The organism is Cupriavidus sp. FW216-B1 (assembly GCF_058789195.1).
In genome coordinates this window covers 1-55,445 of record NZ_JBYTEL010000002.1, presented here as the reverse complement: position 1 = coordinate 55,445, position 55,445 = coordinate 1, and the positions used below count along the sequence as shown (strand labels likewise).

General features: G+C 68.9%; 56 protein-coding genes and 1 riboswitch (1 of these 57 running past the window's edge). Of the genes, 36 read left to right on the top strand and 20 right to left on the bottom strand.

The features are described 5' to 3' along the window. From AC3WXD_RS07135 to AC3WXD_RS07125, 3 genes are all read right to left on the bottom strand, one after another. Positions 1-32, bottom strand: partial view of a YeeE/YedE family protein gene (locus tag AC3WXD_RS07135; protein ID WP_020205606.1) — the beginning only. It extends 1,084 nt beyond the left edge of the window; 32 of the gene's 1,116 nt are visible here — the first part of the coding sequence; the start codon lies at positions 30-32; its stop codon lies beyond the left edge, outside the window. 110 nt (positions 33-142) lie between these two features. Continuing rightward, on the bottom strand, positions 143-826 hold the full coding sequence (gene queC / locus AC3WXD_RS07130; RefSeq protein WP_020205607.1) for a 7-cyano-7-deazaguanine synthase QueC: 684 nt from the start codon (positions 824-826) through the stop codon (positions 143-145). A gap of 108 nt (positions 827-934) precedes the next feature. Next, positions 935-1,813, bottom strand: coding sequence for a LysR family transcriptional regulator (locus tag AC3WXD_RS07125; protein WP_059411256.1), 879 nt, complete (start codon positions 1,811-1,813; stop codon positions 935-937). A 221-nt stretch (positions 1,814-2,034) separates the two neighbouring features. Here AC3WXD_RS07125 and leuC point away from each other — a divergent pair, with 221 nt between their 5' ends. The 3 genes from leuC to AC3WXD_RS07110 all read left to right on the top strand — a co-directional run bounded on the left by leuC (position 2,035) and on the right by AC3WXD_RS07110 (position 5,527). Beyond that, entirely contained in the window at positions 2,035-3,447 is a 1,413-nt protein-coding gene (leuC, locus tag AC3WXD_RS07120; protein WP_492323390.1) for a 3-isopropylmalate dehydratase large subunit, read from the top strand. 13 nt (positions 3,448-3,460) lie between these two features. Then, positions 3,461-4,117 carry a 3-isopropylmalate dehydratase small subunit gene (leuD, locus tag AC3WXD_RS07115; protein ID WP_492323389.1) on the top strand — a complete coding sequence of 219 codons (657 nt, stop codon included), beginning with the start codon at positions 3,461-3,463 and terminating at the stop codon, positions 4,115-4,117. A gap of 63 nt (positions 4,118-4,180) precedes the next feature. Then, positions 4,181-5,527 carry an MFS transporter gene (locus AC3WXD_RS07110; RefSeq protein WP_020205611.1) on the top strand — a complete coding sequence of 449 codons (1,347 nt, stop codon included), beginning with the start codon at positions 4,181-4,183 and terminating at the stop codon, positions 5,525-5,527. A gap of 91 nt (positions 5,528-5,618) precedes the next feature. On the opposite strand, the gene ybgF is transcribed toward AC3WXD_RS07110, so the two are convergent. The 7 genes from ybgF to ybgC all read right to left on the bottom strand — a co-directional run bounded on the left by ybgF (position 5,619) and on the right by ybgC (position 11,108). Further along, positions 5,619-6,377, bottom strand: a complete 759-nt coding sequence (gene ybgF, locus AC3WXD_RS07105) for a tol-pal system protein YbgF (protein WP_492323388.1) — start codon at positions 6,375-6,377, stop codon at positions 5,619-5,621. An 18-nt stretch (positions 6,378-6,395) separates the two neighbouring features. After that, on the bottom strand, positions 6,396-6,908 hold the full coding sequence (gene pal, locus AC3WXD_RS07100) for a peptidoglycan-associated lipoprotein Pal (RefSeq protein ID WP_029044163.1): 513 nt from the start codon (positions 6,906-6,908) through the stop codon (positions 6,396-6,398). A 16-nt stretch (positions 6,909-6,924) separates the two neighbouring features. Further along, positions 6,925-8,220 (bottom strand): Tol-Pal system beta propeller repeat protein TolB, encoded by a 1,296-nt coding sequence (gene tolB / locus AC3WXD_RS07095; RefSeq protein WP_052166008.1) that lies wholly within the window; start codon positions 8,218-8,220, stop codon positions 6,925-6,927. Between the two features lie 134 nt (positions 8,221-8,354). Then, complete coding sequence (tolA, locus tag AC3WXD_RS07090) at positions 8,355-9,497, bottom strand: cell envelope integrity protein TolA (protein WP_020205615.1); 1,143 nt, start codon at positions 9,495-9,497, stop codon at positions 8,355-8,357. Positions 9,498-9,527: 30 nt separating this feature from the next. Further along, positions 9,528-9,965 carry a protein TolR gene (gene tolR / locus AC3WXD_RS07085; RefSeq protein WP_020205616.1) on the bottom strand — a complete coding sequence of 146 codons (438 nt, stop codon included), beginning with the start codon at positions 9,963-9,965 and terminating at the stop codon, positions 9,528-9,530. 58 nt (positions 9,966-10,023) lie between these two features. After that, positions 10,024-10,707: a protein TolQ gene (gene tolQ, locus AC3WXD_RS07080; RefSeq protein ID WP_059411252.1), complete on the bottom strand. Its 684-nt coding sequence runs from the start codon at positions 10,705-10,707 to the stop codon at positions 10,024-10,026. After that, positions 10,704-11,108, bottom strand: a complete 405-nt coding sequence (ybgC, locus tag AC3WXD_RS07075; RefSeq protein WP_029044165.1) for a tol-pal system-associated acyl-CoA thioesterase — start codon at positions 11,106-11,108, stop codon at positions 10,704-10,706. Before ybgC ends, tolQ begins: the two co-directional genes overlap by 4 nt. Before the next feature lie 173 nt (positions 11,109-11,281). Continuing rightward, positions 11,282-11,383: riboswitch (ZMP/ZTP riboswitch) on the top strand. 122 nt (positions 11,384-11,505) lie between these two features. Between ybgC and glyA the strand changes: the two genes are divergently transcribed. From glyA to AC3WXD_RS06970, 21 genes are all read left to right on the top strand, one after another. Beyond that, a complete protein-coding gene (gene glyA, locus AC3WXD_RS07070) occupies positions 11,506-12,753 on the top strand; it encodes a serine hydroxymethyltransferase (RefSeq protein WP_020205620.1) in 1,248 nt (415 codons plus the stop codon). Between the two features lie 162 nt (positions 12,754-12,915). Further along, the gene (gene nrdR, locus AC3WXD_RS07065; RefSeq protein ID WP_020205621.1) at positions 12,916-13,383 is read left to right on the top strand and encodes a transcriptional regulator NrdR; all 468 of its coding nucleotides are present in this window, start codon (positions 12,916-12,918) and stop codon (positions 13,381-13,383) included. Between the two features lie 162 nt (positions 13,384-13,545). Then, a complete protein-coding gene (locus AC3WXD_RS07060; RefSeq protein ID WP_492323387.1) occupies positions 13,546-14,262 on the top strand; it encodes a GspH/FimT family pseudopilin in 717 nt (238 codons plus the stop codon). Between the two features lie 4 nt (positions 14,263-14,266). Next, on the top strand, positions 14,267-14,812 hold the full coding sequence (gene pilV, locus AC3WXD_RS07055; RefSeq protein WP_059411251.1) for a type IV pilus modification protein PilV: 546 nt from the start codon (positions 14,267-14,269) through the stop codon (positions 14,810-14,812). Next, the gene (locus tag AC3WXD_RS07050; RefSeq protein ID WP_492323386.1) at positions 14,809-15,672 is read left to right on the top strand and encodes a PilW family protein; all 864 of its coding nucleotides are present in this window, start codon (positions 14,809-14,811) and stop codon (positions 15,670-15,672) included. Before pilV ends, AC3WXD_RS07050 begins: the two co-directional genes overlap by 4 nt. 8 nt (positions 15,673-15,680) lie before the next feature. Beyond that, entirely contained in the window at positions 15,681-16,283 is a 603-nt protein-coding gene (locus AC3WXD_RS07045; protein ID WP_082079455.1) for a pilus assembly PilX family protein, read from the top strand. Positions 16,284-16,341: 58 nt separating this feature from the next. Then, positions 16,342-21,150, top strand: coding sequence for a pilus assembly protein (locus AC3WXD_RS07040; protein WP_492323385.1), 4,809 nt, complete (start codon positions 16,342-16,344; stop codon positions 21,148-21,150). A gap of 46 nt (positions 21,151-21,196) precedes the next feature. Further along, positions 21,197-21,649: a type IV pilin protein gene (locus AC3WXD_RS07035; protein WP_020204262.1), complete on the top strand. Its 453-nt coding sequence runs from the start codon at positions 21,197-21,199 to the stop codon at positions 21,647-21,649. A gap of 221 nt (positions 21,650-21,870) precedes the next feature. Continuing rightward, a complete protein-coding gene (locus tag AC3WXD_RS07030; protein ID WP_492323384.1) occupies positions 21,871-22,335 on the top strand; it encodes a hypothetical protein in 465 nt (154 codons plus the stop codon). After that, the gene (locus AC3WXD_RS07025) at positions 22,332-23,264 is read left to right on the top strand and encodes a PilW family protein (protein WP_492323383.1); all 933 of its coding nucleotides are present in this window, start codon (positions 22,332-22,334) and stop codon (positions 23,262-23,264) included. The genes AC3WXD_RS07030 and AC3WXD_RS07025 overlap by 4 nt, the downstream gene beginning before the upstream one ends. Then, complete coding sequence (locus AC3WXD_RS07020) at positions 23,258-23,881, top strand: pilus assembly protein (protein ID WP_492323382.1); 624 nt, start codon at positions 23,258-23,260, stop codon at positions 23,879-23,881. The genes AC3WXD_RS07025 and AC3WXD_RS07020 overlap by 7 nt, the downstream gene beginning before the upstream one ends. A gap of 104 nt (positions 23,882-23,985) precedes the next feature. Continuing rightward, on the top strand, positions 23,986-25,653 hold the full coding sequence (locus tag AC3WXD_RS07015; RefSeq protein ID WP_492323381.1) for a pilus assembly protein PilY: 1,668 nt from the start codon (positions 23,986-23,988) through the stop codon (positions 25,651-25,653). Positions 25,654-25,718: 65 nt separating this feature from the next. After that, a complete protein-coding gene (locus AC3WXD_RS07010) occupies positions 25,719-26,168 on the top strand; it encodes a type IV pilin protein (protein ID WP_492323380.1) in 450 nt (149 codons plus the stop codon). A 3-nt stretch (positions 26,169-26,171) separates the two neighbouring features. Beyond that, positions 26,172-26,744 (top strand): GspH/FimT family pseudopilin, encoded by a 573-nt coding sequence (locus AC3WXD_RS07005; RefSeq protein WP_020204255.1) that lies wholly within the window; start codon positions 26,172-26,174, stop codon positions 26,742-26,744. 77 nt (positions 26,745-26,821) lie between these two features. Next, positions 26,822-27,940, top strand: coding sequence for a bifunctional diaminohydroxyphosphoribosylaminopyrimidine deaminase/5-amino-6-(5-phosphoribosylamino)uracil reductase RibD (gene ribD, locus AC3WXD_RS07000; protein ID WP_492323379.1), 1,119 nt, complete (start codon positions 26,822-26,824; stop codon positions 27,938-27,940). Positions 27,941-28,092: 152 nt separating this feature from the next. Then, positions 28,093-28,716: a riboflavin synthase gene (locus AC3WXD_RS06995; protein WP_020204253.1), complete on the top strand. Its 624-nt coding sequence runs from the start codon at positions 28,093-28,095 to the stop codon at positions 28,714-28,716. A 126-nt stretch (positions 28,717-28,842) separates the two neighbouring features. After that, complete coding sequence (locus AC3WXD_RS06990) at positions 28,843-29,337, top strand: DUF1453 family protein (RefSeq protein WP_020204252.1); 495 nt, start codon at positions 28,843-28,845, stop codon at positions 29,335-29,337. Positions 29,338-29,590: 253 nt separating this feature from the next. After that, positions 29,591-30,700: a bifunctional 3,4-dihydroxy-2-butanone-4-phosphate synthase/GTP cyclohydrolase II gene (gene ribBA / locus AC3WXD_RS06985; protein ID WP_020204251.1), complete on the top strand. Its 1,110-nt coding sequence runs from the start codon at positions 29,591-29,593 to the stop codon at positions 30,698-30,700. Between the two features lie 81 nt (positions 30,701-30,781). Next, positions 30,782-31,285, top strand: a complete 504-nt coding sequence (gene ribH, locus AC3WXD_RS06980; RefSeq protein WP_020204250.1) for a 6,7-dimethyl-8-ribityllumazine synthase — start codon at positions 30,782-30,784, stop codon at positions 31,283-31,285. Then, positions 31,278-31,784, top strand: a complete 507-nt coding sequence (nusB, locus tag AC3WXD_RS06975; RefSeq protein ID WP_020204249.1) for a transcription antitermination factor NusB — start codon at positions 31,278-31,280, stop codon at positions 31,782-31,784. The genes ribH and nusB overlap by 8 nt, the downstream gene beginning before the upstream one ends. Positions 31,785-31,935: 151 nt before the next feature. After that, positions 31,936-33,117: a pyridoxal phosphate-dependent aminotransferase gene (locus AC3WXD_RS06970; protein WP_020204248.1), complete on the top strand. Its 1,182-nt coding sequence runs from the start codon at positions 31,936-31,938 to the stop codon at positions 33,115-33,117. Between the two features lie 317 nt (positions 33,118-33,434). Here AC3WXD_RS06970 and AC3WXD_RS06965 read toward each other — a convergent pair whose 3' ends face one another. Beyond that, positions 33,435-34,508 (bottom strand): transglycosylase SLT domain-containing protein, encoded by a 1,074-nt coding sequence (locus AC3WXD_RS06965; protein ID WP_492323378.1) that lies wholly within the window; start codon positions 34,506-34,508, stop codon positions 33,435-33,437. A 631-nt stretch (positions 34,509-35,139) separates the two neighbouring features. Between AC3WXD_RS06965 and ubiD the strand changes: the two genes are divergently transcribed. Together ubiD and AC3WXD_RS06955 are read left to right on the top strand one after the other, a co-directional pair. Then, positions 35,140-36,669: a 4-hydroxy-3-polyprenylbenzoate decarboxylase gene (gene ubiD, locus AC3WXD_RS06960; protein ID WP_454732065.1), complete on the top strand. Its 1,530-nt coding sequence runs from the start codon at positions 35,140-35,142 to the stop codon at positions 36,667-36,669. A 116-nt stretch (positions 36,670-36,785) separates the two neighbouring features. Then, positions 36,786-38,810 (top strand): acetoacetate--CoA ligase, encoded by a 2,025-nt coding sequence (locus tag AC3WXD_RS06955; RefSeq protein ID WP_029043864.1) that lies wholly within the window; start codon positions 36,786-36,788, stop codon positions 38,808-38,810. A gap of 121 nt (positions 38,811-38,931) precedes the next feature. Here the strand turns inward: AC3WXD_RS06955 and AC3WXD_RS06950 are convergent, their stop codons facing one another. Then, positions 38,932-39,585: a glutathione S-transferase family protein gene (locus AC3WXD_RS06950; protein ID WP_020204244.1), complete on the bottom strand. Its 654-nt coding sequence runs from the start codon at positions 39,583-39,585 to the stop codon at positions 38,932-38,934. Positions 39,586-40,076: 491 nt separating this feature from the next. On the opposite strand from AC3WXD_RS06950, the gene AC3WXD_RS06945 reads away from it, so the two are divergent. Continuing rightward, the gene (locus AC3WXD_RS06945; RefSeq protein ID WP_020204243.1) at positions 40,077-41,291 is read left to right on the top strand and encodes a polyhydroxyalkanoate depolymerase; all 1,215 of its coding nucleotides are present in this window, start codon (positions 40,077-40,079) and stop codon (positions 41,289-41,291) included. Positions 41,292-41,360: 69 nt separating this feature from the next. On the opposite strand, the gene AC3WXD_RS06940 is transcribed toward AC3WXD_RS06945, so the two are convergent. Next, positions 41,361-41,783 (bottom strand): cupin domain-containing protein, encoded by a 423-nt coding sequence (locus tag AC3WXD_RS06940; RefSeq protein ID WP_059411372.1) that lies wholly within the window; start codon positions 41,781-41,783, stop codon positions 41,361-41,363. 348 nt (positions 41,784-42,131) lie between these two features. Between AC3WXD_RS06940 and AC3WXD_RS06935 the strand changes: the two genes are divergently transcribed. The 6 genes from AC3WXD_RS06935 to AC3WXD_RS06910 all read left to right on the top strand — a co-directional run bounded on the left by AC3WXD_RS06935 (position 42,132) and on the right by AC3WXD_RS06910 (position 49,820). Continuing rightward, positions 42,132-43,097 (top strand): aldose epimerase family protein, encoded by a 966-nt coding sequence (locus tag AC3WXD_RS06935; protein ID WP_492323377.1) that lies wholly within the window; start codon positions 42,132-42,134, stop codon positions 43,095-43,097. Positions 43,098-43,269: 172 nt separating this feature from the next. Then, the gene (locus tag AC3WXD_RS06930) at positions 43,270-44,838 is read left to right on the top strand and encodes a methyl-accepting chemotaxis protein (protein WP_492323376.1); all 1,569 of its coding nucleotides are present in this window, start codon (positions 43,270-43,272) and stop codon (positions 44,836-44,838) included. 355 nt (positions 44,839-45,193) lie between these two features. After that, on the top strand, positions 45,194-46,102 hold the full coding sequence (locus tag AC3WXD_RS06925; RefSeq protein WP_059411234.1) for a LysR family transcriptional regulator: 909 nt from the start codon (positions 45,194-45,196) through the stop codon (positions 46,100-46,102). Between the two features lie 245 nt (positions 46,103-46,347). Beyond that, a complete protein-coding gene (locus AC3WXD_RS06920) occupies positions 46,348-47,283 on the top strand; it encodes an N-carbamoyl-D-amino-acid hydrolase (protein ID WP_492323375.1) in 936 nt (311 codons plus the stop codon). Between the two features lie 66 nt (positions 47,284-47,349). Then, on the top strand, positions 47,350-48,327 hold the full coding sequence (locus tag AC3WXD_RS06915) for a Bug family tripartite tricarboxylate transporter substrate binding protein (RefSeq protein ID WP_059411232.1): 978 nt from the start codon (positions 47,350-47,352) through the stop codon (positions 48,325-48,327). Positions 48,328-48,332: 5 nt separating this feature from the next. Beyond that, positions 48,333-49,820, top strand: a complete 1,488-nt coding sequence (locus tag AC3WXD_RS06910) for an N-acyl-D-amino-acid deacylase family protein (protein ID WP_492323374.1) — start codon at positions 48,333-48,335, stop codon at positions 49,818-49,820. Between the two features lie 193 nt (positions 49,821-50,013). Here AC3WXD_RS06910 and AC3WXD_RS06905 read toward each other — a convergent pair whose 3' ends face one another. Next, complete coding sequence (locus tag AC3WXD_RS06905; protein ID WP_492323594.1) at positions 50,014-50,451, bottom strand: hypothetical protein; 438 nt, start codon at positions 50,449-50,451, stop codon at positions 50,014-50,016. A gap of 303 nt (positions 50,452-50,754) precedes the next feature. Between AC3WXD_RS06905 and AC3WXD_RS06900 the strand changes: the two genes are divergently transcribed. Beyond that, a complete protein-coding gene (locus tag AC3WXD_RS06900; protein ID WP_492323373.1) occupies positions 50,755-51,345 on the top strand; it encodes a hypothetical protein in 591 nt (196 codons plus the stop codon). A 427-nt stretch (positions 51,346-51,772) separates the two neighbouring features. Further along, positions 51,773-52,186: a hypothetical protein gene (locus AC3WXD_RS06895; protein ID WP_492323372.1), complete on the top strand. Its 414-nt coding sequence runs from the start codon at positions 51,773-51,775 to the stop codon at positions 52,184-52,186. 232 nt (positions 52,187-52,418) lie between these two features. Here the strand turns inward: AC3WXD_RS06895 and AC3WXD_RS06890 are convergent, their stop codons facing one another. After that, a complete protein-coding gene (locus AC3WXD_RS06890) occupies positions 52,419-53,057 on the bottom strand; it encodes a hypothetical protein (RefSeq protein WP_492323371.1) in 639 nt (212 codons plus the stop codon). A 73-nt stretch (positions 53,058-53,130) separates the two neighbouring features. On the opposite strand from AC3WXD_RS06890, the gene AC3WXD_RS06885 reads away from it, so the two are divergent. Further along, positions 53,131-53,610 (top strand): site-specific integrase, encoded by a 480-nt coding sequence (locus AC3WXD_RS06885; protein ID WP_492323370.1) that lies wholly within the window; start codon positions 53,131-53,133, stop codon positions 53,608-53,610. Between the two features lie 244 nt (positions 53,611-53,854). Here the strand turns inward: AC3WXD_RS06885 and AC3WXD_RS06880 are convergent, their stop codons facing one another. From AC3WXD_RS06880 to AC3WXD_RS06860, 5 genes are all read right to left on the bottom strand, one after another. Continuing rightward, positions 53,855-54,115: a hypothetical protein gene (locus AC3WXD_RS06880; protein WP_492323369.1), complete on the bottom strand. Its 261-nt coding sequence runs from the start codon at positions 54,113-54,115 to the stop codon at positions 53,855-53,857. Continuing rightward, entirely contained in the window at positions 54,112-54,519 is a 408-nt protein-coding gene (locus AC3WXD_RS06875; RefSeq protein ID WP_492323368.1) for a hypothetical protein, read from the bottom strand. Before AC3WXD_RS06875 ends, AC3WXD_RS06880 begins: the two co-directional genes overlap by 4 nt. Further along, positions 54,513-54,857, bottom strand: a complete 345-nt coding sequence (locus AC3WXD_RS06870; protein ID WP_492323367.1) for a ubiquitination-like system serine protease family protein — start codon at positions 54,855-54,857, stop codon at positions 54,513-54,515. The genes AC3WXD_RS06875 and AC3WXD_RS06870 overlap by 7 nt, the downstream gene beginning before the upstream one ends. Next, positions 54,854-55,117, bottom strand: a complete 264-nt coding sequence (locus AC3WXD_RS06865) for a hypothetical protein (protein ID WP_492323366.1) — start codon at positions 55,115-55,117, stop codon at positions 54,854-54,856. The genes AC3WXD_RS06870 and AC3WXD_RS06865 overlap by 4 nt, the downstream gene beginning before the upstream one ends. Before the next feature lies 1 nt (position 55,118). Continuing rightward, positions 55,119-55,445: hypothetical protein (locus AC3WXD_RS06860; protein ID WP_492323365.1), on the bottom strand; the 327-nt coding region annotated here is incomplete at its 5' end.

Below are 55,445 nucleotides of genomic sequence, written 5' to 3'. Positions count from 1 at the left end.
CGGCTGAGCGCGGCGAGGTCGATTTCGGGCATGGATGTCCGGCGGGGGGAAGCGGAACGGTGGAAACGGGTCGGAACGGGTAAGGAAAACAGAGCGGTGCCGGCGGGCGCCGCGCGCGACGGCGCGGCCCTGCCGGCCGCCTTCAGGCCGCGCCCTGGTAGCGGGTCGGATCGGGCACGCCGGCGGCCTCGAAGCCGGCGCGGCGGATGCGGCAGGAATCGCACACGCCGCAGGCGCGGCCGTCGTCGTCGGCCTGGTAGCACGACACGGTCATGCCGTAGTCCACGCCGAGCCGGACGCCGGCGCGGATGATCTCGCCCTTGGTCATGTCGATGATGGGCGCGTGCACGCGGATGCGCTCGCCTTCCACGCCGGCCTTGGTGGCGAGGTTGGCCAGCGTCTCGTAGGCCGAGACGTACTCGGGGCGGCAGTCCGGGTAGCCGGAGTAGTCGACCGCGTTGGCGCCGAAGAACAGGTCGCGCCCGCCCACGGCCTCGGCCCAGCCCAGCGCGAGCGACAGCATGATGGTGTTGCGCGCCGGCACGTAGGTGACAGGGATGCCGCCCACGGCGCCGTCGGTGGGCACGTCGAGGCTGTCGTCGGTCAGTGCCGAGCCGCCGAAGCGGCGCAGGTCCAGGTCGATGATCTCGTGGCGCGCGGCGCCGAGCGCGGCGGCCACGCGCCTGGCCGCGTCCAGCTCGGAGGAGTGGCGCTGGCCGTAGCGCATCGACAGGGCATAGGTCTCGAAGCCCTGTGCGTTGGCCATGGCCAGGACGGTGGCGGAGTCCAGGCCGCCGGAGAGCAGGACGATAGCGCGTTTTTTCATGATGGCGGGGGGCGCGGCGCCTGGCGGCGGCGCGCGGAAAATCGGGGCGAATCCCGCATTTTAGCGCGAGCATGGCGGAAGACCGCCGATGCGGACAGGCGGCGCGCGTCAGGGCGAGGCCAGCTGCCCGATCAGCAGCCTGGCCGCCGCCGGCAGCTCGTCGAAGTCGCGGAACACGATCTTCAGCTCGCGCTCGGCCCAGGGCTCGTCCAGCGCGACCTTCACCAGCCCCGGCATGCGCTCCGGGATGCCGACCTCGGGCAGCAGCCCGATGCCCAGGCCGACCGCCACCATGTTGCGCACCGCCTCGAAATTGGTCACCTGGATGCGCAGCTTCAGGCGCCGGCCGCAGGCGGAGGCGGCGCGCTGGCACAGCGTGTGGATCGACGCGCCGTCCTGCATGCCGACGAAGTCCTCGTCCAGCACTTCCTCGAAGCGCAGGCTCGCGCGGCCGGCGTAGCGGTGGTGCTCGGGCACGATGAAGAACAGCCGGTCGACGCGGTACGGCAGCGTCGACAGGCGCTCCGGCGGCGTGGTCAGCGCGCAGATGCCGAAGTCCACCGTGCCGCTTTCCACCATGCGCACGATCACGTCGCTGGTCTTCTCGATCAGGTCGATCTTGATGGCGCTGTTGGCCGACAGGAAGCGGTGCAGCGCCTGCGGCAGGTGGTGCACCATCGCCGTGAAATTGACCGACATGCGCACGTGGCCGCGCACGCCCTTGGTGTATTCGTCGAGCTCGCCCTCGGCCTGCTGGAACTGCTCGAAGATGCGCCGCGCGTGGCGGTACAGCGTCTGGCCGGCCGGCGTGGGCCGCACGCCGCGGCTGTGGCGCTCGAACAGCGGCGTGCCGGCGTCGCTTTCCAGGTCGGAGATGCGGCGGCTGACCGCCGAGGCGACGATGTGGGTGGCCTGGGCCGCGGCCGCGATACTGCCCTGCTCCACCACCGCGGCGAAGACCCGCAGGGATTCGACGTCGAAGCGCATGGGATCCTCCGTGGCGGATGCGGGCCAGCCATCTCATGCCGCGATGGCTGAATTGTCGAAAAAGAAATAGCGGCGCGCCGGCGCGGACGCTAGCATGCCCTCCTCGACCGCCGCACGAAGCCTGCCTGCTCTGGGCCCGTGCCATGTCGGGCGACCTGGCCGCAGATCCTAGCACAGGCCTGCGGGGCTGCGTCCGCCCAATGCTCACTTGCCGATCCGCGATGCCTCAGACCTTGTTCGAAAAACTCTGGCGCCGCCATGCCGTCCGCGAAAACGACGACGGCACCACGCTGCTCTACATCGACCGCCATCTCGTCAACGAAGTCACCAGCCCGCAGGCCTTCGACGGGCTGCGCCTGGCCGGGCGCGCGCCACACCGCCCCGCCTCGGTGCTGGCCATGTCGGACCACAACGTGCCGACCACGGACCGCAGCCAGGGCATCGCCGCCATCGCCGACCCCGTGGCGCGCGCGCAGGTGCAGGCGCTGCAGGCCAATTGCCGCGCGTTCGGCCTGACCGAATACCCGCTCAACGACGCCCGCCAGGGCATCCTGCACGTGGTCGCGCCCGAGCAGGGCATGACGCTGCCCGGCACCACGCTGATCTGCGGCGATTCGCACACCAGCACGCACGGCGCCTTCGCGGTGCTGGCCTTCGGCGTCGGCACCTCCGACATCGAGCACGTGCTGGCCACGCAGTGCCTGCGCCTGCCGCGCATGAAGACCATGCGCGTGGCGATCGAGGGCGAGCTCGGCGCCGGCGTCACCGCCAAGGATGCCGCGCTGGCCTTCATCGGCCGCTTCGGCACCGACTTCGGCACCGGCTACGCGCTGGAATTCTGCGGCAGCGCGGTGCGGGCGATGAGCATGGAAGCCCGCATGACGCTGTGCAACCTGACCATCGAGGCCGGCGCGCGCTGCGGCATGGTGGCCGTCGACGACACCACGCTGCAATACCTGCGCGGGCGCCCGCACGCGCCCAGGGGCGCGCAGTGGGACGCGGCCGAGGCCTACTGGCGCACGCTCGCCAGCGACTCCGGCGCGGCCTTCGACCGCGAGGTGGCGCTCGACGCGGCCGGGATCCGGCCCCAGGTCACGTGGGGCACCACGCCCGGCATGACCTGCGCGGTCGACGGCGCGGTGCCCGACCCCGAGCGCGAGGCCGATCCGGTGCGGCGCGCCGGCCTGCGCAACGCGCTGGCCTACATGGACCTGGCGCCCGGCACGGCGATCCGCGACATCGCGCTGGACAAGGTGTTCATCGGCTCGTGCACCAACGCGCGCATCGAGGACCTGCGCGCCGCGGCCCAGGTGGTGCGCGGCCGCAAGGTGGCCGGGCGCATCGTGCAGGCGCTGGTGGTGCCGGGCTCGGGGCTGGTCAAGCGCCAGGCCGAGCAGGAGGGGCTCGACGCGGTGTTCCGCGCCGCCGGCTTCGAGTGGCGCGAGCCGGGCTGCTCGATGTGCCTGGGCATGAACGCAGACCGCCTCAGCCCCGGCGAGCGCTGCGCCTCGACCTCGAACCGCAATTTCGAAGGCCGCCAGGGACGCGGCGGCCGCACCCACCTGGTCAGCCCGGCGATGGCCGCGGCCGCCGCCATCGCCGGCCATTTCGTCGACGTTTCCACTTTCCGCTAGGCCCGCCGCACCCATGCAGCCCTTCACCTTCCTCGACGCGCTCGTCGTCCCCGTGGACCGCCCCAGCGTCGACACCGACGCGATCCTGCCCAAGCAATACATGAAAATGATCGGGCGCACCGGCTTCGGGCCGTACCTGTTCGACGAATGGCGCTACCTCGACGCGGCCGAGCCCGGCGACGACTGCGCGCGGCGCCGCCCGGTGCCCGGCTTCGCGCTGAACCAGCCGCGCTACCAGGGCGCCGGCATCCTGCTGGGGCGCGCCAACTTCGGCTGCGGGTCCAGCCGCGAGCACGCGGTGTGGGCGCTGGCCGAATGGGGCATCCGCGCGCTGGTGGCGCCGAGCTTCGCCGAGATCTTCCGCGGCAACTGCCTCAAGAACGGGCTGCTGCCGATCGTGCTGCCCGAGGCGGCGGTGGACGCGCTGTTCGCCGCCGTGCAGGCGCGCCCCGGCTACCGCCTCGCCATCGACCTGCCGTCGCAGGCCGTGCGCGAGCCGGACGGCACCGCCCATGCGTTCGACATCAACCCGTTCAACAAGGCCATGCTGCTCGACGGCCTGGACGAGATCGGCGACACCCTGCGCCACGCCGCCGCGATCGAGACCTTCGAGCGCGAGCGGCTGGCGCTGGAGCCGTGGCTCGCGGGCGGCGCCGGCGCGCCGCCCTGAAGCATCCCGTCCCCGAGACATCCCACTTCGACATCCAAACTACAACGATTGCAGGAGATCCCCATGCAGACCGACACCACCCTCACCGCGCCGCGCGTCTCGTGGCGCGCCAACCTCACGGCCAAGCACTGGCGCACGCTCAACGGCGCCTTCATGGGCTGGATCTTCGACGGCTACGAGGCGCTGGCGCTGATCGTGATCCTGCCCTCGCTGATGCAGTCGGTGCTCACGCCCGAGCAACTGGGCTCGCGCTCCATCTACAGCGGCGTGGTCATCGGCATCACGCTGCTGGGCTGGGGCATCGGCGGGCTGATCGGCGGCACCATGGCGGACTACGTCGGCCGCAAGCGCATGATGATGTGGTCGGTCTTCCTGTACGCGGTGCTGACCGGCTTCACCGCGCTGGTCCAGGACGTCTGGCAGTTGAGCGCGCTGCGCTTCGTGACGGGCCTGGCGATGGGCAGCGAATGGAGCACCGGCATCGCGCTGGTGGCCGAGACCTGGCCGCGCGAGGCGCGCTCCAAGGGCGCGGGCTTCCTGCAGTCGGGCTTCGGCTGGGGCACGCTGATCGCCGCGGTGATCTGGTACTTCCTGGGCGAGTTCAACCCGTTCGGCGCCGACAACTGGCGCGTGATGTTCGTGGTCGGCGCGCTGCCGGCGTTCTTCGTGCTCTACATGCGCCGCGGCGTGGACGAGTCGGAGAAGTGGATCGAGGCCGTGCGCAACAAGCGCTGGGGCGCCACCGAGGGCAGCGCCGCGCAGGCCGGCGACGCGGGCAAGCGCCCCTTCACGCTGACCCAGATCTTCCGCGAGCCCGAAGCCGCGCGCCGCATCGCGCTGACCACGGCGCTGTCGATCGTCACCATCGTCGGCTGGTGGGCCGTCTCGAGCTGGCTGCCGGTCTACACCGGGGCGCTGGCCGCCGCCGCCCACGTCGAGAACCCGCAGCGCTGGATCTCCTCGGTCAACATCACCTACACCATCGGCGCGATCGTGGCCTACGTGGCCTCGGGCTTCCTCATCGACGCGATGGGCCGGCGCTGGTTCCTGTTCCTCACGTTCGCCGGCTCGCTGCTGACCACGGTCATGGCCTACGCCTGGGTCGGCACCGTGCAGCAGATGCAGATCGTCGCGCCCATCAACGGCTTCTTCACGCTGGGCTGCGCGTTCGCCTGGCTGGCGATCTACCCGGCCGAGCTGTTCACCGCCTCGGTGCGCTCCACCTCGGTCAGCTTCGTGTTCAACTCGGCGCGCCTGATCGCGTGGTTCTTCCCGATCCTGTCGGGCACGCTGATCAAGTCGTTCGGCGGCGTGGCGCAGGCCGCGCTGATCTTCGGCTCGGTCTACGTGCTGGGCATGGTGCTGCCCTGGTTCCTGCCGGAAACCAAGGGCCAGGACCTGCCGGAATAAGCGCGGTGCCCGCGCGCGCAAGGCGTGCCGCGGGCAAAAGAAAAAGGCCGCCAGTGTCGCCACTGGCGGCCTTTCGTCGTTCCGCGCCCGCTTACTTCAGCGTCTTGAGCCGGTTGCTGGCCGCCTGCGCGCCCTCGGTGCCGGGGTATTTCGACACCACCTGCTCCAGGGTCTTGCGGGCCGCGGCCTTCTGGCCGGACTCGAGCTGGTTGTTGGCGATGGCGATCAGCGCATCGGGCACCTTGGGGTGGTCCGGGTACGCCTGCACCATGTTCTGCAGCACCGTGGTGGAGCCACGGTAGTCGCGCTGCGCGTACAGCGAGTTGCCGAGCCAGAACTGCGCCAGCGGCACGTACGGGCTCTGCGGGTACTTCTTGATGAAGCCCGAGAAGACGCCGCCGGCGCCCTTGAAGTCGCCGGTCTGGAACTGCTTGAGCGCGGCGTCGTACTCGGTCTTCTCGCCAGGCTGCGACAAGCCCTCGCGGCCGTCCACGGTGACCTGCTGCGGCTCGAATTTCTTCAGGCGCGTATCGAGGTCGGCGTAGTAGTCCTTCTGCTGCTTCTGCAGCGTGGCCACCTCGTTCTGCAGCATCTCGTTCTGGCCGCGCAGCCGCGCCACTTCCTGGCGCAGGCCTTCGAGCTGGTTCTGCATGTCCAGCTGGGCGCGGCTGTTCTGGTCGATGCGCTGCGATGCGGTTGCCTGGAAGCCGTTGAACTGATCGCGCATGGTGACGATGGCGCGGCGCGCCTCGTCATCGTCGAATACGCCGGCCCGTGCCTGCGCGACCGGCAGCAGGCCGGCGCAGGACATCGCAGTGAGCAATACCAGTTTGGAGACGCGTGCGTTCATGAGGTGCCTGTGCGCAGATTAGTACGTGATGTCCGCGCGGCGGTTCTCCGCCCAGGCGGCTTCGTCATGGCCGGTGGCCTTGGGCTTTTCCTTGCCCAGGCTGACGGCTTCCATCTGGGTGTCGGGCACGCCCAGCGAGGACAGCGAGCGGCGCACGGCCTCGGCGCGCTTCTGGCCCAGCGCCAGGTTGTACTCGCTGGTGCCGCGTTCGTCGGTGTTGCCCTGGATCAGGATGCGGCGGCCCTTGTTGCTGGCCAGGTACTTGGCGTGCTCCGACAGCAGGCCCTGGTAGTCCGACTTGACGCTGTAGCTGTCGAAGTCGAAGTACACGCTGCGCTTGGCCAGCGGGCTGTTCGGGTCGTTGAGCGGATCGCGCGAGACGTCCACCGGCGCCACGGCGCGGGCGTCCGTCGCCGTGCCGCCCTTGCCGGCGCCGGCGTTGGCGGTGTCGTCCAGCTTGACGCCGGAGCTGCAGGCGCCGAGCGCCAGCAGGGCGGCGACGGCAAGGGTCTTGGTCATCATTTGGGTCATGGCTTGATACTCCTCGTTATTGCATGAATGGACCCCAGGACGGCTCGCGAACCTCGCCGGACTGGAGGGACAGAACCTGCCGGGTGCGCCCGTCAGTGGATACCGCCGCCAGCACCGAGCGACCTCCCACCCGGGTGGCGTAAAGAATGTACTTGCCGTTGGCGGCGAAGCTGGGGGCCTCGTCGTTGGCGGTGTCGGTCAGCGCGGTGACATCGCCGCTGCCCAGATCCATCAGTTGCAGCTTGAAGCCGCCGCTGCGGGTGATGTAGGCCAGCTGCTTGCCGTCCGGCGAGATGCGCGGGCTGACGTTGTAGCTGCCCTTGAAGGTCACGCGCTGGGCCGCGCCGGCGTCCTCGCCGCCCGCGGGCATGCGGTAGATCTGCGGCGCGCCGCCGCGGTCGCTGGTGAAATAGATGCCGCGGCCGTCCGGCGCGTACTGCGGCTCGGTGTCGATGGCGCTGCTGCGGGTCAGGCGCTTGAGGCCGGAGCCGTCGGCGTTGACCTGGTAGATCTGGGTATTGCCGTCGCGCGACAGCGCCACCGCCAGACGCTGGCCGTCGGGCGACCACGACGGCGCGCTGTTGTTGCCCTTCTGGTTGGACACCAGCGTGCGGCGCCCGGAGGCCAGGTCATGCACGTAGACCACCGGCTTCCTGGCCTCGAACGAGACGTAGGCGACCTTGGTGCCGTCCGGCGACCACGACGGCGAGATGATCGGCTCGTTGCTGGTCAGCGCGACCTGCGAGTTCTGGCCGTCCGAATCCGAGATCAGCAGCTGGTAGCGTCCGCCGACGCGCGCCACGTAGGACAGGCGCGTGGCGAACACGCCGCGCTCGCCGAGCAGCTTCTCGTAGATGTAGTCGGCGATCTTGTGGGCGGTGACGCGCAGCTGGCCGGCGCTGACCGTAAAGGCCAGGCCGCCGAGGCTCTGCCCCTTCTGCGTGTCGTAGAGGCGGAAGCGCACGTCGTACTGGCCGTTGCCGGCCGGGGTCACGCTGCCGGCCACGAAGGCGTCGGCGCCGCGCGACTTCCAGCTGCCCAGGTCGACGCTGGCCGATTCGGCCACGGTGGCGCCGGCCACGTCGACGTTGCGGAAACGGCCGCTGCGCTGCAGGTCGCTGCGGATGATCGCGGTCAGGTTCTGCGGGGCCTGCGCCTCGCCCTGGAAATTGGCGGTGGCAATCGGGAACTGGGTAGGGCCCACGCCGGTGACTTCGACCGTGAATTGCGCCTGCGCGCCGGTTGCCAGCAGCAACAGGCCGCCAAGGAGGAATCCCTTGATCCAGGCTATGTTCCGTTTGCAGAATCGCATGTGGTTTCCTAACGGTTTCCTAACAGATGGGTTGACTCGCCGTCCTTGCCGGACATGAGCGGCAAGGACGGCTAGATAGTAGCTGCATCGTCGCCGGGCTTCCGCTCACTATGCATATTGTTACGTTCGCGCCGTCAGTTGGCATGCGGGCGCAGCCGGATGTCGAAACTCGGGGGTGCCTTGCCATTCTCATCCTTGGGCAGCGGGTCCGAATTCTGCACCGCCCGCAGCGCCGCCTCGTCCCACGCCGCGTTGCCGCTCGAGGTCTTGACCCGGGCGGAAAGCAGCGCGCCGTCCGGCGCCAGCCTGACCGCGATCACGGCCGCCAGGCTGGCCGGGAAGTCCTCCGAATACTTGACGTTGGGCTGCACGCGGCGCTGCACGCGGTCCGAATAGCCCGGCGAAGCCTTGCCGCCGCTGCCGGCGCCGCTGCCCGCGCTGCTGCCGACACCGCCGGCCCCGCCCGGCGCCGCCGCACCGCCGGCCAGCGCCTGCAGGCGCGCCAGTTCGGCGTGGCGCTGGGCGCCGGCCGCGGCATTCGCGCGGGCCTTGGCATCGGCGTCCGCCTTGGCCTTCGCGGAAGCGGCGGCCTTGGCGTCCGCGCTGGCCTTGGCCTTGGCGTCGGCCTCAGCGCGCGCCTTGGCGTCGGCGGCGTCGGCGCGGGCCTTCGCATCGGCACGGGCCTTGGCGTCGGCGCGCGCCTTGGCATCGGCTTCCTTGCGGTCGCGCTCGGCCTGCTCCTTGCGCTGCTGTTCCTGCTGGGCGGCGAGCTTGCGCGCGTCTTCCTTGCGCTGGGCTTCCTTGCGCAAGTCCTCCTTGCGCTGGTCCTCGCGGCGTTGATCTTCGCGGCGCTGGTCTTCCTTGCGCTGCGCTTCCTTGCGGGCTTCTTCCTGGCGCTCGGCTTCCTGGCGCGCGCGCAGGTCGGCCTGCCGGCGCGCTTCCTCGCGGGCGGCGGCCTCGGCCTGGCGGCGTTTCTGCTGCTCGAGCGCGATGTCGGCCTCTTCCTCGGCGCGCGACCGGACCGCGGGCGCCGGCGGCACCGGGCGCGGCTGCGCGACCGGCTCGGGCGGCGGCGCGGGCCGTGGCGGCGGCGCCACGGCGGTATCGGGGATCTCGTCCCAGAGCTCGGCCTCGGCGCCGACCGGCGTGCTGCTCTGCCAGTGCACGCCGTAGTACAGCACGATGCCCAGCAGCACATGCATGAAGAGCGCGAGCAGGAAGGAACGCAGGGTTCCCCGCTCCTTGACCGGCTGATAAGGATAGGCGGCGGTCTTCATCTCGCGCGGCGATGCCTGTTGAATGTCGGGTTACTTTGACTTGACCATGAGGCCGACGCGCTTGACGCCGTCGCCCTTGAGCACCGACATGACGTCGAGCACGGACTCGTACTTGACCGCGCGGTCGGCGGCGATCACCACGGGCTGGTCCGGGTTCTCTTCCTGGCGCTGGTGCACGAACGCCAGCAAACCGTCCTTGTCGACCTTGCGGTCGAAGGCGTTGCCGGCATTGTCCTTGCCGCGCGCGGTCAGCTGGCCGTCCTCGTGCACGGTCACGACGATGGGCGGCGCCTTCTGCTGCGGCGTGGCGTTGGCCACGGTCGGCAGGTCGACCACCGCCGGATTCACGATCGGTGCCGCCACCATGAAGATGACGAGCAGCACCAGCATCACGTCGATATAGGGCACGACGTTGATCTCGGCACTGGCCCGGCGGCGCGAGCCGCCGCGGCGCTGTATCGCTGCCATATGCGGGTTTCTCCTTGACCTTGGCTACGTATCCGTGTGTCTTGCGCGAACCGTGGCGTCAGCGGGTCTGGCGTTGCAGGATGTTCAGGAACTCTTCCATGAAGCTCTCGAAGCGGATGGCCAGCCGGTCGATCTCGGTGGCGTAGCGGTTGTACGCGATCACGGCCGGAATGGCCGCGAACAGGCCGATGGCGGTGGCGACCAGCGCCTCGGCGATCCCGGGGGCCACCGATGCCAGCGTCGCCTGCTGCACATTCGACAGGCCGCGGAATGCGTTCATGATCCCCCACACGGTGCCGAACAGGCCGATGTACGGGCTGACCGAACCGACCGAGGCCAGGAACGGAAGATGCGATTCCAGCACATCCATCTCGCGCTGGTAGGCCGCGCGCATGGCGCGGCGGGCCGCGTCGAGCAGCGCGCCGGCTTCGTGGTTGCGCTCGCGCGCCTTCAGGTACTCGCCCATGCCGGACTCGAAGATGCGTTCCAGCGCGCCGGTGCTGTGGCGGTTGTTGGCCGCGCTCTGGTACAGCGCCTGCAGGTCGCCGCCGGCCCAGAAGTCGCGCTCGAAGCCTTCGGTCTGGGTGCGCGCCGCGCGCAGCGCCAGGTGCTTGCGGAAAATGTATGTCCACGAAAACAGGGACATGACGAGCAGCAGCGCCATGACGGCCTGCGCGAGCAGACTGGCGTGCAGCACCAGCGAAATGATCGACAGGTCTTGCGTGACGGTCACGGGGTTCATCGGGCGGTCTTGATGGTTGCGAGGACGGGGGCGGGGATAGGGGTCGGGCGGAACGTGCTGCGATCAACACATCCGACACGGATGGCGCCGGTGGCCAGCAATTGCTCCCCACGCCAGGCTTCCTGGGCGAATTGGACAGATGCCGGTCCAACCCGTTCAATCCGTGTCCGGATCTCGAGCAGGTCGTCCAGACGGGCGGGGGCATTGTAGTCCACCGCCGTGCTCCTGACGATAAAGACCACGCCCGCTTCGTCCGCGAGCGCCTGCTGCCCGATGCCGAGCGAGCGCAGCCACTCGGTCCGGGCGCGCTCGAAGAATTTCAGGTAATTGGCGTAGAAAACCACGCCGCCCGCGTCGGTGTCTTCCCAGTACACCCGCAGGGCCCACACATTGTGACTCATGGCCGCGATTGTAGCGGACAGCCGACCCAACCCGGTGTAAACCCTTGCCCGACATTACAACAATTACATTAGTTGACAGACAAGCCGCCGGCTTTCCGCTAGGGCCTGCCGCCTAGGCCGCGCCGGGCCGTCTTGCAGCCGGCCGGCGCCTCGCGTAAACTGCCGCCAACCATTCCATCTTGCGCGACTGGCGAAGTCAGTGGGTACTACCACGAGGAAGCGCAAGCTCTCTGGCGCGAAGTTTCAAGCGCCTGCCGCTCGCCTGGGCAGCGAATGGGAAGCAGGGTGCGCCCTGCGCCGGACGTTCAGCGTGTCCGGTGCCGGTCGCCTGTGCCTTCCCCGCGCGCCCTACCCCGAAGCCATTCGGATCCCCATTTCTTAAGACGAGTTTTTCGCCATGTTCGAACGCAGCCGCTATACGATCGACCAGATCGACCCCGAGCTTTTCGCCGCCATCCAGAAGGAAGACCAGCGCCAGGAAGAGCACATCGAGCTGATCGCCTCCGAGAACTACACCTCGCCGGCCGTGATGGCCGCGCAGGGCTCGCAGCTGACCAACAAGTACGCCGAAGGCTATCCCGGCAAGCGCTACTACGGCGGCTGCGAGTACGTCGACATCGTCGAGCAGCTCGCCATCGACCGCGTCAAGCAACTGTTCGGCGCCGAAGCCGCCAACGTGCAGCCCAACTCCGGCTCGCAGGCCAACCAGGGCGTGTTCTTCGCCGCGCTCAAGCCGGGCGACACCATCATGGGCATGAGCCTGGCCGAAGGCGGCCACCTGACCCACGGCATGGCGCTCAACATGAGCGGCAAGTGGTTCAACGTGGTCAGCTACGGCCTGGACGCCAACGAAGACATCGACTACGACGCGCTGGAAAAGCTGGCCCGCGAAAAGCAGCCCAAGCTGATCATCGCCGGCGCCTCGGCCTTCGCGCTGCGCATCGACTTCGAGCGCATCGCGCGCGTGGCCAAATCGATCGGCGCGCTGTTCATGGTCGACATGGCCCACTACGCCGGCCTGATCGCCGCCGGCGAGTACCCCAACCCGGTGCCGCACGCCGACTTCGTCACCACCACCACCCACAAGAGCCTGCGCGGCCCGCGCGGCGGCGTGATCCTGATGAAGGCCGAGCACGAGAAGGCCATCAACTCGGCCATCTTCCCCGGCATCCAGGGCGGCCCGCTGATGCACGTCATCGCCGGCAAGGCCGTGGCCTTCAAGGAAGCGCTCTCGCCCGAGTTCAAGACCTACCAGCAGCAGGTGGTCAAGAACGCCCGCGTGCTGGCCGAGACCCTGATCGAGCGCGGCCTGCGCATCGTCTCCGGGCGCACCGAGAGCCACGTGATGCTGGTCGACCTGCGCGCCAAGAAGATCACCGGCAAGGAAGCCGAGAAGGTCCTGGGCGAGGCCCACATCACCGTCAACAAGAACGCCATCCCCAACGACCCGGAAAAGCCGTTCGTCACCTCGGGCATCCGCCTGGGCTCGCCGGCCATGACCACGCGCGGCTTCAAGGAAGACGAGGCGCGCCTGGTGGCCAACCTGGTGGCCGACGTGCTGGACAACCCGCACGACGCGGCCAACATCGCCAGCGTGCGCGAGCAGGTGGCGGCCCTGACCAAGCGTTTCCCGGTCTACGGCTGACGCGCCCTGCGCCGCCCGCCTGCGCGCGGGCGGCCGGCAGCCCGTGCCGCCCCGCGCGGCACGCGCCTTGCCAACCCGGCCCGGCGTCTCACAGAATGACAAGATGACGAGACGCCGCCCCGCGCGGCCTGCGCCCAGGCTCAACTTTCAAGGTGGTCAGGCATGAAATGCCCTTTTTGCGCCCATCCCAACACGCAGGTCCTGGACACGCGCATGTCGGAAGAAGGCGATACCGTGCGCCGCCGCCGCCGCTGCGAATCCTGCGACCGCCGCTTCACCACCTACGAGCGGATCGAGCGCTCCTTCCCCGCCATCGTCAAGAAGAACGGCTCGCGCGCCGACTACGTGCGCGACAAGCTGAAGGATTCCATGCGCCTGGCGCTGCGCAAGCGCCCGGTCTCGGCCGAGGCCATCGACGCCGCCATCGCCCGCATCGAGGAGCGGCTGCTCGGCCTGGGGGAAAAGGAAATCCCCAGCAGCCAGGTGGGCGAGCTGGTCATGCGCGAGCTGCGCCGGCTCGACAAGATCGCGTACATCCGCTTCGCTTCGGTCTACCGGAGTTTCGAGGACGTGTCTGAATTCCGCGACATGCTCGATGAATTTTCTTCGTCTACCCCTCGAAAGGGGTAGCAGAACTCCGAGGAAAGCTGTTTAATCTGCACTACCTTTTAATCTGCGCCAGCTATGATCAATGCGCAGTGGAAGGTACGGTCGACTCGCACGCAGAGGCGAGGTACGCCGGTAAAGAATAAATAAGAACAGATAAGAACAGTTTTTCGGACGGGAGTCACTATGGGTCAGCCTTCCTGCCTCGCGGCAGCGGGCTTGGCGACGCGTGCGCGCGCCAGGCCATCGTGGGCACCGGGGAAAGCGCCGTGCGGCAAACGGGCGGCGCTGGCCGGCTCGCGTCCGCATGGCCCGCGTCCGGATTTCTCCCGGGACGCCCTGGCCGCTCCCTCCCCCCTGCATGACCGCCATGACCGGCCCGGCGCCTCCCGCGCGGGCGGCTTCACGCTCATCGAGCTGATGGTGACGCTGTCGGTGCTGGCCATCCTGGCGGCGGCGGCCATCCCGAACTTCAGTTCCTTCCTGCATCGCAGCCGGATGACGAGCGAGTCGTCCAGGCTGATCAGCGACATCGAGACCGCGCGCAGCGAGGCCGCGCGGCGCAACGCCACCGTCACCATCTGCCCGACCGCGGACGGCGCCAGCTGCACGGACGACTGGTCCAGGCGCCGTGTCATCTTCATCGATGCCGACAGCGACGGCCAGATCGGCGCCAGCGAGGAAGTCGTCCGCCACAGCGATGCGCCGAACGCCCGGACCGCGGTCGTGGCCAGCAACATCCCCTCCGGCACCGTGGTGCGGTTCCGCTCGTTCGGCGCGTCGACGCCGCCCAACGCCGCCTGGCAATTCTGCGAGCACGGCTCGACCGCCGACGGGCTGACGGTCTCGCTGACCGGCACCGGCCGCGCCAGCTCCCAGCAGGCCGCCTGCAATGCGTCGTGACGCCATGAGCCGCCCGCTCGCTCACCCCGCCGCCACGCGCCCGCAGCGTGCGCCGCGCCGCCGGCCCGGCCAGGCGCGCGGCTTCACGCTGATCGAGGCGCTGGTCACGCTGGTCATCCTGTCGATCGGCGTGCTGGCCCTGACCGTGCTCCAGATGCAGACGCTGCTCGACAACCGCACCGCGTCGATGCGCAACATCGCCACCGTGATGGCCTACAACCTCGCCGACCAGATCCGCAGCAACGAGACCGCGACCAAGGCCGGCACCTACAACCTGCCGACCGGACAGACCACGCCCGCGTGCTACACGGCGGCGGGCTGCCCGACCGACGCGATGGCGCGCAGCAGCTTCCAGGACTGGGTCGACGACCTCGCCGACGCGCTGCCGGCGGGCTCCGGCACGGTCTGCATCGACAGCACGCCCGACGACGGCAGCGGACCCGCCGCGGCGGCCTGCGACAACCAGCCCGGCGCGCCCTACGTCATCAAGATCTGGTGGCGCGAGGGCAAGAACGCCACCCAACGCTTCGTCACCGCGCTCGTGCCATGAACCCGTCGACCCCGAGCCCGCGCCGCCACCGCCACCCTTGCCGGCACGCCGCCGCCCGCGGCTTCACGCTGGTGGAGCTGATGGTCGGGCTGGTCATCGCGATGCTGCTGATGATCGCCACCAGCTCGGTCTACCTCGCGCAGCGGCGCTCCTACGACACGCAGGGCGACGTGGCCGACATCCAGGCCAGCGCGCGCGCCATCGGCCAGCTGCTGCAGCGCGAGGCGCGCCAGGCCGGCTACAGCGACTTCACCTACTACGGCAACGACTTCGGCACGGCCAAGCCGCTCGACGCCACCAACGACGACGGCGTCAACACCAGCGACAGCGTGACGTTCCGCTACTTCGGCTCGTCCAAGGCCGGCGGCGACCCCACCCCGGGCGCCGTGCCGGCCAGCGCGCCCGTGGCCGACGGCTCCGCGGTGAATTGCCTGGGCGAGAACGTCAACGGCAACTTCGAGACCGTGGAGACCTTCTCCGTGGTCAACGACGCCGCCGGCACGCCGTGGCTGCAATGCACGGTCAACGGCGCGCCCACGCCGCTGTTCCAGGGCGTCGAATTCTTCCAGGTGCTGCTCGGCGAGGACACCGACAACGACGACACCATCAACCGCTACGTCCCGCCCGGCATCGCCAACATGGGCAACGTGCGGGCCCTGCGCATCTCGATGGTGCTGCGCGGCGCCGCGCGCTCCAACCCCAAGCCCGCCTCGTTCACGCTCAACCACTTCGGCAAGGGCTACGCCGCCGCCGACAGCGCGCCAGCCGGCGACGCCGGCAGCGTCGCCGCGCTGCCGGACGATGGCCGGCTGCGCAAGCACATCAGCTTCTACATCGCCGTCCGCAACCGACTGAACTAGGCCCCGAGATGCGCCACCCCACCCCACTCCGCCGTCCCGCCCCCGCCCGCCAGCCAGCGCGCGGCGCGCAGCGCGGCATCTCGCTGGTCATGGTGCTGCTGTTCCTCATCATCCTGACGCTGCTCGGCGTGGCGGCCAGCCTGACCAGCCTGTCCTCCGAGCGCATGGCCCGCAACGCGCGCGACCAGAACATCGCGCTGCAGGCGGCCGAAGCCGCGCTGCGCGACGCGCGCAACGACATCAGCGTGACGCGCGGCCTGACCGGGCGCACCGGCGCCTCCCCGACCTGCGACATCCAGGGCTACAAGGGCTTCTGCGTCCCCGCCGACAGCGGCAGCCAGGTCTGGGACCTGTACCTCGAAGACCCGAACCGCTCGGTCGCGCTGGGCGAGATAACCAACCTCAGCGCGGCCCAGAAGATGCCGCTGGCCGCCAATGCCAATTCGGGCGGCGTCTCGCAGCAGCCGCGCTACATCATCGAATCGATCCCGGACATCGCGCAGGGCAGCCTGCGCGCCGGTGCGACGCAATACGTTTTTCGCGTGACCGCGCTTGGCTACGGCGCCAATCCCGCCACCAAGGTCACGGTGCAGGAAGTTGTCCGTTTCTGAGCGGTACTTGCAGCCCTTGCGTGTCCCATTACCTGTCACATTACCTGTCGGGCCCACCATGACCCAGCATATCCTTGGCAGCCTTCTCGGCCGTCCCGTCGGCCACCTGCAGCGCGTCCTGCTGGCGGTGTCGTTCCTGCTCGCGCTCGCCTCGGCATCCGCCGCCCAGCTGAACCTGGCCGCGCGGCCGCTCTATGCCGGCGGCAACGTCCCGCCGATGGTGATGATCGACCTGTCCAAGGACCATTCGCTGCACCAGAAGGCGTACAACGACTACACCGACCTGAACAACGACGGCGCGCTCGACACCACGTACAACAACGGCATCGACTACGCGGGTTACTTCGACTCGTACAAGTGCTACGGCTACGACAGCAGCACGATCCAGGGCTTCGTGCCCAAGGCGGTCACCACCACCAAGTACTGCGACGGCACCACCTGGAGCGGCAACTTCCTGAACTGGGCCACCATGAGCCGGATCGACGAGGTGCGCAAGATCCTCTACGGCGGCATGCGCTCGACCGACAACGCCACCACCGTGCTGGAGCGCGCCTTCCTGCCGATGGACGCACACGCCTGGGCCAAGTACTACAACAACGACGCCGACATCAAGAAGCTGGTGCCGTTCAGCGACGTGGAGCTGATGTCCGACATCGGCACCGTGACGTCGACCAGCAGCATCCAGATGCGGGCCAACGTCATCACCGTCAGCCTGAGCGCCAACAGCAACATGCAGATCGGCGACCAGCTCCAGTTCACGGCGAAGGATTCCGCGGCGCCGGCCAACACCACGCTGACCGGCTGGGTGACCGCCACCAGCGGCAGCCAGCAGGTCAGCGTGGCCGTCTACCCGGACGGCGTGTCCGACCCCAAGGGCACCAGCGCCACCTATTCGTCGTGGTCGGTGAAGAACCTGACCCGCGGCGGCCTGACCATCTGCAACGTCACGCCCAAGGATTCCAGCAACCTCAACTCGCAGAACAACACGCAGGCGCCGGTGCTGCGCGTGGTCAAGGGCAACTACGCCACCTGGGGCGCCAGCGAGAAGTGGCAGTGCAACTGGTACGGCGAGGCGAACAACACGCAGGGGTCGTTCCTGCCGTCGATCAAGGTCGGCAGCAACAACGTCTCCGTCTCAGGCTCCTCCAACGGCAACCGGGCCGCGGTCTCGGGCATCAACTCGTCCGCCGAGAATCCCGTGCAGGGCACGCGCGGCCTCGGCTCCGGCCAGGCCACCGGCACCTTCAACGCGCGCGTGCAGGTCTGCGTGGCGGGCCTGATCGGCACCGAGAACTGCAAGCAGTACGGCACCACCTACAAGCCCTACGGACTGCTGCAGAAGTACGGCGAGACCGGGCAGATGCTGTTCGGCCTGATGACCGGCACCTACGACAAGAACATCTCGGGCGGCATGCTGCGCCGGAACGTGACCAATTTCGCGCAGGAGATCAACCCGGACAACGGCACCTTCCTGTTCTCCGGCACCAGCGCCGTCAAGGGCATTGTCTGGAACATCGACCACCTGCGCCCTTACGGATACAGCTACAGCGACGGCAGCTACGTCAACGCCGACAAATGCAACTACCAGCAGACCGGCATCGTCTCGAGCGGCGGCAGCACCGCGCAGAACCAGCCGGCCAATGAGGGCAACTGCTCCACCTGGGGCAACCCGATCTCCGAGATCTATCTCGAAACGTTGCGCTACTTCGCCGGCAAATCGCCGGACAGCCGCTTTGCCGCCAGCGGCAGCGGCAAGGACGCCACGCTCAAGCTCACCAGTCCGGGCTGGGCGAACCCGCTGGACCTGCCCGCCACCGACCCCGGCAAGGCGCCCTACTGCTCGCCGCTGAACACGCTCGTGTTCAACTCCAGCGTCACTTCCTACGATGGCGACCAGCTCGACAAGTTCTCCGACCTGAACACCACCGGCAGCGTCAGCCCCTGGACCAACAAGGTCGGCGCCGGCGAAGGCGTCGACGGCAAGGCGACCTGGTTCGCCGGCGGCGTGGGCTCGGTGATCGACAACATGTGCTCGGCCAAGGCCGTGTCCAATTTCAGCGACGTGCTCGGCATCTGCCCGGAAGGCCCTTCGCAGAAGGGCACGTTCCAGATCGCCGGGGCCGCGCTGTTCGCCCACATGAACCGGATCCGCGACGGCAAGACGCTGGGCGTGCCGGACGGCGACCAGAAATCGCTGAAGGTCGCGACCTACGCGGTGCAGCTCGCCACCACCACGCCCAAGATCAACGTCAACGTGAACGGCAAGACGGTCACCATCATGCCGTCCTACCAGCTGCATCCGAGCGGCGTGCCCGCCAGCAACGGCACGCTGGTGGACTTCAAGGTCATCAGCCAGACGGCCACCAGCGGCAAGTTCTACGTCAACTGGGAAGACTCCATCGCCGGCGGCGACTACGACCAGGACGTGTGGGGCACGCTGACCTACAGCGTCAGCGGCGACACCATCAAGATCTCGACCAAGGTGGTTTCCGCGTCCACCTCCAACGGGCAGGGCTTCGGCTACACGGTCTCCGGCACCGACAAGGACGGCACGCACTTCCACTCCGGCATCCTGGGCTTCAGCTACACCGACCCGGTCAACGTCACGGTGACGCCGTCCGGCTCGCAGCTCAACGCCAGCGGCGGCTGCAGCAACTGCGCGCTGGGCGACCCGGAAACCAGCGTCACCTACACCGCCAACGGCAAGAGCGGCTCGCAGTTCCAGGATCCGCTGTACTACGCGGCGAAGTGGGGCGGCTTCAAGGACCTGAACGGCTCGAACACGCCGGACCAGGTCTCCGAATGGGACGTGCGGCTGTCCGACGGCAGCGGCGGCGCCGACGGCCTGCCCGACAACTACTTCTACGCCACCAACCCCGGCGCGCTGTCGGCGGCGCTGGAGCGCGCGTTCCTGTCCATCCTCCAGACCTCGTCGGCCGCGTCGGTGGCGACCAACTCGTCGTCGCTGACCACGGGCTCGCGCATCTACCAGGCCCGCTTCAACGGCACCGACTGGTCCGGCCAGCTGCTGGCCTACGCGGTGAACGCGGACGGCCTGCTGCAACAGCCCGCGCTGTGGGACGCCGGGCTGCTGCTCAAGGGCGCCGTCGCCAACAACCGCAACATCCTGTCCTACGACAGCGCGGCCGGCAGCGGCATCCCGTTCCGCTGGAGCAACCTGCCCGCGACGTACCGCACCGCGCTCAATCTCACCGACGCCCAGGGCCAGGCGCGCCTGAACTGGCTGCGCGGCGACCAGAGCAACGAAGGCGACGCCCAGGGCAAGTTCCGCGTGCGGCCCAACACGCTGCTGGGCGACATCGTCAACTCCAGCCCGCAGTACGTCGGCGTGCCCAATGCCGGCCTGGCCGACGCCGGCTACGCGACCTTCGTCGCCAACAAGCGCAACCGCAAGCCGATGCTGTACGTCGGCGCCAACGACGGCATGCTCCACGCGTTCTCCGCCAACCCCAGCACGGACGCCGGCTCCGACGCCGGCAAGGAACTGTTCGCCTACGTGCCCTCGCCGCTGTACGGCACGCTGGCCAAGCTCACCGATACCGGCTACACCCACGCCTACTACGTCGACGGCACGCCGGCCACGGGCGACGCGCTGGTCAACAACGCCTGGAAGACGGTGCTGGTGGGCGGCCTCGCGGCGGGCGGCAAGGGCATCTACGCGCTCGACGTGACCGATCCCGAATCGATCGCCGAAGGCACGGCGGCCAGCACCGTGCTGTGGGAATTCACCAGCAGCAGCGACGCCGACCTCGGCTACACGTTCGGCCAGCCCGCCATCATCAAGCTGGCCAACGGCAAGTGGGCGGCGGTGTTCGGCAACGGCTTCAACAGCACCGCCGCCAAGGGGTACATCTACATCGTGTTCCTGGACCGCCCCGCCGGCTCCAAGAGCTGGGTGCTGGGCACCGACTACCTGAAGCTGTCGGTCGACGACGCCGCCGCGACCGCGGCCAACGGCATCGCGCAGGTCTTCCCGACCGACATCAACGGCGACGGCACCACCGACATCCTCTATGCCGGCGACCTGCTCGGCAACCTGTGGAAGTTCGACCTGCGCAGCACCAGCCCGTCCGCCTGGACCCAAGCCAGCGCCCGCTCGCTGCTGTTCGTGGCCACCGACGACGGCGGCAAGCGCCAGCCGATCACCTCCTCGGTGGACGTGATGCGCAATCCGGCCGGCGGCTTCATGGTGCTGTTCGGCACCGGCCGCTACGTGGACACCAGCGACCCGGCCGACATGAGCACGCAGAGCTTCTATGGCATCTGGGACCGCGACACCGTGGGCGCGGCCACCGTGTCGCGCAACAACCTGGTCGCCCAGACCATCAGCCAGGAGCTCCAGTACAACGGCTTTGCGTACCGGCTCGTCAGCCAGAATACCGTGACGTACTCCCAGTCGGGCACGACCGGCGGCTGGTACCTGAACCTGCTCTCCCCGGGCCTGCCCGGCCAGGGCGAGCGCGTGGTCTACAACCCGCAGATCCGCGGCAACCGCATCGTGTTCTCCACGCTGATTCCGTCCGGCGACCTGTGCGCCAACGGCGGCACGAGCTGGCTGATGGAACTCAGCGGGCTATCCGGCGGGCGGCTTCCCGTCTCGCCGTTCGACGTCAACAACGACGGCTACTTCGACCCGCGCGACATGGTGAACGGCAGCAACGGCGGCCAGCAATACGTCGGCGGACGCCAGTCCACGGTCGGCGTCACGCCCACGCCGACGGTGACACGGTGCGGCCCGAACAAGGAATGCAAGTTCCTGACCGGCACCAGCGGCAACCAGGAAACCGTGTCCGAAAGCGCGGGCAGCCCGACCGGCCGCCTGACGTGGCGCGAGATCCTGCATTGACGCGCCGCATGGCATCAGGAGCAGGAGCAACAGGAGCAACACGCACATGACCCACTCCCCGACCCTGCGGCGCCGGCGCCCGGGATTCACGCTGATCGAGCTGATGGCGACGGTGGCCATCGTCGGCATCCTGGCCGCGGTCGCCATTCCCAACTACTCGCAGTACGTGCTGCGCGCGCGGCGCACCGAAGGCAAGGCCGCGCTGCTGCGGGCGCAAGGCGCGCTGGAACGGTACTTCACGGTCAACAACAAGTACACCACCGACCTGGCCGCATTGCAGTTGCCCGCCTGCACCGGCGGCGGCACCACGCCTTCCGGCGACAACTGCGAATCCAGCGCCTACGTCATCTCGGTCGCCGCGGGCGGAACGGGGATCGCCAGCTCCTACCTGCTGACCGCGAACGCGGTGAAGACCGACCCGGCATGCGGCCAGATGACGATCAACGATCTCAACGACAAGACCCCCGCCAGCACGGGGAGCACGCAGGACTGCTGGTAGGGCTGCCGGCAGGACTGCTGACGGGACTGAATGCCGGTCCGCAAGGAACCGGCAGTGCGCGGGCATCGGCGCGCGGTATCGGCGCGCGGCGCGCGCGGCCGGCCCGGCTGGCGTAGCCCGGTGATTTTGAGAATCGTCCACAGCCAGTCTCCACAATCTGGAACATTTCCAGCCCCGCCGCGCGGCTATCGTCTGGCCATCCCCTGCCACGCGAGATCGCCATGCCGTTGCGAACAGGCCGAACCAGCCGGACAGGCCGCCCTGCCGACCGGCCACATGCGCCGCACCGCGCGCCGCGCGGCTACCTCCTGATCGAAGCCCTCGCCGCGCTCGCGGTGCTGGGCATCGGGCTGCTCCCGCTCGCCGCGCTTGCGCCCGCCGCGCTCGGCGCCGTGCGCCAATACGAGGCGCTCGGCCATGTCACGCGCGCGGGCGCCGAACTGGCGGAACTGGAGGACCCGGCGCAGGTGCTGGCCTTGCTGCGGGCGCGCGGAAACGCGGGGCGGCTGCACGTGCGCCTGTGCGATTCGCTCACCTTCACGGGCGATGAAAACGACGAGCCCGCCTGCGCGGCTGGACCAAGGCTGGCGGTGGCCGGTCCGCTGCACGCCCGGGCCGCACGCGCCGGCGGCACCGGCGGCAGCAGCGCGGCCCTGCGCGCCATCGCCCTGTGGATCCGGCCATGAAGACCGCACGCACGGCCCGGCGCCGGCGCCGGCAAGGCTTCACGCTGGTCGAACTGATGACCGGCCTTGCGCTGGGCCTGCTGGTAAGCGCGCTGGCGGCGTCGTCCTTCCACGCGGTCCAGGTCGCCTATCGCACCGCCGTCGATCTCGTGCTGCTCGAAGAGCGCGGCCAGCACGCGCTTGCCATCATTGCCCAGCTGATCCGCCACGGCGGCTGGCGGCCGGATGCGGCGGCCATGCCGGCGCAGGCGCCGCCCGCCGTGTCGGGGCGCGACGACTGCGGGCAGCCCGGCATCGGCCCGGTGCCCGCCTGCGCGCGCCGCGGCGTCAATGGCAGCGATGCGCTGCTGGTGCGCTTCAGCGGCAGCGGGCGCGAGCGGCAGCCCGCGCTGCCGGACCGCACCATGGTGGATTGCAGCGGTTATGCGCTGGCGGCGCGGAGCGTGGGCGATGCCGCAAAGGAAACGCCGTATGCGGGCGCCAACTTGCTCTACGTGGCCAGCGGTGCCGACGGCGAACCGCAGTTGCTGTGCCGCTATGCCAGCCGGCGCGACGGACAGGCGCAGGCCGGTAGCTGGACCTCCGGCGCGCTGGTGCGCGGTGTCGAGACGATGAGGTTGCGCTACGGCATCGACACCACCGGCGACGGCAGGCCCGACACGTTCCTGCGCGCCGAGGAGATGAGCCGGCGCGGCATGCCGGCATGGCACGGCGTGCTCGCCGTGCAGGTCGCGCTGGTCCTGCGTGGCGAACGTCCGCTGGCGCAGCGCGCGCGGGCGCCGGCCCTCGTCCTGTTTCCGCCCGCGCCCGCCGCGCAGGACGGCGCGGTGGCGTTCGAGCCAGCGGACCGGCCCGCGCTGCTGCGCCGCGTGTTCACCGCCTCGGTGCGGCTGCGCAATCCGGCGCCATGCGCGGAGACGCTGTGCTGAACGCCGCCGCGCTCGCGCCGCGCCCGCGCATGGCCGGCAGCACGACGCTGCTGCTGGTCGGCACGATGCTGCTGCTGGTTGCCGCCACCACCGCGGCCGGTCTCCATTTCCTGCTCTCCGCGCGGCAGGTCGGGGCCTACCAGCTCGAGCGCGAGATCGCCTTCCGCGCCGCGGAGGCGGCGCTGCTGGACGCCGAGGCCGACCTGCTGCTGGCGCTGCGCGCCGGCGCCATCGGCGCCGACGCGCGCCTGGCCGCGTGGCCGCCGCCCGGACAGTGCGCGGGCGGCGCGCAGCGCGGGCTGTGCCGGCCCGCGCCGGGCATGCCGCCGGTATGGAACGACTGGCTCGACGCGCGCGGCCCCGACGCGGCAACCGGCATAGCCGCCGGCACCTTCACGGGCATCGCCCTGCCGGCGCTTCCGGCCGGCGTCGCCGGCGCGGCCGCGCTGCCGCGCTACGTGATCGAACTGCTGCACGAACGCCCTCCCGGCGCATGGCTGACGCCCGGCTACGGCGACGCGGGAAAGAACACGAAGCCGCGCTTTCGCATCACCGCGCTGGGCGCGGGGCGCGACCCGGCGGTGCGCGCCCTGCTGCAGACCGAGTTTCAGCCATGAGGCGCGCCGTCGTGCCGCGCCGCGTGCTCGCCGCGCTGCTTGCGAGACTGCATGCGGGACTGCCTGTGAGGCTACTTGTAACGCTTCTGCTTGCGAGACTGTTCATGAGGCCGCTTGCGGGACTGCTCGCCGGGCTGGCGTGCGGCAGTGCCGGCGCCGCCTCACCGCAGGCACTCACTTACGTTGCACGGCCCGGCCCGCAGCCGGGGACCGGCCAACTGCTTGCCTATGCCCTGCCCGCCGCCGCGCCGCCGCGCGCCCGGCACGTGCCGGCCATCGCATGGGAAGCCGACGCCCGGCTCGCGCTGCGCGAGCCGGCGTCGCGCAGGCTGCTCACGGCGCGCGCAAGCGCGGACGATGCCGTGGCGGCGCGCCTGGCCGCGCTGCGCCGTGCGCCGCTCGCGCGCAGCGCGGCCGGCGCCAGGCCGGTGCTCGTGCCGCCGCCGGCGTGGATGCCCGGCCGGCCCGGCCATGCCGGCTTCGCCGCGAGGCATGCCGCGCGCGCGCCGCTGGTCTGGCTGGGCACGCAGGCGGGCGTGCTGCATGCGTTCGACGCGGGCAGCGGAGAGGAAGTGCTGGCTTACCTGCCGGGGATTGCCGCAGGCCACACCGGCGGCGAGCCGGGCGCCCGAAGACGGCAAGAGCAGGCGCCACGGCCAACATCCACCAGCACACCCTGCCCATATCCCGAAGCGGCCGACGTGCAACTCGAGCCGGAGCGCTGGCGCACGGTCCTGCTCTGCGGCGTGGCGGCGGGCGCATCGCCGGCAGCCGTGTTCGCGCTCGACATCACGGATGCCGCGTCTGCGCCGCCGGCCGGGCCGCTGTGGGAAACCGCCGCCTCCCCCGCGCTGCCGCTCGCGCCCGCGGGGCCGGTCCGCGCGCTGGCCCTGCCGGCGCCGGGCGGACAGCGGTGGCATGCGCTGGTGCCGCTGGCCGTGGGCGGGCTCGCCTTGCTGCCGCTCGACAAACCCGCCGACGCGCCGTGGCGCGGAAAGTACGCCGCGCAACACCTGCGCCTGCCCGCGGGCGGCTGCGGGGCCGGCACGGCCGGCGCGACCCTGCTCGCCGCGACCGTGCTGTCCGACGCGGCCGGCCTCGCCGTGGCGGCCTACGCGGTGGACGGCGCCGGCCGGCTCTGGCGCTTCGGCCTGCGCGGCCCGGCGCCGTGGCGCGCGGACGGCCGCTGCCTGCACGGCCCCGGCACGCCCGCCCGGCAACCTACCGCGCCGGCCATGTCCGCCGCGCCGGAAGTGTTCAGCGCGGCGGGCGGCCATCTGGTGGTGTACGGCAGCGGCCACCATGTCGTCGCCGTGCCCGATCCCCCCGCCCCGGCCAATGCCGGAAACGGGAGCGAGGCCGGCTGGCGCCTGCCGCTGGCCAACCCCGGCGAGCGCCTCGAACGGCTCCTTCCCGCCGACCCGGGCCATGTGGCGCTGCTCACGCGCACGCCGGATGGCCGCCAGCGCGGCTACCTGGTCCGGGCGCTGGACGGCGCCCCGGCGTCCGCCGGCAAGTTCGCCGGCGAGTTCGCCGGCAAAGCCGCCCCGATCCGGCCGGACGCCGCCGGCGCGGGCGCCACCATCGCCCTCGCCCGCATGCCGCTCGCCGCCGCTGAACCGCCGCGCCCGGGCCGCGCCGCGCGCGAGACGGTGGCGCTGACGCTCTGGTCGGTCGAAGCCGGCCACGCCACGCCGCTCGACGGCACCGTGGCCAGCCGCCGCACCGGCCGCCTGCGCTGGCGGGAACTGATCCGCGCGGGCGTCCCTTGAGATCCCGCGCCAAGCCCGCTTTCCACCACCGCCCGCCACGGCGGGCAGTACCCGGAGAACCGCCCATGACACGCCGGCCACGCCCATGCGGCTTCACGCTGCTCGAATTGCTGGTCACGCTGACCATCGCCGCGATCCTTGCCGCAATGGTCATTCCCGCCTGGCACCGCCATGTCGAGCGCGGCTGGCGCGCCGAGGCGCGCAGCGCGCTGATCGGCGGCATGCTGGAACTGGAGCGCCACGCGCTGGCCGCCATGACCTTCGCGGCGGAGCCCGGCGGCACGCTGGTGGCCGGCCGGTGGCCGCGCCCCGTGCCGGCGCCGCCGGTACGCTCGCGCCACCTGATCAGCGCCGGCGCGTGCCCGGGCGCCGGGCTGGAGCGCTGCGTCGAGTTGCGCGCGGTGCCGCAGCGGCCCGATGCGCCGTGCGGGACGCTGATCCTGCGCAGCACCGGGGAATGGCTCGCGCACCCGCCCTTCGCCGCCGAACCGGTGCCGCTGCCGCCGGCCTGCTGAACAATGGCTCCGCACCGCGTACGCCGGACAGACGGGACAAACCGCGGCGCCACGCTGGCCGAGCTGCTCACCTGCCTCGCCGTGCTGGCCATCCTCGCGGCAGCGGCATGGCCGTCCTGGCAACGGCTGCTGGCCCGGCAGCAGGTCGAACTGGCGGCAGACCGGCTGGCCGGCTCGCTCGCGCTGGCGCGCGCCACGGCCGTGGCCAGGCGCGAGGATGTGGTCCTGTCGCCGCTGCCAGACAGCCTCGCGCTGGACCGCGGCTGGCGCCTGAGCCTGGCGTCGGCGCGGGCATCGGCGGACGGGCACGCCGGGGATGCCTTCGCCGTGGTGCAGACGCACGGCGCCTGCCTGCGCATCGGGCTGCGCTCCACCGCGCCGGGCAGCCATGCGCTGCGCATGACAGCTGTGGGATACTCTCGTTCGGAGCAAGGCGGTTTTCTTGCCGCCACCTTCACCGTGAGCTGCCGCGGCGAACAACGGCTGCTGAAGCTCGGCGCGCACGGCCGTGTCCGCATGTGCACGCCGGGGCGGGACGCGGACTGCGACGGCCCGCTCCAGGCCGGAGCGCCATGACACCGGAACCCGTCGGCACCCGTTGCCGACCCTCATCCAACGCGCCGCGCGCGCGACCAGAAAGCACACCTAGCCTCATGTTCTCAGATACCGATCACGCAGCCATGGCACAGGCTCTCGCGCTGGCCGCGCGAGGCATGTACACCACCACGCCCAATCCGCGCGTCGGCTGCGTGCTGTCGAAGGACGGCAAGGTCATCGGCCAGGGCTTCACCCAGCCCGCCGGCCAGGACCACGCGGAAATCCAGGCGCTCAAGGACGCCACCGCGCATGGCCACGATCCCGCAGGCGCGACCGCCTACGTCACGCTCGAGCCGTGCAGCCATTTCGGCCGCACGCCGCCGTGCGCCGATGCGCTGGTGCGCGCCGGCATCGCCTGCGTGGTCGCGGCGATGGAAGACCCGAACCCCGCGGTATCCGGGCGCGGCCTGCAGCGCCTGCGCGAGGCGGGCATCGACGTGCGCTGCGGCCTGCTGGAGAAAGAGGCGCGCGAACTCAATATCGGCTTCGTCTCGCGCATGACGCGCGGCCTGCCGTGGGTGCGCGTCAAGGTGGCGGCCTCGCTCGACGGCGGCACCGCGCTGCACGACGGCACCAGCCAGTGGATCACCGGACAGGCCGCGCGCGACGACGGCCATGCCTGGCGCGCGCGCGCCAGCGCCATCCTCACCGGCATCGGCACGGTGCGCGACGACAACCCGCAACTGAACGTGCGCGCGGTCGAGACGCCGCGCCAGCCGCAGCGCGTGGTGGTGGATTCGCGCCTGGAGATCCCGCTGGACGCGCGCCTGCTGATCCCCGACACGGGCGACTTCGCCAAGCCCGTGCTGGTGTTCTGCGCCTTCGACGACGCCGCCCGCCGGCGCGCGCTGGAAGCGCGCGGCGCCGAGGTGGTGGTGCTGCCCAACCCGCACGGCAAGGTGGAGCTGCGCCGCATGCTGGAGGAACTGGGCCGGCGCGGCATCAACGAGCTGCACGTGGAGGCCGGCTTCAAGCTCAACGGCTCGCTGATCCGCGAGCATTGCGTCGACGAACTATTGGTCTACCTCGCGCCCAAGCTGCTCGGCGACGCGCAGGGCATGTTCAACCTGCCGCCGCTGGCGCGCCTGCAGGACGCGGCCGCCTTCCGCTGGCACGACGTGCGCATGGTCGGCGAAGACCTGCGCCTGCTCGCCCGGCGCATCGACCACGCATAACAGCAGGCGCGGGAGCGGGGCGCGCCGCCGGCGGCGCGCATGGCGGCGGGCGGGGGCGACGAACGGGAAACGGGAAACGGCGACAACGAAACCGCCGCGCACCTGCTAGCATGCATGTTTTCCCCATCGCCTCTTCCACGCTTCCACCGACCATGTTTACTGGCATTGTCGCGGCCGTCGGCCGCATCGAAACCGTGTCCCCGCTGGCCGCCGGCGAAACCGCCGGGGTGCGCCTGCGGGTGCGCGCCACCGGGCTGGACCTGTCCGACGTCGCCCTCGGCGACAGCATCGCCATCCAGGGCGCCTGCATGACGGTGATCGCGCTCGAAGGCGACACCTTCGACGTCGATGTGTCGCGCGAATCGCTCGGCAAGACCGCCGGCCTGGACCGTCCGGGCCGCGTCAACCTGGAAAAGGCGCTGCGCCTGGCCGACCGCCTCGGCGGCCACCTGGTGTCCGGCCACGTCGACGGCCTCGGCGAAGTCACCCACTTCGCCCCGGTGGGCGAATCCCACGAGCTGCGCATCCGCGCCTCGCGCGAGCTGGGCCGCTACCTGGCCTACAAGGGCTCGGTGGTGGTCAACGGCGTCTCGCTGACGGTCAACAAGGTCAGCGACGACGCGCAGGGCTGCACCTTCTCGATCAACCTGATCCCGCACACCATCGAAGTCACCACGCTGCAGGACCTGCAGGCCGGCGCGCGCGTGAACCTGGAGATCGACCTGATCGCGCGCTACGTGGAGCGCATGATGAGCGCGCCCAAGGACGCGGCGTAGGCATCCGCCGGCGCCCTCCCCGCCGCGGGAGAGGCGCCATCATTTTCGGCTCATTTTCCCTTTCTACGATGGTTTCCATCGCGGGCGCGCACCGGCTCCCGCACAGACAACCACGAGGAAGAGATCATGACGACCCACCAAATCCTGCTGATCGCCGCGCTGTGCTGCTATGCGGTCTATCGCCAGACCGTGCGCAGCGAGGTGGACGGCAAGTCGCGCTTCAAGCTTGCCGCCATCTACGCCATCGTCGGCTTCGTGGCCGGCGGCATCCATGCGCCGGCGTCGCCGCTGGCCTGGACCCTGCTGCTGGGCGGGCTGGCGATGAGCGCGGCGGTCGGCTACGTGCGCGGACGCCTGACCACGCTGTCGGTCGAGAACGGGGCCGTCTACGCGCAGGGCACGAAGCTGACGATCGCGCTGTTCCTGGGCCTGGTGCTGGTGAAGTTCGCGCTCGGCGCGGCCGCCTACATGGCCGGCGCGGCGGTGGCCCACAGCAGCGGCTTCGGGCAGGTGATGGTGCTGATCGCCGTCATGGTCGCCTTCCAGGCCGAGATCGTCTGGCAACGGGCGAAGGCGCTGCTGGGCATGCATGCCGGCGTGCCGGCCGCGCAAGGCGCCTGAGCCTGCCCGCCGGCCGGCGGCGGCCGGAAATCGCCGCCGCGCGCCCCGAGGGGCGCGCTTGACGTACAATATCGGGCCAGACCGCCGCCGCGGCCAGCCGGTTTTCCTTGCGCGCGCCAGTTCCGGGCCAGCCCCGGGGCCAGCCGGGTCCGGTCCGGGCGGCGCCGGCCGGACGACGCCGGCCTTCCCCGCCCCGAATACCAAGAGCGCTCCGCACTCCGCCCCAACCTCAGCCTGCCGCAGCCCGTACCTCATGACAATCGCCCGTACCGAAGACATCATTGCCGAAATCCGTGCCGGCCGCATGGTCATCCTGGTCGATGAGGAAGACCGCGAGAACGAAGGCGATCTGGTCCTGGCAGCCGATTTCGTCACCCCGGAAGCCATCAACTTCATGGCGAAGTACGGGCGCGGCCTGATCTGCCTGACGCTGACCGCCGAGCGCTGCCGCCAGCTGGACCTGCAGCCGATGGTCAGCCGCAACGGCACGGTGCACGGCACCAACTTCACGGTGTCGATCGAGGCGGCCGAGGGCGTGACCACCGGCATCTCCGCGGCGGACCGCGCGCGCACCGTGCAGGCCGCGGTCGCCAGGGACGCCCGCCCGGCCGACCTGGTCCAGCCCGGCCACATCTTCCCGCTCACGGCGCAGCCCGGCGGCGTGCTGATCCGCGCCGGCCACACCGAGGCCGGCTGCGACCTGGGCACGCTGGCCGGCCTGACCCCGGCCGCCGTGATCTGCGAGATCATGAAGGACGACGGCACGATGGCGCGCCTGCCCGACCTGATCGAGTTCGCGCGCGAGCACGACATCAAGATCGGCACCATTGCCGACCTGATCCACTACCGCAGCCGCACCGAGAGCATCATCGAGCGCGCCGGCGAGCGCAGCATGCAGACGCCCTACGGCACCTTCCACAGCATCATCTACCGCGACAAGCCGAGCGGCCGCGCCCACCTGGCGCTGGTCAAGGGCACGCCGCGCCCGGACCGCGAGACGCTGGTGCGCGTGCACGAGCCGCTGTCCACGCTGGACCTGCTGGAAGTGTCGCGCACCACGCATTCGTGGAGCGTGCCCGCCGCGCTCGAGGCCATCGCCGAGGCCGAGCACGGCGTGATGGTGCTGCTGAACTGCGGCGACTGCTCGACGCAGCTGTTCGCGCAGTTCTCGGCGCTCGACGCGCCGCAGGACCGCTCGCGCCACAAGCCGGACCTGCGCACCTACGGCACCGGCGCGCAGATCCTCAAGGATGTCGGCGTGGGCAAGATGCGCGTGCTGGCTTCGCCGCTGAAGATGCCGAGCATGACCGGCTACGACCTGGAAGTGACCGGCTACCAGCCCATGCGCGGCCAGGCAGACTGATACACCGACCCGAACACCGCATACCGGCGGCCGCGCCTTTCCCGATCGCGCCGGCCGCGAACCGAACCCAGGAGAATACAGATGGATCACGGTTTCTACCCCAGCAACCTCGAAGGCGAAGGCCTGCGTATCGGCATCGTGCAGGCCCGCTTCAACGAGCCGGTCTGCGACGAGCTGCGCGAAGCCTGCGTCGCCGAGCTGGAAAAGCTGGGCATCGAAGGCGAAGACACCCTCGTGGTGACGGTGCCCGGCGCGCTGGAAGTGCCGCTGGCGCTGCAGAAGATGGCCGAAAGCGGCCAGTTCGACGCGCTGATCGCGCTCGGCGCCGTGGTGCGCGGCGAGACCTACCACTTCGAGCTGGTTTCGAACGAATCGGGCGCCGGCATCACCCGCGTGGGCCTGGACTTCAACGTGCCCATCGCCAACGGCATCCTGACCGTCGACACCGACGCCCAGGCGCATGCCCGCACCCGCGAGAAGGGCCGCGACTGCGCCCGCGCCGCGGTGGAAATGGCCAACCTGGTCGCGGCGCTGGATTCGCTGCGCAGCCAGGAAGAGGACGAAGACGAGGACGACGATGAGTGACGCGCCCGAGAGCAGCAACCCGGCCGGCAAACCCGCGGCCCCGGCAGGCAAGTCCGAGCCCAAGGCGGCGCCCAAGAGCGCGCGCCGCCGCTCGCGCGAGCTCGCGCTGCAGGGTCTGTACCAGTGGCTGCTGAACCGCAACGACACCGGCGCCATCCAGGCCCACCTGCATGACGCGCAGGGCTTCAATAAGGCCGACCGCGAGCATTTCGACGCGCTGCTCAACGGCGCGATCCGCGAGGAAAGCACGCTGACCGGCGTGTTCGCGCCGTTCCTGGACCGCCCGGTGGACGAGCTGTCGCCGGTCGAGCGCGCCGCGCTGCTGATCGGCAGCTACGAGCTGGTGCACTGCATCGACATCCCGTACAAGGTCGTCATCAACGAAGCCGTGGAACTGACCAAGACCTTCGGCGGCGTGGAAGGCTACAAATACGTCAACGGCGTGCTGGACAAGCTGGCCGCCCAGGTGCGCGCGCCCGAACTGGCCGCGCGACGCTGAGCCCGGCAGCCGGCGCCGCCCGCGCGGCGCCCCTGCCACGACGACACCCGCTCCAGGCGGGTGTTTTCACTTTCGCCGGCGGCCCCGATCGACCAACGGGCCGGCCAGGCTTCATTCCCCCAGGCTTCATCCCCTTACTCCGCTACCCGCCATGAACCCGCAGCGCCTCGCCACCGCCTCCCGCCTCGCCCACATCGACGCCTTCCACGTGATGGAACTGGCCAAGCAGGCCGCCGAACTGGAGCGGGCCGGGCGCCACATCATCCACATGGGCATCGGCGAGCCCGACTTCACCGCGGCCGAGCCGGTGGTCAGGGCGGCGGAGGCGGCCATGCGCCGCGGCGTCACCCAGTACACCGGCGCGCTCGGCATCATGCCGCTGCGCGAGGCCATCGCCGCCCACTACAAGAGCGCCTACGGGATCGACGTGCCGGCGCGCCGCGTGATCGTCACCGCCGGCGCCTCGGGCGCGCTGCTGCTGGCCTGCGCGGTGCTGGTGGAGATCGGCGCCGAGGTGCTGATGCCGGACCCCAGCTATCCGTGCAACCGCCATTTCGTGGCGGCCTTCGACGGCCGCGCGAAGATGATCCCGAGCGGCCCGGCCGAGCGCTTCCAGCTCACCGCCGAGCAGGTCGAGGCCAACTGGCACGCGCACACCCGCGGCGTGCTGCTGGCGTCGCCCTCGAACCCGACCGGCACCTCGATCCTGCCGGACGAGCTCGCGCGCATCCTCGCCGCCGTGCGCGCGCGCCGCGGCTTCGCCATCGTCGACGAGATCTACCAGGGCCTGTCGTACGACGCGCCGCCGGTGTCGGCGCTGAGCCTGGACGACGACGTGGTCACGGTCAACAGCTTCTCCAAGTACTTCAACATGACGGGATGGCGCCTGGGCTGGCTGGTGGTGCCCGACGCGCTGGTGGACGCGTTCGAGAAGGTTGCGCAGAACCTGTTCATCTGCGCCTCGGCGGTGGCCCAGCATGCCGCGCTGGCCTGCTTCACGCCCGAGGCGCTGGCCATCTACGACGAGCGCAAGGCGGAATTCCGCCGCCGCCGCGACGCCATCGTGCCGGCGCTGGAGTCGCTCGGCCTGCACGTGCCGGTCAAGCCGGACGGCGCCTTCTACGTGTATGCCGACTGCCGCGGCGTCAACCATCGCGCCGCCGGCGATTCCGACAGCCTGACCCAGGCCATGCTGCACGAGGCCGGCGTGGTCATGGTGCCGGGCCAGGACTTCGGCCCGTACACGGCCAGCGATTACATCCGCATCTCCTACGCGACCTCAATGGCGAACATCGAAGAAGCGATGGCGCGGCTGCGGAAGTTCTTCGCCTGAGCCCGGCAGCGCGGCAAGCAGAAAGCACCCGCGCCCCCAGGAAGCCGCTCTGGAGCGCCTGGGGCAGCGCCTGATCCTCGCGCGGAAGCTGCGGGAAATCACACAGCAGCAACTAGGCCGGCCTCTCGGACCAGCCTCTCGGGCAAGACGGATCGGCAATACAAGAAAAGCCCCGCGAAGGCAGCTTCGCGGGGCTTTTTTGACTTCTCGACCCTCCTGGGGCTTTCAACGCCTTTTGCTGACGGCCAGCCCCTCGGGGGTACTTTTCCCTGTTGCGCGGCAAGCCGCGCGGCCCGCGGCCTCGGGCACTCGGACGATCAGGCGCTCTTCGGCACGTTGCCGGCCGCTTCCAGCTTGTCGCCGTTGCCCTGGTGATGCACGGCCTGGGCCTGCGACTTGGCATTGGCGTCGGCCTCCGCCTCGGGCTTGGCCGCGACCGGCTCCGGTGCGCTGTGCACGCCCGGAAGCTGGCGCAGGCGGGCCCGCTCGGCCAGCACCTTGGCGCCGTAGCCGCCGTCGGTGTTGCTGGACGCGCCCACGTAGAACTTCAGGCCGCCTTCGAGCGAGCCGGCGCGGGCGATGCAGTCCTTGAGCACCAGCGCGCCGATCTTGATGTTGGCATACGGGTTGAGCGCGGCTGCCACGCCGCCCACGGCCTCGTACTTGTCCTGGTGGACCTTGGTCATGACCTGCATCAGGCCCTGCGCGCCGACGCCGCTCTCGGCGTACGGGTTGAAGCTGGACTCGATGGCGATCACGCCCAGGATCAGCAGCGGATCGATGCCGACCTCGCGCCCGGTCAGGTACGCGGCCTTCACCAGTTGCGCGGTGGCCTGCGCCGCCACGCGGTACTTGCGGGCAATGTAGTCCGCCACCACGGCCTGCTCGCGCGCGCTGCCGAGCGTGGTCGGGTTGCGGGCGTCGAGCGCCACGCGCTGCGCCGGAATCTGCGCGGCCAGGTGGGCCACGGAGGGCACCTTGCCGGCCGGCTGGTTCCAGTCGTCGGTGCCGGATACCGTCGGCAGGCCCGGCGCCTTGGCCAGCACCGGAGCCGGTGCCAGGCCGAGCTTGGCCGCGGCCACGTCGGCCGAGGCACCGGGCACCGCGGCTTCCATGAGCACCGCCGGCGCTTCGTCCCCGGCCAGCGCGCCGGCCAGGGCCGTGCGCCATTCCTGGCTGACCGCCAGCGAGACCGCCGCGACCACCGACACCACCCCGAGACTGTTCAGGGCATATTTCACTGTGGCGCGGCCGCCCCGGAAGGCGCGACCCGCCACCCGGTGTGCGAGACGGACTTGCAATGCCCGACTCACCCCGGGAACCGGTTGTCTGAAGCGGACCTGCAATGCCCGTCCGACACCGGGAAGATGAAGGGTTTTCCAACCACTCATACTTACCTCCATCCGCCGTTCGCATCGTGCCGCGCCGAAACGCCTCACGCCGATGACCGCGTACTCAAGTAAGGATGCTGCACTGCCTAGCAAAGGCTGCCAGCACCTGTTGGTGGGCGCTCCCCATGCGCCCAACGAGAAACAGGGTAGGCTCTTGGGGGAGCCTGCCCTGCCGCGAACTACTCAATGCACCCGGCCAGCGCCGGGACAATCGATCGGGACCCGCCCTTGCTCAGGCGAATCCGCTTAGTGATCAGAGATGGATGTTTTTTTGCCAGCCCCTTGACAGGGAGGAAAAAAATGTGCTGCGACGCAACACTCCAACGAGCAGAACCGGATTGTAGGAACGCTTTTATACATCGTCAAGAATAACGATGCCAAAAGTCATAGCTTGTAGTTATATGTAACAATGTCCTTTACGCCGCTTCCGCCTCCCCCGAATTCGGCGAAAGTCAGTACTGGTAAAGCATCGGAGCAGTCTCCCCCAGCGCCGGCGCGGGAAAAAAATTTACAATTTGATGATGTAAATCAGGGCGATTTTTTTTCGCCACGCCATGCGGATGTGCACGAAGATCCGCATTCATTGCCGGCGCGGGCATTTTGCCGCGTCCAGGCACCAACAGAATTCACTATGAAATACAACGACTTGCGCGATTTCATCGGCCAGCTTGAAGGCCTCGGCGAACTGAAGCGGATCGGCGTGCCGGTGTCGCCCAACCTCGAAATGACCGAGATCTGCGACAGGCTGTTGCGGGCGGAAGGACCCGCCGTCGTGTTCGAAAGACCGAGCGATCCGCAGCGTCCTGGACAGACTTATAGCGTGCCCGTGCTGGCCAATCTGTTCGGCACGACACGCAGGGTTGCGCTGGGCATGGGCGCCGAAAGCCTGGCCGACCTGCGCGACATCGGCCGCGTGCTGTCCGCGCTCAAGGAGCCCGAGCCGCCGCGCGGCCTGCGCGAAGCGGGCAAGCTGTTCACGCTGGCCAAGTCGGTGTGGGACATGGCGCCCAAGCGCGTGAACAGCCCCGCCTGCCAGGAAGTGGTGTGGGAAGGCAACGACGTCGATCTCGCGCGCCTGCCGATCCAGACCTGCTGGCCGGAGGACGCCGCGCCGCTGATCACCTGGGGGCTGGTGGTCACCAAGGGCCCGCACAAGAAGCGCCAGAACCTGGGCATCTACCGCCAGCAGGTCATCAGCCGCAACCAGGTCATCATGCGCTGGCTCGCGCATCGCGGCGGCGCGCTGGATTTCCGCGAGCACGCGCTGGCCAGCCCGGGCAAGCCGTTCCCGATCGCCGTGGCGCTGGGCGCCGACCCGGCCACCATCCTCGGCGCCGTGACGCCGGTGCCGGACACGCTGTCCGAATACCAGTTCGCCGGCCTGCTGCGCGGCAGCCGCACCGCGCTGGCCGGCTGCCTCACGCCCACGCTGTCCGAGCTGAGCGTGCCGGCCTCGGCCGAGATCGTGCTCGAAGGCCATATCCAGCCCGACCCCGGCCACCCGAGCGGCTACCAGCACGCGCTGGAAGGCCCCTACGGCGACCACACCGGCTATTACAACGAGCAGGACTGGTTCCCGGTCTTCACCATCGACCGCATCACCATGCGGCGCGACCCGATCTACCACTCCACCTATACCGGCAAGCCGCCCGACGAGCCGGCCATCCTCGGCGTGGCGCTCAACGAGGTGTTCGTGCCGCTGCTGCAGAAGCAGTTCCCCGAGATCACCGACTTCTACCTGCCGCCCGAGGGCTGCAGCTACCGCATGGCGGTGGTGCGCATGAAGAAGCAGTACGCCGGCCACGCCAAGCGCGTGATGTTCGGCGTGTGGAGCTTCCTGCGGCAGTTCATGTACACCAAGTTCATCGTGGTGGTGGACGACGACGTCGACGTGCGCGACTGGAAGGAAGTGATCTGGGCCATCACCACGCGCGTGGACCCGTCGCGCGATACCGTGCTGGTGGACAACACGCCCATCGACTACCTGGACTTCGCCTCGCCGGTCTCGGGCCTGGGCTCCAAGATGGGCATCGACGCCACCGACAAGTGGCCCGGCGAGACCACGCGCGAATGGGGCCGCCCGATCCGTATGGACGACGCCGTGAAGGCGCGCGTCGACGGCTTGTGGGACTCGCTGTTCGCGCAGCGCGCCAGCGCCTAGGCCGCGCCATGTAATAAGATCACGCCAAGCCGCACGCGGCGGCCACGCTGCCGCGCGGCAACACGAAAACCAGGCCATCCGCACGTCCGCGCCAGACGGAACCGAGGAGGAGACACATGACCACCCTTGAGGAAGGGAAACTGATGTGGACGCCGTCGCCGGCGTTCCGCGACGGCAGCCGCATCGCCGATTTCATGCGCTGGCTGGCGCGCGAGCGCGGCCTCGCCTTCGACGGCTACGGCGCCCTGTGGCAATGGTCGGTAACCGACCTGGAAGCCTTCTGGGACGCCATCCGCGCGTATTTCGACCTGCGCTTCGACACCGAACCGGCGCGTGTGCTGGCCGATCCCGCCATGCCCGGCGCGCGCTGGTTCGAAGGCGCCAGCCTGAACTATGTGCAGCAGGTGTTCCGCCACGCCGGCAGCGGCGCCGCGCGCCAGCGCGCGGCCATCCGCTTCGCCGGCGAGGCGGTCGGCGTGAGCGAGCTGAGCTGGGACGCGCTCGAAGCGCAGGTCGCCTCGCTGGCCCACGCGCTGCGGCAGATGGGCGTGGCGCGCGGCGACCGCGTGGCCGGCTACCTGCCCAACATCCCGGCCACCGTGGTGGCTTTCCTCGCCACCGCCAGCCTCGGCGCGATCTGGTCGGGCTGCGCGCCGGACATGGGCCAGGTCGCGGTGATCGACCGCTTCCGCCAGATCGAGCCCAAGGTGCTGGTCGCCGTGGACGGCTACCAGTACGGCGGCAGGCACCACGACCGCACGCCGGTGCTGGCCGACCTCGCCGCCGCCCTGCCCTCGCTGACCGACGTGGTGCTGGTGCCGTCCGGCCACGCGGACGCTGCCGCCCCGCCCCTGCCGCCGGGCGTGCGCCGCCACGCGTGGCGGGACGTGCTGGCGCACCGCGCGGCGCTGGCCATCGAGCCGGTGCCGTTCGACCACCCGCTGTGGATCGTCTATTCCTCGGGAACCACCGGCATGCCCAAGCCCATCGTGCACGGCCACGGCGGCATCGTCGTCGAGCAGGTCAAGCTCATGGCCTTCCACAACGACCTGGGCCCGGACGACGTGTTCCACTGGTACAGCAGCAGCGGCTGGATCATGTGGAACGCGCAGGTGGCCGGGCTGCTGCTCGGCACCACCATCGCGCTCTACGACGGCAACCCGGCCTACCCGGATGCCGGCGTGCTGTGGCGCTTCGTGGAGGCCGCCGGCATCACCGCCTTCGGCGCGGGCGCGGCCTTCTTCACCGCCTGCATGAAGGCCGGCATCGAGCCCGCGCGCGTGGCGGACCTGTCGCGCCTGCGCGCGCTCGGCTCGACCGGCTCGCCGCTGCCGGCCGAAGCCTACGACTGGATCTACCGCCACGTGCGCGCCGACATCTGGCTCGCGCCGATGAGCGGCGGCACCGATTTCGCCGGCTCCTTCGTGGCCGGCTGCCCGATCCTGCCGGTCTACTCCGGCGAGATGCAATGCCGCTGCCTCGGCGCGCGCGTGGAAGCGTTCGACGACGCGGGCCGCGCGCTGACCGGCGCGGTCGGCGAGCTGGTCTGCACCGCGCCGATGCCGTCGATGCCGCTGTTCCTGTGGGGCGACGCCGACGGCAGGCGCTACCGCGACAGCTATTTCGACACCTACCCCGGCGTGTGGCGCCACGGCGACTGGATCAAGATCACCGCGCACGGCGGCGCCATCATCTACGGCCGCTCGGACGCCACCATCAACCGCCACGGCATCCGCATGGGCACCAGCGAGCTGTACCGCGTGGTGGAAGACCTGCCGGAAGTGCTAGACAGCATGGTGGTGGACCTCGAATACCTGGGCCGCGAGTCCTACATGCCGCTGTTCGTGGTGCTGCGCGAAGGGCTGGCGCTGGACGAGCCGCTGCGCGAGGCCATGCGCGCGCGCATCCGCGCCGCGCTGTCGTCGCGCCACGTGCCGAACGAGATCCTGCAGGTGCCGGGCGTGCCGCGCACGCTGTCGGGCAAGAAGATGGAAGTGCCGGTCAAGAAGCTGCTGCTGGGCCACGCGCCGGACCAGATCGCCAACCGCGACGCCATGATGAACCCGGACACGCTCGACTGGTATTTCGCCTACGCCGTGGGCTTCCTGGCCGCGCGCGCCGGCGCATCCGCGGCGGCCTGACGGGGAGCGCGCCGAACGCCGCGCGCAGGAAGCGCGAAGGGGACCGGCTGCGGCAGCGCCCGCCGCGCCCGGTCCCATGCATTTTCGCTTCGTCTTCGCTCCTGGGCGCGCCGCGGCGCGCTCAGAATTCCACTTCGAGCTCGCTGATCTCGTCCGGCTCCTTGCGCGCCTCGGCGATCCATTCCTGCAGCTCGGGCATGGCGAGGATCTGCTTGCAGTACGCCACCGGCTGCGGGTCGAGCTCCACGCCGTAGGTCAGGAAGCGCGTCACCACCGGCGCGTACATCGCGTCGGCCATGCTGCGCTGGCCGAACAGGAACGGGCCGCCGTAGCGGGTCAGGCATTCGCTCCAGATCTGCACGATGCGGTCGATGTCCGCCTGCGCGCGCGACCACACCTTGAAGCCGGGGAAATGCCCCTTCAGGTTCATCGGCAGCGCCGCGCGCAGGGCGGCGAAGCCGGAGTGCATCTCGCCGCAGATGGCGCGGCAATGCGCGCGCGCGGCGCGGTCGTCGGGCAGCAGGCCGGCCTTGGGGCTGATCTCGTTGAGATACTCGCCGATGGCGAGCGTGTCCCACACCGTCACGCCCTGGTGGAACAGGCGCGGCACGAGGATCGACGGCGACAGCAGCAGGATCTCCGCGCGCGCCGCGGCGTCGTCGGGCGGCACCAGCACTTCCTCGAAGTCGAGTCCCGCAAAACGCGCCAGCAGCCACCCGCGCAGGGACCACGACGAATAAGTCTTGCTGCTGATGGTCAGTGTCGTCTTCGCCATCACGTCTCCTTGCCATCTCGATGAGTCGTTGGAACGGCGGGCCGGCGACGCGCTCGCGGCGCGAACGATGCCCGGCATGCCGCCGCTGCTTCTTTCGCTGCTTCTTTCGCTGCGTTCCCCGCCGCTCGCATCATTCCCGCCGCGGGTTTTCCCGCTGTCATGTCGTGCTATGTGCCGCCTGCCGCGGCTCCTACCATGATGTTGTACTACATGGCGGGCGTGGCATCGCGGCCGGCGCGGCACGGGAAAACGCGCCGCGGACAAGCGGCAGATGGTCCGCACCGGCGCGGTGCGGCTTGCGGCACCAGCATGAAGCCGCGCCGGCGCGGCAGCCCTTCGTGCCACTTGCCGCACGCGGCGCTGGCGCCGCATTCGAACCAGAACCGGTCGCCCGTCTCCCCACGATGGCAGGCCCGCAAGCCTCATGCCAACAGAACGCCGTGGCACACATATTGCGGCGTATGAAGCCAACGCATAAAAGGGGGGCGGCCATGCTGTATCAGGTGTACCAGACTTATGCGGACCTCATGCAGCCAGCCTGCAGCGTGGCCGACATGATGGCGGTGGCAATGGCCGCCAACCCGCGCCTGGCCGCATGCGAGCCCATGCGCGCCACGCGCGCCGCGTGCGAGGTGCTGGCGCTGAGCCGGCTCACCCATCACCGCCCGGCCTTCGGCATCGACAGCATCACCGTCGACGGCACGCCGATGCAGGTGACGGAAGAAGTGGCGGCGCGCACGCCGTTCTGCACGCTGCTGCGCTTTCGCAAGCACGGCGCCGGCCAGCAGCCGCGCGTGCTGCTGGTCGCGCCGATGTCGGGCCACTTCGCCACGCTGCTGCGCGGCACCGTGCAGACCATGCTGCGCGACCACGACGTGTACATCACCGACTGGCACAACCCGCGCGACATCTCCCTCATGCACGGCCGCTTCGGCTTCGACGAATTCGTCCAGCACCTGATCGACTTCCTGCACGTGCTCGGCGGCGGCACGCACCTGATGGCGGTGTGCCAGCCCACCGTGGCCGCGCTCGCCGCCGTCGCGCTGATGGCGGAGGACGACGACCCGGCCCAGCCGCCCAGCCTGATCCTGATGGCCGGCCCGATCGACGCGCGCATCAACCCGACCAAGGTCAACGAGCTCGCCACCAGCCAGTCCATCGAGTGGTTCGAGCGCACGCTCACCAGCCACGTGCCGCTGCGCTTCGCCGGCGCCATGCGGCACGTCTATCCGGGCTTCGTGCAACTGACCGCCTTCATGAGCATGAACAGCGAGCGCCACCAGCAGGCCTTCCGCGACCTCTACGACCTGCGCGCCAACGGCGAGCACCAGCGCGCCGACGCCATCCAGACCTTCTACGAGGAATACTTCGCCACGATGGACCTCAGCGCCGAGTTCTACCTGGAGACGGTCAGCATGGTGTTCCAGCGCTTCCTGCTGGCGCAGGGCCTGCTCGACGTGGCCGGGCGCCGCGTGGACGCGCGCGCGATCCGGCGCACCGCGCTGCTCACGGTGGAAGGCGAGCGCGACGACATCTGCGCGATCGGCCAGACCATGGCCGCGCAGGACCTGTGCGCAAGCCTGCGCCCCTACATGCGCATGCATCACGTGCAGACCGGCGTCGGCCACTACGGCGTGTTCAACGGCAAGCGCTGGGACGCGCAGGTCTATCCGATCGTGCGCAACACCGTGCACATGACTTCGTAGGCGGGACCGCGCGGCGGTGGCCCCGGGATTTTTCTCCGGGGCTGCCGCGGCGGCCAGGCAATCGGGCGGTCAGGCCGCGTTGCGGTCGGTCGGCCACGGCGTCACCGCCGGCACCGCGCACGGCCCCTCGACCTCGACCGTGGCGAAGTCGGCCGGCCCGACGATCTCCAGGTATTCCATGTCGGGCGAATAGTCGAACAGGTAGTGCGTGATGCCAGGGCGCTGGTGCACGCAGTCGCCGGCGGCGACCAGCGTCTCCTTGTCCTCGTACATGAAACGCGCCCAGCCCTTGAGCATCAGCACCACGTGGAACTCGGCCTCGTGCCGGTGCCAGCCGGTGCCCTGCTCGGGCGGCTGGTTGGCCTTGACCAGCTGCGCCAGCACCTTGCCGCCGGTGGCCTCGGCCACGCCCAGGTCGCGGTAGAGGAAGAAGTCGCGCAGGCCCTGGTCGACGAACGCCGTGTCGTGCGGGCGCACGTGGGAAAACTGCATGGGGGGAAGATCCGCGGCGGGCGCGCCGGCGGGTTCGCTGCTGGACTTGCTGTTGGACTCGGCCATGACAAGCTCCTTTCGCTGGTGGGGAAATGCGCTGCGATGCAACGCAACATCCGCGCCAGCGGACCACGGCGCGCAAGGCGCGCCGCCACGCGGACAAATGTGAAGCGCCCGGCGCCGCCGGCGCGCCGCGCGCCGTGGCACACCCAACGCATGCACCCGCGCTGGGCGCCCGGCGCGCACGCCGCCCGCGCCGCGGCACCGGCGCGGTGCTGCGGTTATGATTGCCGTGCATCGCCGCTTCCGCCCCCGCCCGCCTCACCGTTGCCCGAGACCCCGCGCCACATGCAAGCCCCCGCCACCTCTTCCCCCGCTCCCTCCTTCACGCAGTTCCAGGGCCAGGACCTGGTCCGCGTCGGCGGCCACGACAACTATCTGCTGCTGGCCCCGCGGGCCGGCGCGCGCCTGGTGCGCTGGGTGCATCGCGGCGAAGACATCCTGCATTGGCCCGACCCGGCCGACTGGTCCCAGCCGGCGCGCGTGCGCGGCGGCAATCCGCTGCTGTTCCCCTTCATCGCCCGGCATTTCGTCGACGGCGCACCGGGCGCCTGGCGCGACGCGAACGGCGCGGTGCGCGCCCTGCCCAGCCACGGCTTCGCGCGCGACCTGCCATTCGCGCTCACGCAGTACGACGCCGGCAGCCACATCGCGATGACGCTGCGCGCCAGCGACGCCACGCGCGCGGGCTACCCGTTCGAATTCGCGTTCGAAGCCGGCTACCGCCTGCTCAAGGACGGACTCGAAGCCACGCTGCGCACGCGCAATACCGGCACGCAGCCGCTGCCGTACTACGCCGGCCACCATTTCTATTTCGCGCTCGCGCATGAAGCGCGCGGCGCGGCCGTGCTGGAGATGCCCGACGCCGACCTGATGCGCCAGCAAGCCGACGGCGCGCTGGACGCCCTCGGCGCTGGCGCGGCGTCCTACTCGCTCGACGATGCGCGCCTGCAGGACACTTTCCACGTGCTGCGTGAATCGCACGCCGCGCCGCGCGCCTGCATCCTCGCCATGCCGCCCAGCGCGGCGGCCCCGCGTGGCCGCCGGCTGGCGATCGAACTGGACACGCCGGACGCGCCCGCAGCCGTGCCGTGGTTCGCCGTCACCACCTGGTCCGAGCACGCCGACGCCGACTTCTATTGCGTGGAACCGTGGCTCGGCCTGCCCAATGCCATCCACCACGGCACCGGGCTGCGCTGGCTCGCGCCGGGACAGGAAGAGACCGCCGTGTGCCGCCTGCGCATCCTGGCGTGACATCCGGCCGCCCGCGCGCCTGCAACCACCTGCCCGAAGCCGCTTCAGTTTTCCTCCTCCACAGCCGTAGACCGAAATAGCGCCCCCCGCAATCAGAGGCGTTTTCCGTGCCGCGGTCCTTGTGCCGCGCGGCAGCGGACACAAGAACGCTGTATCCAAGGAGAGGAAGACAATGTTGAAGCAACTGTCCATCCGGGGCTATCTCAGCCTCATGGTCGCCCTGTTCGGCTTTGCCCTGATGGTCGGGGCCACGGCGGGACTGCTGTCCATGCACGCCGGCAACGAATCGCTCAAGCAGATGTACACCGTCGACACGCCCGCCGTGGCCGACCTCGAAGGCAGCGCCGGCCAGTTGCTGCGCCTGCGCCTGGCACTGGCGACCTACGCCTCGCTCACCGAGCTGAACAACCAGGAAGGCGCCAGCGCCGTGCTCGCGCGGTCCGGCCAGTACCTGAAGGCGGCCGACGAGCGCCAGGCGCACTACCTCGCCTCGGCCGGCAGCGGCGAGGAAGAGCAGCGCCTGATCAAGGACATGCAGGAAAAGCGCGCGAAGTTCCTCGCCGAAGGCGTGGAACCGGCGCTGGCCGCGCTCAAGGGCGGCGACCGGCAGGCCTTCCTGCAACTGCAGGCCCACAAGCTGCCGCCGCTCTACGGCGCCTTCGAGAAATCCATGCTGGCGCTGGAAAAGCTCCAGCTCGACCGCGGCGCGCAACGCTATGAACAGGCGCAGAGCCGCTTCAAGGCCGTCAGCATCGCGGTCGCCGCCGGCCTCGCCGTCTCGCTGCTGCTGGCGTGGGCCGGGCGCGCGGCGCTGATGCGCGCCATCGTCGATCCGGTCAACGCCGCCATCGCGCAGTTCCAGCGCATCGCCGCCGGCGACCTGACCGGGCGCGTGGCCGTCACCAGCGACAACGAAATGGGCAAGCTCGGCGCGGCGCTGCAGAAGATGCAGGCATCGCTGATCGACACGGTCGGCACCGTGCGCAGCGGCAGCGAGTCGATCAACGTCGGCGTGCGCGAGATCTCCGCGGGCAACACCGACCTGTCCCAGCGCACCGAGGAACAGGCCGCGTCGCTCGAACAGACCGCCGCCAGCATGGAAGAGCTCACCTCCACCGTGAAGCAGACCGCCGAGAACGCCCGCCAGGCCAGCCAGCTCGCGCACGGCGCCTCCGGGCTGGCCGCGCAGGGCGGCGAACTCACGCAGCAGGTGGTCGGCACCATGCAGGACATCGTGACGCACTCGCGCCAGATCGGCGACATCGTCGGCGTGATCGAAAGCATCGCCTTCCAGACCAACATCCTCGCCCTCAACGCCGCGGTCGAAGCCGCCCGCGCCGGCGAGCAGGGCCGCGGCTTCGCGGTGGTCGCCGGCGAAGTCCGCTCGCTGGCGCAGCGCAGCGCCGGCGCGGCCAAGGAAATCAAGGGCCTGATCGGCGCCTCCACCACGCGCGTGGAAGCCGGCGCGCAACTGGTCGAGCGCTCCGGCTCGACCATGACCGAGATCGTCGGCGCCATCACCCGCGTCAGCGACATCATGAACGAGATCGCCGCCGCCTCCGCCGAGCAGAGCAGCGGCATCGACCAGGTCAACATCGCCGTGGCGCAGATGGACGAAGTGACGCAGCAGAACGCCGCGCTGGTCGAACAGGCCGCCGCCGCGGCAGGCTCGCTGGAAGAGCAGGCGCACAGGCTGTCGGCGGCGGTGGCGGTGTTCCGCGTTGGCGGCGGGCGCGCCTGAAGGTTATCCGGCGCGCATGCGAAGTTGATGGTCACGCCGCCCACGCGGGCGGCCGCCATGTTGTCGGGGCCGGTCATGATTTCGGGGCGGGCGTTCAGGAGAACGATGTCCTCCAGGCGCGCGCCGGCGGCGTCCGCGCTCGGTCGTGGCGGCGCTGTCGGGTGAGGGCGGCGCGGCCGGGCAGGCCGGCCGGTTGCCGGTATGATGCTCGTCGGCATGGCGCATGCCGGTCCAGCATGGACGTGGCTGACCGGGTCGAGAACAATGTCCAGACAAAGCCCGACATGGCGATGAACGTGATTTTCACTCAGGCGGTTTTCCCCGCTGGCTTGCTCCCGGCGGCGGGTGCCAGGCGATGAACCTGCGGCAGATCGAGGTCTTTCGCGCGGTGATGAGCACCGGGTCCGTCAGCGACGCATCGCGGCTGCTGCATGTCTCGGTGCCGGCGGTCAGCCGCATGCTGTCGTACACCGAGAGCCGGCTCGGCTTTCCGCTCTTTGAACGGGTCAAGGGCCGCCTGCATCCCACCGCGGAAGCGCGGCGGCTCTACCATGAGGTGCAGCTCGTCTACCGGGGCGTGGAACGCATCGGCGATCTCGTCCATGAACTGGCCGAGCGCCGGCACGGCCTGATCAGCATCGGCTCCAGCCCGAGTGTCGGGCAGATGCTGGTGCCCCAGGCCATCGCCGAGTTCCACATCGGCAATCCGGAAGTTCGCATCCATTTCCATTGCATGACCCACGCCCGGCTCAAGGAGCAATTGCTGGGCCGGCAGATCGACCTGGGCATTTCCACATTGCCGATGGAGCATCCCAGTTTGCGCACCTCGCCCCTGGCGGCGAGCCGGCTGGTATGCATCTGCCCGCCCTCGCACCCGCTGGCGGCGCGCTCGTCGGTGAGTGTCGCCGACCTTCTGCCCTATCCGTTGATCGCGTATCCGCACGACACCCCTTTCGGCCAGCGGATCGACAACCTGTACGCGGAGATAGGCGAGACCCCGCGCATCGAGATCGAAGCCGGCTTGCCCCATACGGCCTGCGCGCTGGTGCATGCGGGTGCCGGCATCGCGCTGGTGGACGAGTTCCTGCTGCGCGGTTGGCCCGGCGCGCGCTTCCGCATCCTGCCGGTGGAACAGGCGGCGCCCATCGTCGCGGATCTGGTGTACCCGCACGCCGAATCGCTGTCGCCAGTTGCCGAAGCGCTCATCCGGGTGATACGTGGGGTCATGACGCTGCACGGCCTGTCGCTCCCCGACCCCGGCTAAGGCACTCGCCCGGGCGCATTGCCCTGCCCTGTACCCCGTCGTCACGGAATGGTGCAAGCCGCACCGGCGCCGTGCGCCGCCCGCATGCGGCACCAACACGAAGCAATGCCTTAAACCGCGATTAAGGCTGACGCACAAACCGTCATTCGACGCGCCCGTTCCGCGTTCGGATAATGGTTTGCATGCCGGCGGCCCCGCAAGAAGGCCCGTCCCGGCAACCCTCTCCCACTCTCCTTGAAGCCGACATGGACACCAAGCGTTCCCTTGGCCTGGCCGTTGCACAGATGGGCCCCGTCCACCTGGCCGACACCCGCGCCGCCGTGGTCCGCCGACTCGTGGAAATGCTGCGCGACGCCCGCGGCCGCGGCGCGACGTTCGTCGTGTTTCCGGAACTGGCATTGACCACCTTCTTCCCCCGCTACTGGATGGAGGAGGCCGAAGCGCAAGAACGTTTCTTCGAGCGCAGCATGCCCGGCCCGGCGACGCAGCCACTCTTCGACGAGGCCAGGAAGCTCGGCATGGGCTTCTACCTTGGCTATGCGGAACTGACCCCCGACCAGCGCGCCTTCAACACGTCGATTCTTGTCGCGCCGGACGGCGCCATCGTCGGCAAGTACCGGAAGATCCATCTGCCAGGCCATAGCGACCTCAAGCCCGAGGCGCCGTTCCAGCATCTGGAAAAGAAGTACTTCGACGTGGGCGACCTGGGCTTTCGCGTGTTCGACACGCAGGGCACCCGGTTCGGCATGTGCATCTGCAACGATCGCCGCTGGCCGGAAACCTATCGCGTGATGGCGCTGCAGAGCGCCGAAGTGGTGGTGCTGGGCTACAACACGCCCTCGCGGAACATCCACTGGAACGAACCGGCGCACCTGCGGACCTCCACCCACCTGATCTCGCTGCAAGCCAATGCCTACCAGAACGGCATCTGGGTGGCGGCGGCGGCCAAATGCGGCAGCGAGGACGGGCACCACATGATCGGCAACTCGGTCATCGTTGCGCCCACCGGCGAGATCGTGGCGCGCGCACTGACCGAAGACGACGAAGTGATCAGCGTGCAGGCGGACATGACGCTGGGCGAGCACTTCCGTCGGCACGTATTCAACTTCGCGAAGCACCGCCGGCCAGAACACTATCGCCTGATCACCGAGCGCACCGGTGCCGGCGAACCGCTGCCCTGATTCGAAAGAACGACGATTTTTCCCCACCGTTGCCCCGCACATCCACCTTTTCCGCAAGGATGCCGAATGCCCTCCTTTCGCCTTTCGACGCGCTTGTCCGTCGTCGCCATGAGCCTGCTGCTGTCCACGCCCCTGCTGGCGGCCTGGCCCGAAAAACCCCTGACCTTTGTGATCCCCTCCGCCGCGGGCGGCTCGCCGGACGTGCTGTCCCGCATCGTCACCAATGAGATGACCAAGACCCTGGGCGTGCCGGTGGTGATCGAGAACCGCCCGGGCGCCGCCGGCAACATCGGCATCCTGCAGATCAAGAACAAGGCTGCCGACGGCTATACCGTCGGTTACGGCAACGTCAACACGCTCGCGGTGAATCGGTCGTTGTTCAAGAAGCTGCCCTACGATGTGGATCGCGATCTGGTGCCGGTCGTCCACGCGTTCGATCTCTACAACGTGCTGATTGTCCGCAAGGACGCCCCCTTCCAGAGCGCGGCGGCGCTGATCGAGGCAGCGCGCAAGGCGCCGGGCACCCTGTCGTTCGGCGCGCCGGGCATCGGCACCACCGGCCACCTCGGCGGCGAACTCTTCAAGCGAATGGCGAAAATCGACGTGCTGTTCGTGCCGTACAACGGCGGCCCCGCCGCACTGCAGGACTTGCTGGGCGGACGCATCGACTATCTCTTCGCCAATACCTCGGAAGTCGGCCCGCAGATCGCCGCCGGCAAGGTGCGGGCGCTGGGGGTCAGCAGCCCCAGGCGGCTGCCGATCCTGCCCGATGTGCCGACGCTGGACGAAGCCGGGCTGAAGGGCTACCAGACCGTGGCGTGGGGTGGCATCGTCGCGCCACGCGGCACGCCCGCGGACATTGTCAGCAAGATAAATCAGGCGGCAAACGCCGCGCTGAAAACGGATTCGGTGCGCGACGGCCTGAACAAGCTGGGCGCGGTTCCCGCCGGCGGCAGTTCCGCCGATTTCCAGCACGTCATCGACGAGGAAACCAGGCGCTGGGGGCAGCTGATCGAACAGGCACACATCGAGAAACTGGACTGATGGACATGCCGCAATCCCTCACGGCTTCGACACGACTGCTGCTGCGCGCGGGCATGCTGATCGACGGCAGCGGCTCCCCGCCACGCGCGGCCGACCTCCTGATCGAAGGCGAGCGCATCGCTGCGATTGGCGCGCCCGGCACGCTGCATGCCGACGCGCCGGTGCTGGACATCGCCGGCATGGCGGTCGCCCCGGGCTTCATCGACTCGCACACGCACGACGACGGCTATCTGATCGCGCATCCGGACATGGTCCCCAAGGTATCGCAGGGGATTACCACCGTGGTCACGGGAAATTGCGGCATCAGCCTGGCGCCCTCTCCGGCAAGGCCACGGCTGCCGCAGCCGCTGGACCTGCTTGGACCGCGAGAGCTGTTCCGTTTCCCGAAATTCGCGGACTGGCTCGCCGCCCTGCGCGCGCAGCCCGCGGCCGTGAACGTGATACCGCTGGTGGGCCATACCACGCTGCGCGTGGCGGTGATGGACGATCTCGACCGGCCCGCCTTGCCGCAGGAACGCGCGCAAATGCGCGAACTGTTGTCCGAAGCACTGGACGCAGGCGCTTTCGGCCTCTCGACCGGCACGTTCTATCCGCCCGCCACGCACGCGTCGACGCAGGAAATCATCGACGTCGGCGCCCCGCTGCGCAAGCGCGGCGGCATCTATGCCACGCACCTGCGCGACGAGGCCGACCACATCGATGCCGCGATTGAAGAAGCCCTGGCGATCGGCCAGTCGCTTGGCAGCCGCGTCGTGTTCTCCCACCACAAGCTGGCCGGCGAACGCAATCACGGGCGCTCGGCGGCAACGCTTGCCCGCATCGGCCAGGCCGCGGCGCTCCAGCCGGTATGCCTGGACTGCCACCCGTATCCCGCCACCTCCACGATGCTGCGGCTCGATCGCGTGCGCCTGGCCCGGCGCACGATGATCACATGGTCGGACGGCTACCCCGGCGCGCAGGGCCGCGACTTCGATGACCTCCAGCGCGAGCTGGGCCTCGACGACCAGCAGATGCTGGCGCGCCTTGCTCCGGCCGGCGCGATCTATTTCCTGATGAGCGAAGAAGACGTCGACCGCATCCTGGCCGATCCGCGATGCATGGTGGGATCCGATGGCCTGCCCTTCGACAAGCACCCGCATCCACGCCAATGGGGCACCTTCACGCGGGTACTGGCCAGCCAGGTGCGCGAACGCGGCCTGCTGCCGCTGGAGACGGCGGTTCACAAGATGACCGGGCTGGCGGCACGGTACTACCGCCTGTCGGATCGCGGCTTGCTGCGCCCCGGCATGTACGCCGACCTCGTCGTATTCGATCCGCAGACAGTGACCGACCGCGCGACCTTCGACGCGCCCGTGCAGGCCAGCGAAGGCATCGTCGGCGTGTGGGTGAACGGGAAATGCGTATGGAACGGGGAATGCGCGACCGGCGAACTGCCGGGACAGATCCTGGTGGCGTCAACTGACGCCGACCGGGAGGACAGCGCGCGAACCTGAGCGGCGACCATTTCCGCCGTATCTTCGCTGTGTCTGCTGTATCTGTTTATGGCCTGGTCATCTTTTCCGGCTGGATCGTGGAAACTGCCGATCCGCGAACTGGCCGGCCCGGGCGCTGCTCACCACGCCAGGCGGCGCATGGCGCGCCCAGGCGGCGTGACGTGCCTTGGTCCGGCGCGCCCGGATACCCGCGTCAGCAGCGGCCCTTCTTCGCCTGCCCGGGCGGGCAGAACGATTCGTTGCCGTACTGATCCACGCGGCAATTCCCCTTCTTCGCCTGTCCGGGAGGGCAACCGCCGTTGCCCTGACCACCGCCGTGGTCGTCATACGGCGCCACCACGCAGCCGCTGAGCAGGGCACCGCAGGCAACGAACAAGGCAAGAAGGGATTTCATGATGGTGTCTATTCTCGAAGGTGTGCTTGATGCGGAGAATACCGGCCCGAGCGCGCGCCGACTGTAAGGAATCGTGACGCCGAGGCAGGGGATATTCGCATCCGGATCAGGCCATTGCCGAGGCGGACAAGCCGACCGGCGCAAGACGCCGATGGCATCAAGGTACATGACGCCGGGCCCGACGCCGGCACCATCGGCTCTCGGGCCAACGGCGCAGGTCGCGCCGATGCTTCCCATGCGCGAGTTATGCTAGAATCCGCGCCTGTCATGCCTTAGCGGGCGTCGTATAATGGCCATTACCTTAGCTTCCCAAGCTCGTAAGGTCTTCAGTATTTTAGCGGGCTAGACGACAATTTCTGCTCCGCAATTCACGCAACACTACCGCCCCGCGTCGGTTTTCCTGCCGTGACCACCCATGTTATTGCGGAGCAGGAGTTCGGTTTCTAACCGTACGTATCCGCTCCGTTTTCAGCAGTAGCTAGTTCCGTACGCATCCCGCTCAACAGTCGGGGAACCTTCAAAGGTTCTGCAACTCTCCGCATGACTGCCACCGAATTTTTCGAAATTGTCGGGATTGTGACTGCTGCCCTAGGAGGAGCCTCGGTCATCGTCGTAGGCCTTTCTGCCTTCCTTGGAAAGGTATGGGCGGATCGCATGATGGCCAACGCCCAAGCGAGCCACGCGCGCGGGCTGACCCAACTGAATGACGAGCTCCGGCGCAAAACTGACAACGCTCTGGCAGAGGTGAAGACAGCGCTAGACATAGGCAAGGACAAGCATCTGCGTCACTACGATGACCGGCTCACAGCCTACCGACAAATCATCGATCTTGTCGCTACCGTTCTAGCAGCTTTCGACAAATCCATATATTTCAACGAAGGTGAGCCCCTCCGCCCCTTACTCGAGCTTAATCGGGAACGGATTCGGATATTTGGCTATCTAGGATTGGTCGCTCCGCAACCTGTCATCGATCGGTTCACCGACCTCGAGACCTTCCTCTTTGAGGTCGCGGAGCACCAGCGCGAGTACGAATGGGAAGGTGCCAGGACACTCGCCATTGCTCTGCTAAATGATATGCGGCGCGACCTGGAGATCGGTGAGGGCACCATTTCGTATAACGGGGACCGGTAGCGCTATCTGCCGAATCAGATTTGGGTTCCGCCGAACAGATACACTTCACGCATCTGAAACCTACTGCGTCACCCAGCGTCCGTGGAAAGATGTGGGAGAATGGCGATTCCAACGACATCTGACCTCGCCCATATTGTGGGAGCCGTTCCTTCACGATGACTTGTTACATTGTGTCCTTCGAAGTGAGCAAGGACGAAACCCGAACCAAAGTCAGAGATGTGCTTAAGACTTTTAGCGGGTACTGTCCCATCAATCGTACTTGCTGGGCCATTCTTTCCGACAAGAAGGCCAGCGAAGTCCGTGACACCGTGACTGAGGTTCTCGAAACGGGGGATCGGGTTTTCGTTATCCGATCGGGTACCGAAGCCGCTTGGAGGAACTCCTACGGCGAAAAAAACAGCGCTTGGCTAAAAAAGAACCTGTAGCCATGCAAAACAATACCCCAAAAGACACCAAGGACGAGGTCCGCGTGCGGCGCGGTCGCGTCGAATCAGTCGATCTCTACGAAATCAAAGATAGCGAATTGGAAGAGCTGGAGCGCGGGTCCCCTGCGAACTTGCAGTTCAACATCGCAGTTGCTCTTCTTTCGGTCGCGTTTAGTTTTCTTGCTTGTCTCGCGACGTCGACGTTCGATAAGCAGTACTACGCGACGCTGTACACCGTTTTCATGGTCGTCGGCTTCATTGTTGGTGCGGTCTTGCTGCTCCTCTGGTCTCGCAACCGACAATCTGTTTCGGCACTTTGCAGAAGAATTCGAAGTCGTATTCCCGTGGAGTCTGAGGCAGCAGCAGCCGTTGTAAGCCCTAGCAGCATTCCAGGAGAAGACGCCCCAAAGGGATAACTGGATGGCATCTCGCTCAACAAGCGAGATGCCACTTCTTGGAGCTGCGCCACCGCTCCAACATCAACGCCTTCTGGCAGTCTGTGTAGTAAATCCGCCTGCAACACCTCCACTGCTCACGCAGCGTCTAGTGTGTTGCGTCGACCGGTTGAAAACGCAACCTTAAGCGGACGGTTTTATCTAACTCCGCGGACAGATGGATAGGCCGGATTGCTAGCTTAATAAAAGTAATTCAGCCACAGACCCAAGTGCCATCCGGATTCTGCATCGCACCGCCGTAGGCACCGCCACAGACCCAAGTGCCATCCGGATTCTGCATCGTGCCGCCGTAGGCACCGCCACAGACCCAAGTGCCATCCGGATTCTGCATCGCGCCGGTGTAGTCCCCGCCAACGACCCAGGTGCCGTCCGGATTCTGCAACGCGCCAGTGTAGGTGCCGCCGACGACCCAAGTGCCATTCGGATTCCTCATCGCGCCGGTGTATGCGCCTCCGGCGGCCCAAGTGCCATTTGGATTCTGCATCGCGCCGGTGTAGGCACCGCCGCAGATCCAGGTGCCATTCGGATTCCGCATCGCGCCGGTGTAGGCGCCGCCGACGATCCACGTGCCGTTCGGGTTCTGCATCGCGCCGGTGTAGGCACCGCCGCAGACCCACGTGCCATTCGGGTTCTGCATCGCACCGGTATATGCGCCTCCGACGACCCAAGTGCCATCCGGATTCTGCATCGCACCGGTATAGGCGCCGCCACAAACCCAGGTGCCATCCGGATTCTGCATCGCGCCGGTATAGGCGCTACCGACGACCCACCAGCCATTCGGGTTCTGCTTTGCGCCCTTATAGCCGCGAAAGTTCCGCTTGTCTTCCTGCATTTTCCCTTTCCTCATCTCCGAAACGAAACCGAGCATTTGTACTGCGCTACTAGGCAACTGCCCTCGACATTACATGCGTTTTTGCCTCGGGGCCATGGGATCCGATTCAGTTGCCATTAGCTCGGCCGGATACAGCCTCAAGAAGCTGCGAGCGACCTCCGTATCGCGGCACGTCAACCAACTCCCCCACTCTTCCCGAGGCACGATCACCACACTGCGTTTCTCCTTGCCCGGCGCGTGCATGCGTCGCATAAGTGAATGGTTGCCTGTGTCATCGATTTATCTGCTTGTGAACGACAAGGGCTTGAAGATGACGAAGGCGACCCTACGCAGTCGGATCGGCATCGCGAAACGCAAGGCGAAGAAGGCTCACCCGGATCAGGCAGCCAGCATAAATGCGTTTTGGCTTAGGGACCTTCGCGCCAAGGCTGCCGACGACACCTCTGACGCGAAGGGCGACAGCGCTGCAGCGGACCTGCTCGGCCATACCGACGTTCCGACGACCAAGCGGCATTACCTGCGACGCGGCAAGCGTGTGGAGCCAACGCGCTAGATTGCGGAGCGGCGCCGGGATTGCGAAGCGGATTCAGCCCTACCAATCGTGCTACAATCCGCTCCCAGTAAGCCTTAGCGGGCGTCGTATAATGGCCATTACCTTAGCTTCCCAAGCTCTCAAGGTTTCCAGCATTGGCGCGGCTTTCCGGTGAATTTATGTTCCGCAATTTCGTAGCCAGGACCGTCTGAAGACCCGCATCAGCCCTAGACCGCTATCCATTTTGCGGAACGGATTTTCAGCCCTACTGGCACGCCGCCACCGCCGCCTCCAGCATGATCTCGTACGCCGCGCGCTGGCCGACCTCCACCAGCGCCGCTCGGCCCTTCTCGTACACGTCGGCAGCGGGATCGACCTGATCCAGCGCCCAAGCGGGCCGCGGCACCGGCTCTACCTTGCAGGGCACGGCTACCGGCACCTCGACCGTCTTCGTCTGCGTGATCGCCTGCGGCGGCGCGCTCGCGCAGCCGGCCAGCAGCATGCCCAGCACCAGGATGCTCTTCATCGCTCTGCCCTCCGCCCCTTGATCGTCTCGGTCAGCAGCTCATCGAGCGAGTTGCACAGGTCGGCCGGCTTCGACGGCCGCCGGCGCGCCAGGTCGGAGGACTTCTTCTCCTCCTCGGTGGCCCGGGCCTGCGCCTCGGCCAGCGCGGCCGCGGCACTGGCGGCGCGCTCGTCCGCTGCTTGCTTCAGCACCGCGACGGCCTTGTTGGCCGTGTCCACGTCGTCGGCGCAGCGCTCGTTCGCGTCCTGCGCCCGGCCGGCCCGCTGGTTGGCTGCTTCCAGCGCCTGGCCGGCAGCGGCCGCGCGCGGGGCGAAGTAGAGCCAGTTGGCCAGCACGAGCGCCAGGACGGCGCCCAGCAGCGCCGAGACGCCGGCAGTGCGCCATGGAATCGTCGGCATCAGCATCCCCAGCCCTCCGGAAACTCGGCCAGCGGCACTGTCTGCCCGGCCAGCGCGTGCGTGCAGTCGCCCAGAAACTGGATGCGGCCGTCGGTCACGAACGAGTGGCAGGCCTTCTTGACGTCCTTGGTGGTGTCGTCGAACTCGTCCGGGTTGTCGCTCGGCATGCTCCACGTCACCAGCACGCTCGGCGTGAAGGTCGGGCGCTCGGCATCGCCGTTCCAGCTCCACCGCGGGCCCGGGCCGGTGCCGATCTGGATCTGGTGGGCATCCCGGCAACCCGGGCACCAGAAGGACAGGCGGCCGGGGTCCGGCTGCCGCAGGACTTTCGATAGTGCGCTCATGCCGGCCTCCCCTTGAACAAGTGCCGCAGCTCCAGCCGCCAGAACGCCCACAGCACGCCCAGTGCGACCGCTACGTTCGACGCCACTTCGGGCTGGCTGTGGCAGTAGCCCGGCATGACCATGTTTCCGAACGCCGACAGGTTCAGCAGGAACAGCACCAAGGCACCCCCGGTGCGGTTCGGCACCTTGTGCGTCAGGACGGCCCAGAGCGAGCCCACGAAGATGATGGCGTTCGCCACCAGATTGATTGAGGTCAGCATGTCAGCTCCCGGCAATCCTGCGGCGCGCGGCGTTGAACCACTCCGGGATCTGCTGCATCCCGTTGTTGACGATGGCCAGCCCAAAGACCGCTGCAGCCGCCACCGCCAGCATGTGGGTGTAGCTGCCGGCCACCAGGCCGAACCGCTCCACCGCTGCGCCGCCAACAAGGCAGCCGATGCCCATACTCCCCAGAAAGGAGATGCACCGCTGCCACCAGTTCCCCGGAATGAACTTCAGCGCGATAGCCGAGCCCAGTGCCGCGGCCCCGCTGATCTTCGCAATCACCCAAACTTCATCGCTTGCCATGTCAGACCCCGTTGTCGATCC

Bases quoted from the DNA above. Each gene is read 5' to 3' on its own strand.
- AC3WXD_RS06990 (WP_020204252.1), top strand. From the start codon at position 28,843: ATGACGACCCACCAAATCCTGCTGATCGCCGCGCTGTGCTGCTATGCG.
- AC3WXD_RS07010 (WP_492323380.1), top strand. From the start codon at position 25,719: ATGACACGCCGGCCACGCCCATGCGGCTTCACGCTGCTCGAATTGCTG.
- AC3WXD_RS07050 (WP_492323386.1), top strand. From the start codon at position 14,809: ATGAACCCGTCGACCCCGAGCCCGCGCCGCCACCGCCACCCTTGCCGG.
- ribH (WP_020204250.1), top strand. From the start codon at position 30,782: ATGGATCACGGTTTCTACCCCAGCAACCTCGAAGGCGAAGGCCTGCGT.
- AC3WXD_RS06995 (WP_020204253.1), top strand. From the start codon at position 28,093: ATGTTTACTGGCATTGTCGCGGCCGTCGGCCGCATCGAAACCGTGTCC.
- AC3WXD_RS07060 (WP_492323387.1), top strand. From the start codon at position 13,546: ATGGGTCAGCCTTCCTGCCTCGCGGCAGCGGGCTTGGCGACGCGTGCG.
- AC3WXD_RS06875 (WP_492323368.1), bottom strand. From the start codon at position 54,519: ATGCTGATGCCGACGATTCCATGGCGCACTGCCGGCGTCTCGGCGCTG.
- pal (WP_029044163.1), bottom strand. From the start codon at position 6,908: ATGACCCAAATGATGACCAAGACCCTTGCCGTCGCCGCCCTGCTGGCG.
- AC3WXD_RS06865 (WP_492323366.1), bottom strand. From the start codon at position 55,117: ATGCTGACCTCAATCAATCTGGTGGCGAACGCCATCATCTTCGTGGGC.
- nusB (WP_020204249.1), top strand. From the start codon at position 31,278: ATGAGTGACGCGCCCGAGAGCAGCAACCCGGCCGGCAAACCCGCGGCC.
- tolA (WP_020205615.1), bottom strand. From the start codon at position 9,497: ATGAAGACCGCCGCCTATCCTTATCAGCCGGTCAAGGAGCGGGGAACC.
- AC3WXD_RS07110 (WP_020205611.1), top strand. From the start codon at position 4,181: ATGCAGACCGACACCACCCTCACCGCGCCGCGCGTCTCGTGGCGCGCC.
- ybgC (WP_029044165.1), bottom strand. From the start codon at position 11,108: ATGAGTCACAATGTGTGGGCCCTGCGGGTGTACTGGGAAGACACCGAC.
- AC3WXD_RS06880 (WP_492323369.1), bottom strand. From the start codon at position 54,115: ATGAAGAGCATCCTGGTGCTGGGCATGCTGCTGGCCGGCTGCGCGAGC.
- ribD (WP_492323379.1), top strand. From the start codon at position 26,822: ATGTTCTCAGATACCGATCACGCAGCCATGGCACAGGCTCTCGCGCTG.
- tolR (WP_020205616.1), bottom strand. From the start codon at position 9,965: ATGGCAGCGATACAGCGCCGCGGCGGCTCGCGCCGCCGGGCCAGTGCC.
- pilV (WP_059411251.1), top strand. From the start codon at position 14,267: ATGAGCCGCCCGCTCGCTCACCCCGCCGCCACGCGCCCGCAGCGTGCG.
- AC3WXD_RS06965 (WP_492323378.1), bottom strand. From the start codon at position 34,508: ATGAGTGGTTGGAAAACCCTTCATCTTCCCGGTGTCGGACGGGCATTG.
- AC3WXD_RS06950 (WP_020204244.1), bottom strand. From the start codon at position 39,585: ATGGCGAAGACGACACTGACCATCAGCAGCAAGACTTATTCGTCGTGG.
- ribBA (WP_020204251.1), top strand. From the start codon at position 29,591: ATGACAATCGCCCGTACCGAAGACATCATTGCCGAAATCCGTGCCGGC.
- AC3WXD_RS06915 (WP_059411232.1), top strand. From the start codon at position 47,350: ATGCCCTCCTTTCGCCTTTCGACGCGCTTGTCCGTCGTCGCCATGAGC.
- nrdR (WP_020205621.1), top strand. From the start codon at position 12,916: ATGAAATGCCCTTTTTGCGCCCATCCCAACACGCAGGTCCTGGACACG.
- AC3WXD_RS07025 (WP_492323383.1), top strand. From the start codon at position 22,332: ATGAAGACCGCACGCACGGCCCGGCGCCGGCGCCGGCAAGGCTTCACG.
- tolQ (WP_059411252.1), bottom strand. From the start codon at position 10,707: ATGAACCCCGTGACCGTCACGCAAGACCTGTCGATCATTTCGCTGGTG.
- AC3WXD_RS06940 (WP_059411372.1), bottom strand. From the start codon at position 41,783: ATGCAGTTTTCCCACGTGCGCCCGCACGACACGGCGTTCGTCGACCAG.
- AC3WXD_RS07040 (WP_492323385.1), top strand. From the start codon at position 16,342: ATGACCCAGCATATCCTTGGCAGCCTTCTCGGCCGTCCCGTCGGCCAC.
- AC3WXD_RS06955 (WP_029043864.1), top strand. From the start codon at position 36,786: ATGACCACCCTTGAGGAAGGGAAACTGATGTGGACGCCGTCGCCGGCG.
- AC3WXD_RS07030 (WP_492323384.1), top strand. From the start codon at position 21,871: ATGCCGTTGCGAACAGGCCGAACCAGCCGGACAGGCCGCCCTGCCGAC.
- AC3WXD_RS07035 (WP_020204262.1), top strand. From the start codon at position 21,197: ATGACCCACTCCCCGACCCTGCGGCGCCGGCGCCCGGGATTCACGCTG.
- queC (WP_020205607.1), bottom strand. From the start codon at position 826: ATGAAAAAACGCGCTATCGTCCTGCTCTCCGGCGGCCTGGACTCCGCC.
- AC3WXD_RS06910 (WP_492323374.1), top strand. From the start codon at position 48,333: ATGCCGCAATCCCTCACGGCTTCGACACGACTGCTGCTGCGCGCGGGC.
- leuD (WP_492323389.1), top strand. From the start codon at position 3,461: ATGCAGCCCTTCACCTTCCTCGACGCGCTCGTCGTCCCCGTGGACCGC.
- AC3WXD_RS06900 (WP_492323373.1), top strand. From the start codon at position 50,755: ATGACTGCCACCGAATTTTTCGAAATTGTCGGGATTGTGACTGCTGCC.
- tolB (WP_052166008.1), bottom strand. From the start codon at position 8,220: ATGCGATTCTGCAAACGGAACATAGCCTGGATCAAGGGATTCCTCCTT.
- AC3WXD_RS07045 (WP_082079455.1), top strand. From the start codon at position 15,681: ATGCGCCACCCCACCCCACTCCGCCGTCCCGCCCCCGCCCGCCAGCCA.
- AC3WXD_RS06895 (WP_492323372.1), top strand. From the start codon at position 51,773: ATGCAAAACAATACCCCAAAAGACACCAAGGACGAGGTCCGCGTGCGG.
- AC3WXD_RS06905 (WP_492323594.1), bottom strand. From the start codon at position 50,451: ATGGGAAGCATCGGCGCGACCTGCGCCGTTGGCCCGAGAGCCGATGGT.
- ybgF (WP_492323388.1), bottom strand. From the start codon at position 6,377: ATGAACGCACGCGTCTCCAAACTGGTATTGCTCACTGCGATGTCCTGC.
- AC3WXD_RS06945 (WP_020204243.1), top strand. From the start codon at position 40,077: ATGCTGTATCAGGTGTACCAGACTTATGCGGACCTCATGCAGCCAGCC.
- AC3WXD_RS07125 (WP_059411256.1), bottom strand. From the start codon at position 1,813: ATGCGCTTCGACGTCGAATCCCTGCGGGTCTTCGCCGCGGTGGTGGAG.
- AC3WXD_RS06970 (WP_020204248.1), top strand. From the start codon at position 31,936: ATGAACCCGCAGCGCCTCGCCACCGCCTCCCGCCTCGCCCACATCGAC.
- AC3WXD_RS07005 (WP_020204255.1), top strand. From the start codon at position 26,172: ATGGCTCCGCACCGCGTACGCCGGACAGACGGGACAAACCGCGGCGCC.
- AC3WXD_RS06935 (WP_492323377.1), top strand. From the start codon at position 42,132: ATGCAAGCCCCCGCCACCTCTTCCCCCGCTCCCTCCTTCACGCAGTTC.
- AC3WXD_RS06920 (WP_492323375.1), top strand. From the start codon at position 46,348: ATGGACACCAAGCGTTCCCTTGGCCTGGCCGTTGCACAGATGGGCCCC.
- leuC (WP_492323390.1), top strand. From the start codon at position 2,035: ATGCCTCAGACCTTGTTCGAAAAACTCTGGCGCCGCCATGCCGTCCGC.
- AC3WXD_RS06885 (WP_492323370.1), top strand. From the start codon at position 53,131: ATGCGTTTTTGCCTCGGGGCCATGGGATCCGATTCAGTTGCCATTAGC.
- glyA (WP_020205620.1), top strand. From the start codon at position 11,506: ATGTTCGAACGCAGCCGCTATACGATCGACCAGATCGACCCCGAGCTT.
- ubiD (WP_454732065.1), top strand. From the start codon at position 35,140: ATGAAATACAACGACTTGCGCGATTTCATCGGCCAGCTTGAAGGCCTC.
- AC3WXD_RS06870 (WP_492323367.1), bottom strand. From the start codon at position 54,857: ATGAGCGCACTATCGAAAGTCCTGCGGCAGCCGGACCCCGGCCGCCTG.
- AC3WXD_RS06890 (WP_492323371.1), bottom strand. From the start codon at position 53,057: ATGCAGGAAGACAAGCGGAACTTTCGCGGCTATAAGGGCGCAAAGCAG.
- AC3WXD_RS06925 (WP_059411234.1), top strand. From the start codon at position 45,194: ATGAACCTGCGGCAGATCGAGGTCTTTCGCGCGGTGATGAGCACCGGG.
- AC3WXD_RS06930 (WP_492323376.1), top strand. From the start codon at position 43,270: ATGTTGAAGCAACTGTCCATCCGGGGCTATCTCAGCCTCATGGTCGCC.
- AC3WXD_RS07015 (WP_492323381.1), top strand. From the start codon at position 23,986: ATGAGGCCGCTTGCGGGACTGCTCGCCGGGCTGGCGTGCGGCAGTGCC.